General features: G+C 61.2%; 46 protein-coding genes and 1 tRNA gene (1 of these 47 running past the window's edge). 14 read left to right on the plus strand and 33 right to left on the minus strand.

The window, feature by feature from the left end; all coding sequences use genetic code 11:
- Positions 1 to 206: 206 nt before the first annotated feature.
- The 4 genes from DWY95_RS04425 to DWY95_RS04440 form a co-directional block, all read right to left on the minus strand.
- Positions 207 to 284: transfer RNA gene (locus tag DWY95_RS04425), tRNA-Pro, on the minus strand.
- A 90-nt stretch (positions 285 to 374) separates the two neighbouring features.
- Positions 375 to 3,308 (minus strand): excinuclease ABC subunit UvrA, encoded by a 2,934-nt coding sequence (uvrA, locus tag DWY95_RS04430; protein WP_243082577.1) that lies wholly within the window; start codon positions 3,306 to 3,308, stop codon positions 375 to 377.
- On the minus strand, positions 3,295 to 5,352 hold the full coding sequence (gene uvrB / locus DWY95_RS04435; RefSeq protein WP_118552535.1) for an excinuclease ABC subunit UvrB: 2,058 nt from the start codon (positions 5,350 to 5,352) through the stop codon (positions 3,295 to 3,297). Before uvrB ends, uvrA begins: the two co-directional genes overlap by 14 nt.
- A 262-nt stretch (positions 5,353 to 5,614) precedes the next feature.
- Complete coding sequence (locus tag DWY95_RS04440) at positions 5,615 to 6,340, minus strand: JAB domain-containing protein (protein ID WP_097793378.1); 726 nt, start codon at positions 6,338 to 6,340, stop codon at positions 5,615 to 5,617.
- A gap of 170 nt (positions 6,341 to 6,510) precedes the next feature.
- On the opposite strand from DWY95_RS04440, the gene DWY95_RS04445 reads away from it, so the two are divergent.
- From DWY95_RS04445 to DWY95_RS17315, 4 genes are all read left to right on the plus strand, one after another.
- A complete protein-coding gene (locus DWY95_RS04445; RefSeq protein WP_118552536.1) occupies positions 6,511 to 7,506 on the plus strand; it encodes an RluA family pseudouridine synthase in 996 nt (331 codons plus the stop codon).
- Positions 7,499 to 8,422: a GNAT family N-acetyltransferase gene (locus tag DWY95_RS04450; protein WP_118552537.1), complete on the plus strand. Its 924-nt coding sequence runs from the start codon at positions 7,499 to 7,501 to the stop codon at positions 8,420 to 8,422. Before DWY95_RS04445 ends, DWY95_RS04450 begins: the two co-directional genes overlap by 8 nt.
- Positions 8,423 to 8,525: 103 nt before the next feature.
- Entirely contained in the window at positions 8,526 to 8,792 is a 267-nt protein-coding gene (locus DWY95_RS17310) for an HD domain-containing protein (RefSeq protein ID WP_243082579.1), read from the plus strand.
- Complete coding sequence (locus DWY95_RS17315; RefSeq protein WP_243082581.1) at positions 8,789 to 9,115, plus strand: phosphohydrolase; 327 nt, start codon at positions 8,789 to 8,791, stop codon at positions 9,113 to 9,115. The genes DWY95_RS17310 and DWY95_RS17315 overlap by 4 nt, the downstream gene beginning before the upstream one ends.
- Positions 9,116 to 9,154: 39 nt before the next feature.
- Here the strand turns inward: DWY95_RS17315 and DWY95_RS04460 are convergent, their stop codons facing one another.
- On the minus strand, positions 9,155 to 10,762 hold the full coding sequence (locus tag DWY95_RS04460) for an MBL fold metallo-hydrolase (protein ID WP_118552538.1): 1,608 nt from the start codon (positions 10,760 to 10,762) through the stop codon (positions 9,155 to 9,157).
- Between the two features lie 261 nt (positions 10,763 to 11,023).
- Between DWY95_RS04460 and typA the strand changes: the two genes are divergently transcribed.
- Both typA and DWY95_RS04470 read left to right on the plus strand, forming a co-directional pair.
- A complete protein-coding gene (typA, locus tag DWY95_RS04465) occupies positions 11,024 to 12,847 on the plus strand; it encodes a translational GTPase TypA (RefSeq protein WP_118552539.1) in 1,824 nt (607 codons plus the stop codon).
- Between the two features lie 273 nt (positions 12,848 to 13,120).
- On the plus strand, positions 13,121 to 13,648 hold the full coding sequence (locus DWY95_RS04470; protein ID WP_118552540.1) for a nitroreductase: 528 nt from the start codon (positions 13,121 to 13,123) through the stop codon (positions 13,646 to 13,648).
- A gap of 52 nt (positions 13,649 to 13,700) precedes the next feature.
- Here the strand turns inward: DWY95_RS04470 and DWY95_RS04475 are convergent, their stop codons facing one another.
- Positions 13,701 to 14,747 (minus strand): GDSL-type esterase/lipase family protein, encoded by a 1,047-nt coding sequence (locus tag DWY95_RS04475; protein WP_118552541.1) that lies wholly within the window; start codon positions 14,745 to 14,747, stop codon positions 13,701 to 13,703.
- Between the two features lie 351 nt (positions 14,748 to 15,098).
- On the opposite strand from DWY95_RS04475, the gene DWY95_RS04480 reads away from it, so the two are divergent.
- On the plus strand, positions 15,099 to 16,322 hold the full coding sequence (locus tag DWY95_RS04480) for a 6-phosphofructokinase (protein ID WP_118552542.1): 1,224 nt from the start codon (positions 15,099 to 15,101) through the stop codon (positions 16,320 to 16,322).
- Positions 16,323 to 16,414: 92 nt separating this feature from the next.
- Positions 16,415 to 17,641: a 6-phosphofructokinase gene (locus DWY95_RS04485; RefSeq protein ID WP_118552543.1), complete on the plus strand. Its 1,227-nt coding sequence runs from the start codon at positions 16,415 to 16,417 to the stop codon at positions 17,639 to 17,641.
- Between the two features lie 87 nt (positions 17,642 to 17,728).
- On the opposite strand, the gene DWY95_RS04490 is transcribed toward DWY95_RS04485, so the two are convergent.
- The 5 genes from DWY95_RS04490 to DWY95_RS04510 form a co-directional block, all read right to left on the minus strand.
- Positions 17,729 to 19,048: a 2-hydroxyacyl-CoA dehydratase gene (locus DWY95_RS04490; protein WP_118552544.1), complete on the minus strand. Its 1,320-nt coding sequence runs from the start codon at positions 19,046 to 19,048 to the stop codon at positions 17,729 to 17,731.
- 87 nt (positions 19,049 to 19,135) lie between these two features.
- Entirely contained in the window at positions 19,136 to 22,063 is a 2,928-nt protein-coding gene (locus DWY95_RS04495) for an acyl-CoA dehydratase activase (RefSeq protein WP_118552545.1), read from the minus strand.
- A 410-nt stretch (positions 22,064 to 22,473) separates the two neighbouring features.
- Positions 22,474 to 23,271 carry an ATP-binding protein gene (locus tag DWY95_RS04500; protein ID WP_118552546.1) on the minus strand — a complete coding sequence of 266 codons (798 nt, stop codon included), beginning with the start codon at positions 23,269 to 23,271 and terminating at the stop codon, positions 22,474 to 22,476.
- A gap of 15 nt (positions 23,272 to 23,286) precedes the next feature.
- Positions 23,287 to 24,039, minus strand: coding sequence for a response regulator (locus DWY95_RS04505; protein WP_118552547.1), 753 nt, complete (start codon positions 24,037 to 24,039; stop codon positions 23,287 to 23,289).
- On the minus strand, positions 24,029 to 24,331 hold the full coding sequence (locus tag DWY95_RS04510) for a hypothetical protein (RefSeq protein WP_118552548.1): 303 nt from the start codon (positions 24,329 to 24,331) through the stop codon (positions 24,029 to 24,031). Before DWY95_RS04510 ends, DWY95_RS04505 begins: the two co-directional genes overlap by 11 nt.
- Positions 24,332 to 24,709: 378 nt before the next feature.
- Between DWY95_RS04510 and DWY95_RS04515 the strand changes: the two genes are divergently transcribed.
- A complete protein-coding gene (locus DWY95_RS04515; RefSeq protein ID WP_118552549.1) occupies positions 24,710 to 27,904 on the plus strand; it encodes an ABC transporter ATP-binding protein/permease in 3,195 nt (1,064 codons plus the stop codon).
- A gap of 63 nt (positions 27,905 to 27,967) precedes the next feature.
- On the opposite strand, the gene DWY95_RS04520 is transcribed toward DWY95_RS04515, so the two are convergent.
- From DWY95_RS04520 to DWY95_RS04530, 3 genes are all read right to left on the minus strand, one after another.
- The gene (locus DWY95_RS04520; protein ID WP_118552550.1) at positions 27,968 to 28,495 is read right to left on the minus strand and encodes an HD domain-containing protein; all 528 of its coding nucleotides are present in this window, start codon (positions 28,493 to 28,495) and stop codon (positions 27,968 to 27,970) included.
- Positions 28,496 to 28,528: 33 nt separating this feature from the next.
- On the minus strand, positions 28,529 to 28,963 hold the full coding sequence (locus tag DWY95_RS04525) for a hypothetical protein (RefSeq protein ID WP_223383534.1): 435 nt from the start codon (positions 28,961 to 28,963) through the stop codon (positions 28,529 to 28,531).
- A gap of 124 nt (positions 28,964 to 29,087) precedes the next feature.
- A complete protein-coding gene (locus tag DWY95_RS04530; protein ID WP_118552551.1) occupies positions 29,088 to 29,873 on the minus strand; it encodes an alpha/beta hydrolase in 786 nt (261 codons plus the stop codon).
- Between the two features lie 213 nt (positions 29,874 to 30,086).
- On the opposite strand from DWY95_RS04530, the gene htpG reads away from it, so the two are divergent.
- The 5 genes from htpG to DWY95_RS04555 all read left to right on the plus strand — a co-directional run bounded on the left by htpG (position 30,087) and on the right by DWY95_RS04555 (position 37,175).
- Complete coding sequence (htpG, locus tag DWY95_RS04535; RefSeq protein WP_118552552.1) at positions 30,087 to 32,015, plus strand: molecular chaperone HtpG; 1,929 nt, start codon at positions 30,087 to 30,089, stop codon at positions 32,013 to 32,015.
- A gap of 99 nt (positions 32,016 to 32,114) precedes the next feature.
- Positions 32,115 to 33,233 (plus strand): 5-bromo-4-chloroindolyl phosphate hydrolysis family protein, encoded by a 1,119-nt coding sequence (locus DWY95_RS04540; protein WP_118552553.1) that lies wholly within the window; start codon positions 32,115 to 32,117, stop codon positions 33,231 to 33,233.
- Positions 33,234 to 33,533: 300 nt separating this feature from the next.
- The gene (locus tag DWY95_RS04545) at positions 33,534 to 34,820 is read left to right on the plus strand and encodes a galactokinase family protein (protein ID WP_118552554.1); all 1,287 of its coding nucleotides are present in this window, start codon (positions 33,534 to 33,536) and stop codon (positions 34,818 to 34,820) included.
- A complete protein-coding gene (gene galT, locus DWY95_RS04550; protein ID WP_118552555.1) occupies positions 34,817 to 36,316 on the plus strand; it encodes a UDP-glucose--hexose-1-phosphate uridylyltransferase in 1,500 nt (499 codons plus the stop codon). Before DWY95_RS04545 ends, galT begins: the two co-directional genes overlap by 4 nt.
- 91 nt (positions 36,317 to 36,407) lie before the next feature.
- Entirely contained in the window at positions 36,408 to 37,175 is a 768-nt protein-coding gene (locus DWY95_RS04555) for a copper homeostasis protein CutC (protein ID WP_118552556.1), read from the plus strand.
- A gap of 53 nt (positions 37,176 to 37,228) precedes the next feature.
- Here the strand turns inward: DWY95_RS04555 and DWY95_RS04560 are convergent, their stop codons facing one another.
- The 19 genes from DWY95_RS04560 to cls all read right to left on the minus strand — a co-directional run.
- Positions 37,229 to 38,449, minus strand: a complete 1,221-nt coding sequence (locus DWY95_RS04560; protein ID WP_118552557.1) for a U32 family peptidase — start codon at positions 38,447 to 38,449, stop codon at positions 37,229 to 37,231.
- 96 nt (positions 38,450 to 38,545) lie between these two features.
- Positions 38,546 to 39,682, minus strand: a complete 1,137-nt coding sequence (gene mltG, locus DWY95_RS04565) for an endolytic transglycosylase MltG (protein ID WP_118552558.1) — start codon at positions 39,680 to 39,682, stop codon at positions 38,546 to 38,548.
- 13 nt (positions 39,683 to 39,695) lie between these two features.
- The gene (locus tag DWY95_RS04570) at positions 39,696 to 40,508 is read right to left on the minus strand and encodes a hypothetical protein (protein WP_118552559.1); all 813 of its coding nucleotides are present in this window, start codon (positions 40,506 to 40,508) and stop codon (positions 39,696 to 39,698) included.
- Positions 40,509 to 40,570: 62 nt separating this feature from the next.
- Positions 40,571 to 41,245, minus strand: coding sequence for a deoxynucleoside kinase (locus DWY95_RS04575; protein ID WP_118552560.1), 675 nt, complete (start codon positions 41,243 to 41,245; stop codon positions 40,571 to 40,573).
- A complete protein-coding gene (gene thyX / locus DWY95_RS04580) occupies positions 41,242 to 42,018 on the minus strand; it encodes an FAD-dependent thymidylate synthase (RefSeq protein ID WP_118552561.1) in 777 nt (258 codons plus the stop codon). Before thyX ends, DWY95_RS04575 begins: the two co-directional genes overlap by 4 nt.
- A gap of 3 nt (positions 42,019 to 42,021) precedes the next feature.
- Positions 42,022 to 44,664: a UvrD-helicase domain-containing protein gene (locus DWY95_RS04585; RefSeq protein ID WP_118552562.1), complete on the minus strand. Its 2,643-nt coding sequence runs from the start codon at positions 44,662 to 44,664 to the stop codon at positions 42,022 to 42,024.
- A gap of 160 nt (positions 44,665 to 44,824) precedes the next feature.
- Positions 44,825 to 46,033, minus strand: a complete 1,209-nt coding sequence (locus tag DWY95_RS04590) for a sodium ion-translocating decarboxylase subunit beta (RefSeq protein ID WP_118552563.1) — start codon at positions 46,031 to 46,033, stop codon at positions 44,825 to 44,827.
- Between the two features lie 15 nt (positions 46,034 to 46,048).
- Positions 46,049 to 46,405, minus strand: a complete 357-nt coding sequence (locus DWY95_RS04595; RefSeq protein ID WP_097793346.1) for an OadG family protein — start codon at positions 46,403 to 46,405, stop codon at positions 46,049 to 46,051.
- 160 nt (positions 46,406 to 46,565) lie between these two features.
- Entirely contained in the window at positions 46,566 to 47,591 is a 1,026-nt protein-coding gene (locus DWY95_RS04600; protein ID WP_097793345.1) for a rod shape-determining protein, read from the minus strand.
- Between the two features lie 141 nt (positions 47,592 to 47,732).
- Complete coding sequence (locus tag DWY95_RS04605) at positions 47,733 to 49,955, minus strand: ATP-dependent RecD-like DNA helicase (protein WP_118552564.1); 2,223 nt, start codon at positions 49,953 to 49,955, stop codon at positions 47,733 to 47,735.
- Positions 49,956 to 50,051: 96 nt separating this feature from the next.
- Positions 50,052 to 51,407 carry an MATE family efflux transporter gene (locus DWY95_RS04610; RefSeq protein ID WP_118552565.1) on the minus strand — a complete coding sequence of 452 codons (1,356 nt, stop codon included), beginning with the start codon at positions 51,405 to 51,407 and terminating at the stop codon, positions 50,052 to 50,054.
- Positions 51,408 to 51,604: 197 nt separating this feature from the next.
- Positions 51,605 to 52,486: a D-alanyl-D-alanine carboxypeptidase family protein gene (locus DWY95_RS04615; protein WP_118552566.1), complete on the minus strand. Its 882-nt coding sequence runs from the start codon at positions 52,484 to 52,486 to the stop codon at positions 51,605 to 51,607.
- A gap of 105 nt (positions 52,487 to 52,591) precedes the next feature.
- A complete protein-coding gene (locus tag DWY95_RS04620; RefSeq protein WP_243082582.1) occupies positions 52,592 to 52,855 on the minus strand; it encodes a Fic family protein in 264 nt (87 codons plus the stop codon).
- Entirely contained in the window at positions 52,852 to 53,037 is a 186-nt protein-coding gene (locus DWY95_RS17320; RefSeq protein WP_158577517.1) for an antitoxin VbhA family protein, read from the minus strand. The genes DWY95_RS04620 and DWY95_RS17320 overlap by 4 nt, the downstream gene beginning before the upstream one ends.
- Positions 53,038 to 53,118: 81 nt before the next feature.
- A complete protein-coding gene (locus DWY95_RS04625; protein ID WP_097793340.1) occupies positions 53,119 to 53,901 on the minus strand; it encodes an amino acid ABC transporter ATP-binding protein in 783 nt (260 codons plus the stop codon).
- 15 nt (positions 53,902 to 53,916) lie between these two features.
- Complete coding sequence (locus DWY95_RS04630) at positions 53,917 to 54,564, minus strand: amino acid ABC transporter permease (RefSeq protein WP_187116962.1); 648 nt, start codon at positions 54,562 to 54,564, stop codon at positions 53,917 to 53,919.
- An 87-nt stretch (positions 54,565 to 54,651) separates the two neighbouring features.
- Complete coding sequence (locus DWY95_RS04635; RefSeq protein ID WP_118552777.1) at positions 54,652 to 55,491, minus strand: transporter substrate-binding domain-containing protein; 840 nt, start codon at positions 55,489 to 55,491, stop codon at positions 54,652 to 54,654.
- A 229-nt stretch (positions 55,492 to 55,720) separates the two neighbouring features.
- Positions 55,721 to 56,737, minus strand: a complete 1,017-nt coding sequence (locus tag DWY95_RS04640) for a hypothetical protein (protein ID WP_118552568.1) — start codon at positions 56,735 to 56,737, stop codon at positions 55,721 to 55,723.
- A gap of 72 nt (positions 56,738 to 56,809) precedes the next feature.
- A protein-coding gene (cls, locus tag DWY95_RS04645) for a cardiolipin synthase (protein WP_118552569.1) crosses the window boundary here: on the minus strand, positions 56,810 to 57,671 show its 3' portion. Its footprint extends 668 nt past the window's final position; only the last 862 of its 1,530 coding nucleotides appear in the window; its start codon lies beyond the right edge, outside the window; the stop codon is at positions 56,810 to 56,812.

A 57,671-nucleotide genomic window follows, 5' to 3' on the forward strand; every position in this document is an offset into this window, starting at 1 on the left:
CATTATCTCCATGTTCAGGAATCCATTCGGCAGAGTGCGATCCAGTTGTTCAGCGAGGCATTTTCGGCCTGAAAATTGGACGGAACGGCACTAATTAGACCAGATAAAATCGTTGGCATTGTGGTCAAAATTGTGGTCAAAACCAAATGAGGTCAGCCCACAAACAAAAAAATCCAACGATTTCTAATGTGAAATCATTGGATTTATGGTCCGAGTGGCGAGAATCGAACTCACGGCCTCTTGAACCCCATTCAAGCGCGCTACCAAAACTGCGCTACACCCGGATATCGACCGCCGCTTCCCTACCGAAGCGTGGCGACAGGAGATATTATACGCGAATCACGGGTGTTTGTCAACAGTTTTTTGAAGATTTTTTAGATTTTTGTAAAATCCTCTGGAGTACGTTCTTTCTTTTTTGATTTCTTTGCGGCGGGCGTGTTCTGTGCTGCCTCGGCCTCCTGCTGGCGCAGCAGCTTGTCCTTTTCCAGCAGCGGCTTGAGGTATTGGCCCGTGAAGCTGCCCTCTGCTTCGGCCACCTGCTCCGGGGTGCCCTCTGCGATGACCAGGCCGCCTGCGCTGCCGCCTTCGGGGCCGAGGTCGATGATGTGGTCTGCGCATTTGATGAGATCGAGGTTGTGCTCGATGACGATGACGGTGTTGCCCGCATCCACCAGTTTCTGCAGCACCTCAATGAGGCGGTGGACATCGGCGATGTGCAGACCGGTGGTCGGCTCGTCGAGGATATACACCGTCTTGCCGGTGCCGCGGCGGGCCAGCTCATTGGCCAGCTTGACCCGCTGCGCCTCGCCGCCCGAAAGGGTGGTGGCGCTCTGCCCCAGGGTCACGTACCCCAGGCCCACATCCAGCAGCGTCTGCAGCTTGCGGGCGATCTTGGGCTGGTTGGCAAAGAAGACCACTGCCTCTTCCACCGTCATGTTCAGCACGTCGGAGATGGTCTTCTCCTTGTACTTCACCTCCAGCGTCTCGCGGTTGTAGCGGGCGCCCTTGCACACCTCGCAGGGGACGTAGACGTCCGGCAAAAAGTGCATCTCGATCTGCAGGATGCCGTTGCCCTCGCAGGCCTCACAGCGGCCGCCCTTGACGTTGAAGCTGAACCGTCCGGGGCCGTAGCCGCGCATCTTGGCGTCCTGCGTCTCGGCGAAAACGGCGCGGATGTCGTTGAACACGCCGGTATAGGTGGCCGGGTTGGAGCGCGGGGTTCGGCCAATGGGCTGCTGGTCGATGCCGATGACCTTATCGACAAATTCCAGCCCCTCTACCCCATCGCACTTGCCTGCGCGGGCGCGGGCACCGTTCAGCTCGCTGGCCAGCGTCTTGTACAGGATCTCGTTGATGAGGCTCGACTTGCCCGAACCGGAAATGCCTGTGACGCAGATGAACTCGCCCAGCGGGAAACGGACGTCGATGTTGCGCAGGTTGTTCTCTCGGGCCCCCTTCACGGTCAGGTAGCTGCCATTCCCTGCACGGCGGATCTCCGGCACCGGGATGCGCTTGCGGCCGGACAGATAATCGCCGGTGATGCTTCGTTTGGCCTTGCAGATATCCTTTACCGTGCCGGCTGCCACGATCTCGCCGCCGTGGACGCCAGCACCGGGGCCGACATCCACGATATAATCGGCGCTGCGCATGGTATCCTCGTCGTGTTCGACCACGATGACCGTATTGCCCAGGTCGCGCAGATCCTTCAGGGTCGCGATGAGCTTGTCGTTGTCGCGCTGGTGCAGGCCGATGCTGGGTTCGTCCAGAACATACAGCACACCGGACAGCGCACTGCCGATCTGGGTGGTCAGGCGGATGCGCTGGCTCTCGCCGCCGGACAGCGTGCCCGCCGAGCGGGCCAGTGTCAGGTAATCCAGACCCACGCTCTGCAAAAATTGCAGGCGGTTCTTGATCTCCTTCATGATCTGCCCGCCGATCTGTTTCTGCTTTTCGGTCAGATTCGGCTCATTTTCCGCGATGAATCGCAGTTCATCCCGGATGGACATCTCGCAGAATTCGCTGATGTTCTTGTCCCCGATGGTCACGGCCAGCACCACCGGCTTCAGGCGGCGGCCATGGCAGTCTGGGCACTCGACGCCGGACATGAAGCTGCCGATCTCCTCCTTCATCCACTCGCTGTTCGTCTCGCGGAAGCGGCGCTCCAGATTTTCGACGATGCCCTCAAAGGTGTTGTAGTAGACGCCGCTGCCGAACTCGTTGGTGCGGTGCATCTCGATCTTTTCGCCGTTGGTGCCGTACAAAAGGGCGTTGACGGCCTCCGTGCTCATCTCATTGATGGGCGTATCCAGCGTGAAACCGTACTTTTTGCCAAGGCCAAGATAGTACATCTCGCTGACGGAACCTTCGGCGTAATACCAGCCGCTGGCCTTGATGGCTCCCTGCCGGATGGACAGGCTCCGGTTGGGCAGGATGCGCTCCTCGTCCACCCGCATGAACGTGCCCAGGCCGGTGCACTTTTCGCAGGCACCCAGCGGGTTGTTGAAGGAGAACAGCCGGGGCGACAGGTCGCTGATGGAGATGCCGTGTTCCGGGCAGGCAAAGTTCTGGCTGAAGGTCATGCACTCGCCGCCGATGACATCCACCTCTGCGATGCCGCCGGTCAGGGCCAGAGCCGTTTCCAGCGAGTCAGCCAGGCGGCCCCGGATGCCCTTGCGCATGGCGAGGCGGTCCACGACGATCTCCACCGTGTGCTTGATGTTCTTTTCCAGCGTGATCTCCTCGTCGAGATCATAGAGATCCCCGTCGATGCGGACACGGGAGTAGCCGCCCCGGCGGGCTGCGTCCAGCTCCTTCTGCTGGGTGCCCTTGCGCTGGCGGACGACCGGAGCCAGCACCTGAAACTTCGTGCCTTCGTCCAGTTTCAGGACAGCATCCACCATTTCATCCACGGTCTGCTGGCTGATGACCCGGCCGCAGACCGGGCAGTGAGGCACACCCACGCGGGCATATAAAAGGCGCAGATAATCGTAGATCTCGGTCACAGTGCCCACGGTGGAACGCGGGTTGTGGCTCGTGGTCTTCTGGTCGATGGAAATGGCCGGCGACAGGCCGGTGATCTCGTCTACATCGGGCTTGTCCATCCGGCCCAGGAACATCCGGGCGTAGCTGGACAGGCTCTCGACGTAGCGGCGCTGGCCGTCGGCATAAATGGTATCGAAGGCAAGGCTCGACTTGCCCGAACCGGACAAACCGGTCATGACGATGAGTTTTTCGCGCGGGAGGGTCAAATTGACATTTTTCAGGTTGTGCTCCCGTGCGCCTTTGATGACGATCTTATCGTTTGCCAAGGTACTTTCTCCCTCTTCTCTGTGTCTGTGCATGGTTCTGTTTGCGCTCGGTCTCGGCGGCCGAGTCCACGGTGGGGTTCTCGCCCCGGCGCAGGCGGTCGATCTGGTCGCGCAGGAAGGCCGCGTGCTCAAATTCCAGCAGCTTGGCGGCTTCCTTCATCTCGCGGGTCAGCCGGTCGATGGCAGCTTCCCGCTCCAGCTTGCCCATCCGCCGGGTGTTCATCTTCGCGTTCTCGGCCTTGTCGCTGATCTCGATGGAATCCGGGATGGCCTTGACGATGGTCCGGGGCACGATGCCGTGGGCCTCGTTGTATGCCATCTGGATGGCGCGGCGGCGTTCAGTCTCGGTGATGGCGCGCTCCATGCTGTCCGTCACCTCATCCGCATACATGATGACCAGACCCTCGGCGTTGCGGGCGGCGCGGCCAATGGTCTGGATCAGGCTCGTCTCACTGCGGAGGAAGCCTTCCTTGTCGGCATCCAGGATAGCAACGAGGCTGACTTCCGGCAGGTCCAGACCCTCGCGCAGCAGGTTGATGCCCACCACCACATCAATGGAGCCGAGGCGGAGGTCCTTGATGATCTCCATCCGCTCGAAGGTGTCCACCTCGTGGTGCATATACTTGACCTTGACACCCTGTTCGGTCAAAAAATCGGTCAGGTCTTCGGCCATTTTCTTGGTCAGGGTCGTGACGAGGACACGTTCATTTTTCGCCGTGCGGGCGTTGATCTCGCCCAGCAGGTCGGTCACCTGGCCCTCGACCGGGCGCACCGAGATGAGCGGATCCAGCAGGCCGGTGGGCCGGATGACCTGCTGCGCGATCTGTGTGCTGTTCTTCCGCTCGTACTCGCCGGGCGTAGCCGACACGAACACGATCTGGTTCAGCTTCGACTCCACCTCTTCGAATTTGAGCGGGCGGTTGTCAAACGCCGAGGGCAGGCGGAAGCCATACTCCACCAACGTTTTCTTGCGGGCAAAATCGCCGCCGTACATGGCGCGGACCTGGGGCAGAGTGACATGGCTCTCGTCCACGAAGAGCAGAAAATCCTCCGGGAAATAATCCAGCAGGGTGGTCGGCATACTGCCCGGCGCACGGCCCGACAGCACCGCCGAATAGTTCTCGATGCCCTTGCACATGCCGACCTCGGTCAGCATCTCGATGTCGTAATTCGTCCGTTGCTGGATGCGCTGGGCCTCGATGAGCTTGCCCTCGGAAGTGAACTGTTTGACCTGTGCGTCGCACTCGGCGCGGATCTTTTCCAGTGCCTTCGCCTTTTTTTCAGCACTGACGATATAGTGGCTGGCCGGGAAGATGGCCACATGCTTGACCACGTTCTGCTTGGCCCCGGTGACAGGGTTGAACTCGACAATGCGGTCGATCTCGTCCCCAAAAAACTCCACCCGGATGGCTAGGTCGCTCATATAGGCCAGGTAGATGTCCACCGTGTCGCCGTGGACACGGAACTTGTTGCGGATAAAATTGATGTCGTTGCGCTCATATTGCAGGTCCACCAGACGCTTGCACAGCACATCGCGCTCCATCTCCATGCCGGGGCGCAGGCTGATGACCATGCTGCGGTAGTCGATGGGGTCGCCCAGCGAGTAGATGCAGGACACCGACGCCACGATGATGACATCCCGCCGCTCCGACAGCGCCGCCGTGGCCGAGTGGCGCAGGCGGTCGATCTCATCGTTGATGGCACTGTCCTTTTCAATATAGGTATCCGTGCTGGGGATATAGGCTTCGGGCTGGTAGTAATCGTAGTAGGACACGAAATACTCCACCGCATTGTCCGGGAAAAACGACCGGAACTCGGTGCAGAGCTGCGCCGCCAGCGTTTTATTGTGGGCCAGCACCAGCGTGGGGCGGTTGCACTGGGCGATCACGTTCGCCATGGTGAAGGTCTTGCCGCTGCCGGTCACACCCAGCAGGGTCTGGCAGCGGTCGCCGCGCTCCACACCCTCCACAAGCTGCTGGATGGCCTGCGGCTGGTCGCCCGTCGGGGCATAGTCCGAGACCAGATGGAAGGTTTCATCTGCCATGCCGCTTTCTCCTTTCGATTGTCACAGAACCACAAATAGTTGTGCTTTTTGTGTTCAGTATAGCACAACTATTTTATAAAGTAAACAAGAAGTTTTTTGGACAGAGCAGGACATCGGGCAGTCTCCCCGCAAGTGAGACGGGGATTCCATACCCCGCCCTATTGCCTGCGGCAACAGGGTCCCACCCGTCGGACACTTGCTTGGGAGACCACCCGACATCCTGCCAGCTGACTCTGCCGCACGAGGGGAGTTTTCCTGCATTTCAGTACGGCCTTAACATCTCCCCGGTCGCAAGGTCGTAGAACGGCAGGCGGTTCTCCTCCCGCATGGAAAAATACTCCGTCTCGGTCAGGATGATGTGGTCCCGCAGAAGAACATGGACGAGCCCCAGCGCCCGGACGATGTTTTCGGTTGCCTGGATGTCCTCCCGCGAGGGCAGCGCCACGCCGTTTGGGTGGTTGTGGCAGAGCACGACCCGGTCGGTGCCGCCCTTCAAGGCTGCCGCCACCACGTCTTTGATGGCAAGGCTCACCCGGTCGCTGGTGCCGTCCTTGAGCCAGAGCGTCGCCCGGACCCGGCTGCGGCTGTCCAGCGCCAACAGAAGGGCGCGCTCCTGCGCGGCCCCGGCAAACAGGCCCATCAGGTGTTCTGCCAGCTGTTCCGTCGTCTTCAGGCAGCCGTTTCTGCCGGTGCGGCACTGGGTATAGTATCGGCAGACATCGGGCATCAGATGCAGCATCCGGGCCGTGGCCGGGCCAACGCCCTCCACCGTCATCAGGTCTTCCTCCGAGGCATCCAGCACCCCGGCAAAATCACCGAAGCGGTCGATGAGCTCGTGGGCCATCCGGTTCGTGTTCTTCCGCGCGTTGGTGATGTACAGCAGGCATTCCAGCGCCTCGTGCGGTTCCAGGCTGGAAAAGCCGTTCTCTGCCACCCGGCTGCGCATCCGCCTGCGGTGCCCGGTATGGATCTTTGAATCTTCCGCCATAAGTCGGCTCCTTTCGCGCGCTTTCTCCTCTTAATAGTACCCGATTTTCTGCAAAACACAAGGGCCCGGCCTAAATTTTCGCGTTGACTTCAGAAAACGAGTAGTTTATTATAAGGTTATCGCATCCATGCGCGGCCCATCCGCGCTTCAACATGAGGAACAGAACAAGAATGAAACAATACACTGCGACCGCCAACGACGACGGTGTGCGGCTCTCCCGCTTTGTACAGAGCGTGACCCGCGATCTTCCCACGAGTCTGCTGTACAAGAGCTTCCGCAATAAGCGCATCAAGGTCAACGGCAAAAAGGGCGCCCCCGAAGACCGCATCCAGGCCGGCGACCTCATCGAACTTTACATCAACGACGAGTTCTTCCCGCCGGAAGGAGCGAAGCCCGCACCGAAAGCCCCCAAAAAGCAGCCCAATCAGCCCAAGGTGACGATCATCTACGAGGACGAGAACATCGCCGTGCTCTACAAGCCCACCCACCTGCTCTGCCACAGCGACCGCACCGGCGACGCGAATCTGGTGGACGCCTTCACCCAGTACCTCGCGCAGAAGGGCGAGTACGACCCCCACGGCGAGAACCGCTTCAAGCCCGGCATCTGCAACCGGCTGGACCGCGGCACCGAGGGTCTGGTCATCGCGGCCAAGAGCTACGCCGCTCTGCGGGACATGAACGAGATCATCCGCACCGATCTGCTCAAAAAGGAATACTACACCATCACCGTGGGCATCCCCCAGAGCGGCCGCTTCACGGCCTGGTGGGAGCACGACGAGAAGAACAACAAGGTCAGCATCCACGCGCACCAGTCTCAGGATGAGCGCCGGAAGCAGATCATCACCGATGTGGACGTCCTGCGCACCGCCGGGCCGTTCGCGCTGTGCAGGATCGGCCTCATCACCGGTCGGACGCACCAGATCCGCGCCCACCTCGCCTACCTCGGCAAGCCGGTGCTGGGCGATATCAAATACGGCAACCGCAAGATGAACGAGCGCACCGGCACCAAAACGCAGGCCCTCTGCGCCGTCCGCGTCCGCTTCCTCGATATCCCGGAGGAGAACACCCTACACTACCTCTCCGGCAAGGTCATCAAGCTGAAAGCCCCGCAGATCCTGAAGCAGTTCGACGCGCTGGACCAGAACAAAGAAAACGCCCATGAATAACTGTTTTGTAGAGACCAGCCGTCTGCTGCTCCGACGGCTGGAAGAGGCCGATTTCCCGGCTTACGCCGCCTATGCCGTGGACGACGAGATGTCCCGGATGATGGGCCGCGCCTTTCTGCACACTGAAACCGATATCCGCCAGAACTTCGACTGGCTCAAGGACAAGGAACCCCGCTGTTACGGTATCGTGGAAAAGGCCAACGAGCAGCTCATCGGCAACCTGAATATCGTTGCCCTCCCGGCTTCCCTTGCTGCCCTGCCGCAATTGCAGGGCAAACGCGGGCAGACGCTTTCCTTCTGCATCCGGCGGGAGTCCCAGCGCAAAGGGTATGCCGCCGAAGCCATCCGCGCCGTCATTGCCGAGCTTTTTGACGATGAGCACTTCGATTTCGTCCAGTGCGGGTGTTATTCGTTCAACACGCCCTCCCGGATGTTGCAGGAACGGCTGGGCTTTCAATTTCTGGCCAACCTCTGCGTTCCCACTCCGCAGGGCGAAGCACAGACCATCGAACACATTTTATGGAACCCAAGGAGGACTCCCATGTCTGATCTGAACGCCTATTTCAAAAGTGTCATCGACCAGGACACCGCATCGGTCGTCCTGTGTGACCTGAACCACACCATCGTCTACATGAACCCTGCCGCCATCCGCAATTACGCCAAGCACGGCGGTGCCGCGCTCATCGGCCGCAGCCTGCTCCACTGCCACAATGCCAGCTCGAACAGCCGCATTCAGGAAGTCGTGGACTGGTTCGCGGCCAGCCCGGAGCACAACATCATCTACACCTATCACAACGAAAAGCAGAACAAAGACGTCTACATGGTCGCCCTGCGGGACGCCGACAGCACCCTCATCGGCTACTACGAAAAGCACGAGTTCCGCAGCCCGGAGACGATGGAGCGGTACGCCTTTTAAGAGAACGCCCGCAGCGGAGCGCAGACCTACTTTCTCGACCAAGATGACAGAGAGATCTATTTTTCCTGTACACGCTGGAACCACAAGCCAAAGGAGGCTGCGTATGTACCCCACCCGTGAAGAAGCCATTGCCCTGCTGGCGGAGGCCGAGCCGCACAACCCCGGTCCCTGGGGCGACCACAGCCGCACCGCCGCCCACTGCGCGGAGAAGATCGCCGCAGCCGTCGGGCTGGACCCGGACAAGGCGTTCGTGCTGGGCCTGCTGCACGACATTGGCCGCCGCTACGGCAAGCGGCACCTCGGCCATGTGTCGGACGGCTACACCTATATGATGGAGCTGGGCTATGACGAAGTGGCCGCGTCTGCATGAGTCACTCGTTCAACGACCAATCCCTTGCCAGCTATGTCGGCCACAGGGACACCACACCCGAAGAAACGGCCCTTATTGAGCGGGAGCTCGCCACCATGGTCTACGACGACTACGACCGGCTCATCCAGCTCTGCGACTCGCTGGCGGATGCGGCCGGCGTCGTGGATATCGAGGAGCGGATGGCTGATGTCAAGCGCCGCTACGGCGATTACCCCCAGAACAAATGGGACATTAACCTTGCCCTGAAAGCCCATTTTGAGCAGCTTGCCGGGCGCAGCATTTATGATGTTGTGGAAAAGGACAGCTACCGTCCTTCCACGTAAGACAAAAGCCACGCTTTCGCGTGGCTTTTGCTGTTTTTCTTATCGGTCCCACTTGTCGCAGAGGGCGTTGATCTGGTCGGCAAACCTGGCAAGGTCCTTGTTGGCCCCGCCCTCGTTGTGCTCGATGACCCGCAGCAGGCGCTTGCCTGCGCTGACCAGGCGCTGGAAAACCGTGGCGGCGCGGCTGGCACCCTCACTGGGCCGACGCTCGACCCGCACTCTGGTGCCCTCCTGCACACAGACGGCCCCCTCGGCCCCGATGACCCACTGCGCCCCATTGTAGGGCGCACAGGCCGTGAAGCCTTCGTCGGTGAGGGTCTGGGCGAAGATGTTCTCCACCTCGTCGTCGCCGTGGACGATGAAGACCCGCTTGGGCTTGGGCGAAAAGGCGTTGATCCACGCCAGCAGACCGTTTTTGTCCGCGTGGCCGGACAGCCCGGTCAGCTGGCAGATCTCCGCCCGCACCTCGATGGCCTCACCGAACAGTTTGACATCGGTAGCACCTTCAATGAGGGTGCGGCCCAGTGTGCCGACGGCCTGATAGCCCACAAAGAGGATTGTGCACTCCGGCCGCCAGAGGTTGTGCTTGAGATGGTGGCGGATGCGGCCGGCCTCGCACATGCCGCTGGCCGAGAGGATGACCTTCGGCTCCCGGTCGGCGTTGATCATCCGGGATTCGTCGCTGGTCACGCTGACCCGCAGGCCGGGGCACTGGATGGGGTCGATGCCCTGGGCCAGCAGGGCGCGGGTCGCCTCGTCAAAACAGTCGGGGTCGGTATCCCGGAAGATGCGGGTCGCCTCGATGGCAAGCGGGCTGTCGATGTACACCGGGAAATTGCCGTGGCCCTTGACCAGACCTTTTTCCTTGATCTCCCGGATGAAATAGAGCAGCTCCTGTGTGCGGCCCACCGCGAAACTGGGGATGACCACATTGCCGCCCCGGTCGAAGGTGCGCTGCAATATTCTGGCCAGTTCGCCGATGTAATCCGGGCGGGGGCCGTGGAGCCGGTCGCCGTAGGTGGATTCCATCACCACATAGTCGGCATCGGTCAGATAGGTCGGGTCCTTGATGAGGGGCTGGTTCTGGTTGCCGATGTCGCCGGAGAAGACGAGCTTGGTGGTGGTGCCGTTCTCCGTCACCCAGATCGCAATGCTGGCCGACCCCAGCAGATGGCCCACATCCACGAACTCGATCACAAGGCCGGGGGCCAGTTCCAGTTTCGTGTTGTAATCCACTCCCCGGAACAGCTTGATGGCCGCTTCGGCATCCTGGACGGTATACATCGGCTCCACCGGCTCGGCACCGGAGCGCTTGCCCTTGCGGTTCTTCCACTCCGCCTCAAACTCCTGGATGTGGGCAGAGTCTCGCAGCATGATGCCGCACAGCTCCACGGTGGGGTTGGTGGCATAGATCCTGCCCCGGAACCCGTTGCGGGCCAGCAGCGGCAGCAGACCGGTGTGGTCGATGTGGGCATGGGTCGCCAGCACACCGTCGATCTCGCCGGGGGCCACGGGGATAGGCTGGTTTTCATAGGTATCCTTGCCCTGTTCCATGCCGCAGTCGATGAGATAGCGCTGCCCGGCGGCTTCCAGCAGGGTACAGCTGCCTGTCACCTCATGGTTCGCGCCCAAAAACGTCAGTTTCATCCAAAAGCACCTCCTGATCGATGCTCTCTGCCATTCGCACCGCGTCCGCAGCAAGCGAAGCGAGACCGAGAGGTTTTGCACTTGTATTATAACATATTTTCTTTTTCCAATGCGTCCAAATCGCGCCGGGAATATCAAGCAGAACGCCGAATTTTCGAAAAATTTTTTATACAATCTTGACAAACCACCCCCTGCTGATATAAACTTAATTCGTATGACGTAACTTCTACACAGAGATTCAAAATAGAGAGGTTGTATTTTATGGTTCGTAACGATTTGCGCAACGTCGCCATTATCGCTCACGTTGACCACGGCAAGACCACGCTGGTGGACGCCATGCTGCGTCAGAGCGGTGCTTTCCGCGACAATCAGGTCGTGGCCGAGCGTGTCATGGACAGCGGTGATATCGAGCGTGAGCGCGGCATCACCATTCTGGCCAAGAACTGCTCCTGCACCTACAAGGGTGTCAAGATCAACATCGTCGATACGCCGGGCCACGCCGACTTTGGCGGCGAGGTCGAGCGCGTTCTGAAGATGGTCAACGGTGTTCTGCTGCTGGTCGATGCAGCGGAAGGCTGCATGCCCCAGACCCGTTTCGTGCTGCAGAAGGCTCTGCAGCAGAACCTGAGCCTGGTGGTCGCCATCAACAAGATCGACCGCCCCGATGCCCGCATCAAGGAAGTCATCGACGAGGTCCTGTACCTGCTGATGGATCTGGGCGCTACCGATGAGCAGCTGGACTGCCCCATCCTGTTCTGCTGCGGCCGTCAGGGCACCGCAAGCTTGGACCCGGATGTGCCGGGCACCGACCTGATTCCCCTGTTCGACACCCTGCTGAGCACCATCCAGCCGCCGGAAGGCGACCCGGAGGCTCCGTTCCAGATGCTGGTCTCCTCGGTCGACTACAATGAGTTCGTGGGCCGCATCGGCATCGGCCGCATCCAGAACGGTGTTGCCCGCGTGGGCGAAGAGGTCCTGGTGTGCGACTGGCACAACCCCGACCTGAAGATGCGCGGCCGTCTGACCAAGCTGTACGACTTCCAGGCCAACGGCCGCCAGCCGTGCGACAACATCACCGCCGGTGATATCGTCGCCTTCTCCGGCCTGCCCGATGTCACCATCGGCAACACCCTGTGCTCTCCCTCTCAGGTCGAGCCGCTGCCCTTCGTGAAGATCAACGACCCCACCGTCGAGATGACCTTCTCCGTCAACGACAGCCCGCTGGCCGGCCGCGAGGGCAAGTTCGTCACCAGCCGCCAGATCCGTGACCGCCTGCAGAAGGAACTGCTGAAGGACGTCGCTCTGAAGGTGGAGGACTCCGCCACCACCGATTCCTTCCGCGTCATGGGCCGTGGTGAGATGCACCTGTCCATCCTGATCGAGACCATGCGCCGCGAAGGTTACGAGCTGCAGGTCTCTCCCCCGCACGTTCTGACCAAGGTCATCGACGGCAAGACCTACGAGCCTATGGAGCATGTCGTCATCGATGTGCCCACCCAGTATCAGGGTGCTGTCATGACCGGTCTGGGCACCCGCAAGGCCATCCTGCAGCAGATGGAGTCTCTGGGCACCGACCGTGTCCGTCTGGAGTTCCGGATGCCCAGCCGCGGCCTGTTCGGCTACCGCAACCAGTTCCTGACCGATACCCACGGCGAGGGCATCCTGAACCAGATCTTCGACGGCTACGACGTCTGGGCCGGCATGATTGCCAACCGCTCCACCGGCTCTCTGGTCAGCTTTGAGACCGGTGAGGCTGTCACCTACGGTCTGTTCAACGCACAGCAGCGCGGCACCCTTCTGGTCGGCGCTGGCGAGAAGGTCTACGAAGGCATGGTCATTGGCTACACCGCTTCCGGCGAGGACGTCGATGTCAACGTCTGCAAGACCAAGCATCTGACCAACACCCGTGCTTCCGGCTCCGATGACGCTCTGCGTCTGGTGCCCATCAGCAAGCTGAGCCTGGAGGGCTGCCTGGAGTTCCTGGCACCCGACGAGCTGCTGGAAGTCACCCCGGAGAATCTGCGCATCCGCAAGCAGATCCTGAACCACGACCAGCGCATGAAGGCCAAGAGCAAGCTGAAGTAAGCGCTCCCCTTCTTCCAAAACAGATCAACGGCACCGCAAGCCCCACGGCCTGCGGTGCCGTTTTTTGTGTTTGTCTGCCTTTCTATCGCAATTTTCAAAAATAGTGCCTATCAAAACGGTATATTTGCGATATGCAGTTTGCGGATGTTGCTTATGCGTTAAAAACGCAAACTGCTATATTTGCAAACCGGCTCCATTCTCTGTATAATAAAGAAAACTCCATCTCACTGCGGCGCTGTGCCGCGTGAAAGACACAAACAGGGAGGTTTTGTTATGAACGACATCATTCAGGCCATGGAGACCCGCCGGAGCATCCGGCAGTTCAAGCCCGACATGCCCCGCAAGGAGGAGCTTCAGCAGATCATCGAGGCCGGGCTTTACGCCGCCAACGGCAGAGGCCGACAGGGCGCGATCATTCTGGCCGTGACCAACAAGGAGCTGCGCGACAGGCTCTCTGCCCTGAACCGCGAGATCGGCGGCTTCCCGGAAGGCAAAGACCCCTTCTATGGTGCCCCGGCGGTCCTCATCGTGCTGGCAGACAAGAGCTGCCCCACCGGCATCTACGACGGCAGCCTCGTCATGGGCAACCTGATGCTGGCCGCACACGCGCTGGGCCTGGGCAGTATCTGGATCCACCGCGCCAAGGAGGAGTTCGAGCGCCCGGAATACAAGCAACTGCTCAAAGACCTCGGCGTCGAGGGCGAGTGGGAAGGCATCGGCCACTGTGTCGTCGGTTCCATCGACGGCGAAGCCCCGCAGCCCGCACCCCGCCGGGACGGCCGGGTGTTCTGGGCCGAATAAACAGGCGCAAAAAAGGAACGGCATACCAGACGGTGTGCCGTTCCTTTTTTGCTTAATTTGCCGCGTAGGCGCTGCCCGGCGTCCAGGCATTGGCAGCCGAATACTTTGCGTGGTTGCGCAGATAGGTGACCCAGGCACCGTAGCCGTTGCCCGCCGAGAAATGGATGCCGTCCGGAGCGGCCAGCACCTCTTTCAGGTTGCCCTCGCCATCGGCAAAGGTCTCCCACAGGTCAAGATAAACGCAGCCCTTGTCCGCTGCCAGCAGGGCCAGCTGCTCATTGACCGAGCGGATGACGTCCGACGCAAGGCCGGGCTTTTCCGCCGCAGCGGCCGGGCGCACCGGCGGGATGGACTGGACGTAGATGACGCAGTCATTGCCCAGCGTCTGCCGCAGCAGGTCCAGCATCTGGCCATAGTAGGCCAGGAAGCGGTCTGCCGCGCCCAGCGTGGTCAGGGTGTTGGTGCCCAGCAGAAGATAGAGCTTTTTCGGGTGGGCAGCGGCCAGCACATCCAGTGCAATCTCCTCGCCGCGGGTGGAGCTCTTGACAGCGCTGCGGTTCACGATGGCGTCCGGGCCGACGCCCGTGTAGCCGCAGATGAGCGCACCGCCCAGGTTGATGTTGTAATCGGAAAAGCCCACGGTCAGGCTGTCACCGAGGAAGGCTGCATCCGCAAAATAGCTCAGGTCCACCTGCCCGCAGCTGGGCTGGCGGATGGTGCTGCTGTCCTGCGCCTTGATCGTGTAGCCGCCCGCCGTCTGCCGGGCCGGGCCGAAGGTCTCCAGCGTCACGGCAGCGGCTCCGGTATCCGCCGTGCTGCCCGCGCTGCCGGAGTCCGCTGCGGTCTCCCCGCTCTCCCCCGCTGTGCTGCCGGCCGCTGCGCCCTGCATGGGCAGCGGAGCCAGAATGTTCTCGGCCATGCCGCTGGAAGTCGCGGTCTGCGGCTGCTCGCTCTCCTTCGTACCGTTTTCCAGAATGGCCGTCACGGCCAGCGAGAGCAGCAGAATGGCTGCAATGACCCCTGCCAGCCGCAGCCCGGTCCCTGCACGGCTGCGCCTGGCGCGGCCATGCGCCGAATGATATTCGTGTGAAATTCCCATCGTCGTTCCCCTTGCCTTTTTTATATTTACGGGTAGTATCCCTCAAAAATTGCATCGCATTCCGGGATCGCACCGTTTTTTGTGCCATATGACTATTATTGTATCATAATTTTTTTGCCTGTGCAACCAATCAGGTCTTGCATACAACAGGCAAATGGTTTACAATAGAAGAGCAGCAGGAATTGTGCCGTTTTCATTGAAGTGCTTGCACATCCTGCATTCTTTTTGTACGACTTGCGGCGAATGGCTGCGCTTGTTCCGGGAGCAGTGCAGGGCACCCGGAACAGTTTCAAAACGCAGCCGTCCGTTTTGCGGGACGTAACAGTTTTTTTGGATAAGAAGGAGGTTCTCATGGCGAAAAACGTCATCATTGGCCAGAGCGGCGGCCCCACAGCCGTCATCAATTCCAGTCTGGCAGGCGTCTACAAAGCCGCGATCAGTCTGGGAGCTGAGAAGGTCTACGGGATGCAGTACGGCATCGAAGGCCTGCTCAAGGAAGAGATGCTGGAGTTGAACGTTCTGCTGAACGACCGCATGAGCATCGAACTGCTCAAGCGCACCCCGTCCAGCTATCTGGGCAGCTGCCGCTACAAGCTGCCTGACCCGGATGTGGACGCCGCCCCGTTCGTTAAACTCTTCACCCTGTTTGACAAGTACGACATCTGTGCGCTGTTCTACATCGGTGGCAACGACTCGATGGATACCATCGCCAAGCTCAGCCGCTATGGCGCGCGGGTGGGCAGCCCGGTGCGGTTCATCGGTGTGCCCAAGACCATCGACAACGACCTGTGCCTGACCGACCACACCCCCGGCTACGGCTCGGCAGCCAAGTACATTGCCACCATCCTGAAGGAAGTCATCCGGGACTCTTCCGTCTACAACATCCGCAGCGTGACCGTGGCCGAGATTATGGGCCGCCACGCAGGCTGGCTGGCCGGTGCGGCCTGCCTGGCCGGCGGTGATGACTGCGAAGGCCCGGACCTCATCCTGCTGCCGGAAGTTCCCTTTGATGCGGACCGCTTCCTGGCCAGGGTGGACGAGCTGCAAAAGAGCAAGCCCAATGTCATCATCGCAGCCAGCGAGGGCGTGAAGACCGCCGACGGCACCTATCTGTGCGATCTGGTCTCCACCGCCGGGCAGCTGGACGCCTTTGGCCACAAGGCCATTCTCAGCGGCACCAGCCGCTATCTGTCCGACCTCATCCACGACCGGCTGAACTGCAAGAGCCGCGCCATCGAGTTCTCGACTCTGCAGCGCTGCGCCAGCCATCTGGCCAGCCGCACCGATGTGAACGAGGCCTACGCCGTGGGCGGTGCGGCCGCTGCGGCTGCTTTCGCGGGCGAGACCGGCAAGATGATCTCGCTCAAACGCATTTCCAACTACCCCTATCAGTGCATCACCGAGGCCGTGGATGTCCAGAAGGTGGCGAACCTTGAGAAGAAGGTCCCGCTGGATTGGATCACCCCGGACGGGATGCAGGTCACGGCGGCATTTGAGGAATATGCCCGCCCGCTGATCCTGGACGAGGTGACGCCTGTTTACGTCAACGGCACCCCGCGCCACATCCGCCTGTAAGTTTTTTCCCCGCGCATCCTCTTTCCCGCAGTCTGTTTTCGTGCTCCTGCACGATAATATAAAGCCGAAACAGAAGAAAAGGAGAAATCATCATGGGTAAAAATGCAATCGTTGGCCAGTCTGGCGGCCCCACCTCTGTCATCAATGCAAGTCTGGCAGGTGTTTTTGAGAGCTGCAAGAACCGCGGCGCACAGGTCGTTTACGGCATGTGCAACGGTGTCGCCGGTCTGCTGGAGGAAAACGTTGTAGACCTGTCTCAGTACCTGACCGACGACCTCGACATCGAGCTGCTCAAGCGCACGCCGTCCAGCTTCCTGGGCAGCTGCCGTTACAAGCTGCCCGACTGGCACGACGACGAGGCGGTCTACAAGAAGCTGTTCGCCATTCTGGAGAAGCTGGACATCGGCTACTTCTTCTACATTGGCGGCAACGACTCCATGGACACCATCGGCAAGCTGGCCGACTATGGCAACCGTGTGCAGAGCAGCATCCGCTTCATGGGTGTACCCAAGACCATCGACAACGACCTGATGGTCACCGACCATACCCCCGGCTACGGCTCCGCTGCCAAGTACATCGGCGTCGTGATGAAGGAGATCATCCGCGACGCCACTGTCTACGGTACCAAGTACGTCACCGTTGTCGAGATCATGGGCCGCAACGCCGGCTGGCTGACCGCCGCCGCTGCTCTGGCCAAGAGCGATGACTGCGAGGGCGTGGACATGATCTGCCTGCCCGAAGTGCCCTTCCATGTGGACCACTTCGTGGAAAAGGTCCGTACCATGCAGGAGAAGAAGCCCAGCATCGTCATCGCCGTCTCCGAAGGCGTCAAGCTGGAGGATGGCCGCTATGTCTGCGAGCTGGCCGACGATGTGCATGCAGTCGATGCCTTCGGCCACAAGGCCCTGACCGGCACCGCCCGCTATCTGGCAAACGTCGTGGCCCGGAATCTGGACACCAAGACCCGCAGCATCGAGCTTTCCACCCTGCAGCGCTGCGCCGGCCACCTGACCAGCCGCACCGACATCACCGAGGCCTATCAGGTCGGCGGTGCTGCCGCCAAGGCTGCCTTTGAGGGCGTCACCGGCCAGATGGTCGCTCTGAAGCGCATCTCCAACAACCCCTATCAGTGCACCACCGAGCTGCACCCCATCAGCGAGGTCGCGAACCTCGAAAAGAAGGTGCCGCTGAGCTGGATGAACGCCAACCACACCCAGATGACCGAGGAGTTCCTGGATTATGCCCGTCCCCTCATCCAGGCCGAGCTGACCCCGCTGTACATTGCAGGTCTGCCCCACCACATCTACCTGAAGAAGTGATCTCTCTTCTGTTTCCCGGCGCATAAGCAAGGCCCCGTGCGGACACATTGGTCTGCACGGGGCCTTTTTGTCTGTTCGTTTGTCAGGTCACACCGTGGTCTCGACGCGCGGCGCACCGCCCGCGATCTCCTCGGCGGTCAGGGGCCGGGCCGGGGCGGCGGGGGCGTTCAGGCGCTCCTTGGCAACGGCCAGCATCAGCTTGATGCGGTTTTCCTGATTGACCTTGGTGGCACTGGGGTCGTAGTCGATGGGGGTGATGTTGGCAGCGGGATACAGCGCACGGATCTTGTTCACCATGCCCTTGCCCACGATGTGGTTGGGCAGGCAGCCGAACGGCTGGGCACAGACGATGTTGCCGTAGCCGCCCTGCACCAGCTCGATCATCTCGGCGGTCAGCAGCCAGCCCTCGCCCATCTTGGCACCCAGCGAAATGATGCCGTGGGGCTTTTCCACCAGTTCCTTGAAGGGGCCGGGCGCATAGAACCCGGCATCGGCGGTCGCCTTGAGCATGGCGCGCTCGACGCTGTCCAGCCAGTTGAGCAGCTGGTCGGTGCCGACCTTGACGGCCAGCTTGCCGCCGTAGAGGACATGGTCCTCGCCCATGTTGAAGATGCAGTACTGCACAAAGCCCATCAGGCCGGGGAAGTTGACCTCGCAATCCTGGCTTTCCAGGAACTTTTGCAGGTCGTTGTTGCCCAGCGGGCTGTATTTGACGTAGATCTCACCGACGACGCCGACCTTGACCTTCGGCACACGGGTGACGGGGATGGTGGCAAACTCTTTTGCGATGAGCGGGAAGGTATGCTTCATCTCTTTGGAGGTATAGCCCTTGCCCGCCAGCAGGACGCGGCCCAGCCGCTCGACCCAGAGGTCCACCATCCTGTCGGCGCTCCCCTTCACGTTCTCGTAGGGGGCCACCTGATTGCGCAGGGCGCAGAGCAGGTCGCCGTAGAAGATGCAGGCGATGGCCCGGCGCGCCAGCGGCAGGGTCATCTGGAAGCCGCTGTCCTTCTCCAGGCCGGAGAAGTTCAAGCTGGCAACCGGGATCTGCGGGTAGCCCGCCTTGACCAGCGCCTTGCGGAGCAGGTGGATGTAATTGGACGCACGGCAGCCGCCGCCGGTCTGGGTGATGAGCAGGGCGGTGTGTTCCAGATCATACTTGCCGCTGTTCAGGGCGTCCAGAAACTGGCCGATGACCAGCAGCGCCGGATAGCAGGTGTCGTTGTGGACGTATTTCAGACCCAGCTGAGCTACGGCGCTGCCGCAGTTGCCGAGGATCTCGCACTTGTAGCCATCGAACCGCAGCGCGTATTCCAGCAGCCGGAACTGGGTGATGGCCATGTTGGGGATGAGGATGGTGTGGGTCTTCTTCATCTCCGGGGTAAATTTGGGATAGTTGTATTCCATAGGTTCCTCCTATGTATCATTGTAACGTTGCCTGAAGGCACTTGACGCTGTCCTGTATCCGTATGCCGTGCCTGAGAGGTCAGGGTTTTATTTCCGGTCCTCGTCCCGCTCATCCAGCGCCGCGAACAGGCTGCGCAGGCGGATGTTCACCGCGCCCAGGTTGGTGATCTCGTCGATCTTCAGCTGGGTGTAGAGCTTGCCGCCCTCCTGCAGGATCTCGCGGGTCTCGTCGGTGGTGATGGCATCGACGCCGCAGCCGAAGGAGACGAGCTGCACCAGATCCATATCCTTCTGGGTGGTGCAGTACTTGGCCGCTGCATACAGGCGGCTGTGATAGGTCCACTGGTTCAGGACCCTGGTGGGGAACTTTTCCACCCGGTCCGAAATGCTGTCCTCGGTGATGACGGCAGCGCCGTGGCGGGTGATGAGGTGGTCGATGCCGTGGTTGACCTCCGGATCCACATGGTAGGGGCGGCCGGCCAGCACGATGATGCGCCTGCCCTGTCGGCGGGCCTCGTCGATGATCTCGCTGCCCTTGACCCGGATCTGGGCCATGTGGGCCTCGTGCTCGGCGTAGGCGGCGTCTGCTGCGGCCTGCACTTCCTTCTCAGAGATGCCGCCGAAGTAGCGCGGGAGGACCTCTTTGGCCATCTTGCGGACGAAGTCCTTCGGGCGGTGGATGCCCACGTAATCGTAGATGAACTTTTTGCCTTCCAGCTCCGGGCAGTTGCCGGCCAGAACTTCCGGATAGTACGCGACCACCGGGCAGTTGTAGTGGTTATCGCCCAGCCCCTCATCGAAGTTGTAGGTCAGGCAGGGGTAGAAGATGGCGTCCAGCTGCATCTGGCTCAGGGCCTTGATGTGGCCGTGGCTGAGTTTGGCCGGGAAGCAGGCCGTATCGCTGGGGATGGTGGCCTGACCGGCCAGATACAGCCCGCGGCTGGACACCGGGCTGGTGTGAACGGCAAAGCCGAGCCTGGTCCAGAAGGTGTGCCAGAACGGCAGCATCTCGTACATGTTCAGGCACAGCGGGATGCCGATGGAGCCGCGCTTGCCGGGCACCGGCTTGTAGCCTGCCAGAAGCTGCTGCTTGTAGGCATAGAGGTTCAGGCTGTTGTCCTCGCTCTTGCCGGTCACGGGCTTATCGCAGCGGTTGCCGGAGATGAACTTGCGGCCATCGGCGAAGGTGTTCACGGTGAGCTGGCAGTGGTTGCCGCAGCCGCCGCACTTGACGCTGACGATCTTCTGGTCGAAGCTTTTCAGCTCCTCCAGCGTCATCACGGAGGAAGTCTCTCTGTGGTTCCTGGCGCTCTGGCGCAGGCCGAACAGCGCCGCACCGTAAGCGCCCATCAGGCCCGCGATGTCGGGGCGGATGACCTCGACGCCCATCTCCTTCTCGAAGGCGCGGAGCACGGCCTCGTTGTAGAAGGTACCGCCCTGCACGACGATCTTGCGGCCCAGCTCTTCGGGGCTGGACGCACGGATGACCTTGTACAGCGCATTCTTGACGACGCTGATGGACAGACCGGCCGAAATGTTCTGGATGGATGCGCCGTCCTTCTGGGCCTGCTTGACCGAGCTGTTCATGAAGACGGTGCAGCGGCTGCCCAGGTCCACCGGGCGGTCGGCAAACAGGCCCAGCGCGGCGAACTCCTTGACATCGTAGCCCAGTGCCTGCGCGAAGGTCTGCAAAAAGCTGCCGCAGCCGGAGGAACAGGCTTCGTTCAGGAAGATGTTGCTGATGGCGCCATCCTCGATCTTGAAGCACTTCATATCCTGGCCGCCGATGTCGATGATGAAGTCCACATCGGGCATGAAGTATTTGGCGGCGGTGAAGTGCGCCACCGTCTCCACCAGACCGTAATCGCAGCGGAAGGCGTTCTTGACCAGCTCTTCGCCGTAGCCGGTGGTGGTCACGCTGGCCACGTGCAGGCCGGGGTGCTCCTGATAGATCTTGATGAGCTGCTCCTTGATGAGGGGCAGCGGGTTGCCGAGGTTCGGCTGATAGTTGGTATACAGGATCTGGCTCTTCTCGTCCACAACCACCAGCTTGACGGTGGTAGAGCCGGAGTCGATGCCGATGTGCACGGGGCCGCACTGTGTGCTGAAGGGCACATGCGGCACACTGTGGGACATGTGGCGGGCATGGAAGGCCTCGTACTCCTCCTTGTTGGCGAAGAGCGGCGGCTCGCTGGCGTAGGTCGCTGTAGCGGCGTACTCATCCAGCGCCCCGGCCACCGCAGAGAGGTTGAACTCTTTGTCTGCATAGAGCGCCGCACCCAGTGCCACATACAGCAGGCTGTTCTCCGGGCAGGTGCCGGTAACGCCCAGCGCCTCGTCGAAGCTCTTGCGCAGCACGGTGCTGAAGGTCAGCGGGCCGCCGAGGTAGAGGATGTTGCCCTGGATGGGGCGGCCTTGTGCCAGACCGGCAATGGTCTGGTTGACGACCGCCTTGTAGATGCTGGCGGCGATGTCCTCGGTGCGGGCCCCCTGATTGATGAGAGGCTGCACATCGCTCTTGGCGAACACGCCGCAGCGGGAAGCAATGGTGTAGGTGCGCTCAGCCTTTTCGGCGGCTTTGTTCATCTCGTCAGCGCTCATCTTCAGCAGGGTGGCCATCTGGTCGATGAACGCACCGGTTCCGCCGGCGCAGCTGCCGTTCATGCGGACTTCGGTGCCGTTGGTCAGGAACAGGATCTTCGCGTCCTCACCGCCCAGCTCAATGACGCAGTCCGTTGCGGGAACGAACCGCTTGACCGCCACGCGGGTGGAGAACACCTCCTGCACGAAGGGCACACCGCAGCTGTCTGCCAGGCCCATGCCCGCCGAGCCGGAAATGCTCAGCAGCGCCTTCTGACCGTGCAGCTGCTCGGCGTCGATCCGGCGCAGCAGCTCCTGCGCCTTTTCCAGGATATGGCTGTAATGACGTTCATATGTCGAATATACAATCGAATCGTGTTCATCCAGCACCACGCACTTGATGGTGGTACTGCCGATGTCAAGACCTACTCTCACGTTTCTCTTTCCTCCTGAAGGAACTTCCTGCCAGTTTTCGGGCAGGGCCGCTCTGCCGTCCTCTGCCCGAAAAGTAGTTCGTTAGCGAATCATTTGCAGGACTCGCATACAGTTGTATTATACTCAAAACTGCGAAAACAATCAATTAGTGTTCCCTATTTTACACGCAAAAAATAGTATTTTCCGCTCATGAAGTTAAACATTTTGTTAATTTCACGGAACTTTCGGCCGTATTTTTCCATAAAACAGCTAAGATTCTTTACTGAGAGTGGATTTCAGCAGACAAAACGCGCTGCGCATCGGTGGGCAATTCATCCCGCCCGATGCGCAGCGCGTTCATGATCACATTGCAAGATATTCTTCTACCGCTTTGTCCAGCAGCCGCCCCAGGACGGCTTCGGAATCTGCGGTCAATTCCCTGCGTGCCTGCGGGTGAGCAGATACAGCTCGCGGCGGAGCTGATGCTGCAGCGCGGTGGTGCTGTGTTCGTCCGGGTGGGACGGCTGCGAGCGGAACTCGACCGTCGTTTCGATGGGGAACGGCCGGGTGGGCAGCGGCAGTGTCAGCTCTACCCGGACCCCCTGCGGTGTGCGGGGCAGCAGGGCAAGCTCCCAGCCCAGCTGGCGGCAATACCGGCGGCAGAGCAGCAGCCCCGCCTGCGCACCGCCCAGAAAGCGGCGGCGGTTTTCGAGCCAGCCCTCCCCTTCCGGCAGGCCGCAGCCATCGTCCTCGATGGTCAGACGGATGTCCTGCACGGTCTGCCGCAGGCACACCTGGATGTTCCCGCCGGGCGCAGCGGCACGCAGGGCGTTCGAAAGCAGGTGGAAGCAGATCTGTTCGGCCATTTCCCGGTCGCCCCAGACAAGGCACTGCTCCAGCCCGCCGCAGTCTACGGTGAGCTTCGTGCTGCTCTGGGCGTCGATCTCGCCGCGCAGCCCTTCCAGCTGCGCCAGCAGGCGGCACAGGTCCACCGGCCGCTTCTGCACCGGTTCCTCCGGAGCCGAAAGCTCCATCAACTCCCGGAACGTCCGTTCCAGCCGGGCTGCTTCCTGCTCCATGTCCTCCAGCGCCTGGGCTGTGCGGGCATCCTTCAGCGGCTGTAAGTGCATCTGTAAATATTCCCGGTTCTGTTCCAGCAGGCGCAGTGAGTGCAGAAACGCTGTTTCCAACTGTTTTTGCGGAAATCCCGCTTCGTCCTGCCTGCACATATCCACCGTTCCTCCTTACCGCTGTTCCCGCACGATGATGCCGCGCCGCAGCACGGTCTGCTGCAGCGAGTAGACCAGCCTGCCGGTTGTAACTTTGAGCCCAGTCAGGCCGTTTTCCGCCTTGAAGCGCTCCCATTCCACCGGGTGCCGTGTCTCCAGCCCTTCGACCAGACGGCGCAGGCCGCTGTCCACAGCGGCCACCGTGATGTGATATTGTTCCGCGACGCCCTGCAAGATCTCTTTGCGAAGCGCCAGTTTTCCATCGGCTGAACAGGCGATCTGTACCGCCAGCGTGAGGTATTCGCAATTGGTGTCCGGCTGCGGGAGCTTCCACAGCTCGTACAGGTGGGTGCAGAACCGCTCGATCTGCATCGAGTTCCGGCCGGGGACGCCCAGCAGCCCCCGCAGAAGATCCCGCAGATGGTCGTGCCCGACGCCGTAAAAACGGCTGCCCGGCTGCAGGTGGGCGGCGGTGATGTCGTCGGCCCAGCCGTCGCCCTGCAACAGGAGCGGCGGGTGGCTGGGCAGGCGGTTGAGCTTTTCGAGGAAGGTCAGGCTGTCCATATCCTCCAGCTGGCTGCTCAGCACCAGCACATCAAAGCACCGCTCCTGCCGCAGCGCCTGCAGGACAGGCTCCCCGCTCTGGAAGCAGGTGCATCGGATGATGGTGCTCTGCTCTTCCAGATAAAACTTCCGGATGCGGAGTTCCCGGTCGTCGTAGCTCATCAGAGCGACGCGCAGGTTCTCCGCATCCCGCTCACCGGGCACCTGCGGCACCTCCGTTCTGCTCTGCTTCCAGCACCGGGAGCCAGTCTGCGATCACATCGCCCCAGATCTCCGGCTGCACGGCATTTTCACACAGATATTGCAGCAACCGGTAGCCTGCCTCCGGATGCAGCGGAACAAACTCGCTGACCTGCTGTTCCCGCTCGCCCTTCCGGTCCAGCGTCAGGTGGCAGCCGCCTTCTGACGCATCCAGCGCGTAGACCAGCGTATACGCGGCCTGATAGCCCTTGATCGACGAGAACTGCCGGATCAGCGGGGTATACGTTCGTTCCATAAAAGACTCCTCCTTGCTGCTATGGTTGCCATAATCTTCCGGTCTATGGCTTTTCATTCCTATTTTATAGAGCAGCACAGAGAGATGCAATCCCCTAAAAAGCGTCAAAATGTGTCGTTTTGGTGTTTGCTCTGCCCGGTTCATCTCGCGTTTTTCGCCAGAGAAAAGCCGATGGAAACTGCTTTTCTTTGTCAAGAATACCACCTTTTCCGCCCAAAAGCAAGGGACAGTAATTTTCTCTTATCTTCCAGAACCTCCCCTGTCGGGAGCCCGCGGAATGCCACGATTTGTTCACATTTTTCTGATAGAATAAAGTGATATTTTTGTTCCGGCGGCTTTGGCACTCCCCTCAGCCGTGTTTGCAGAAAGGCAGAATCCATGCTTCAACTCAAAAAGATCCACAAGCAGTACAAAACCGGCGACCTGGTCCAGACAGCCCTTGACAAGGTCAGCCTGAGCCTCCGCGACTGCGAGTTCGTCGCCATCCTTGGCCCCAGCGGCTCCGGCAAGACCACCCTGCTGAACATCATCGGCGGTCTGGACCGGTACGACAGCGGCGACCTCATCATCAACGGCATCTCCACCAAAAAGTACACCGACCGCGACTGGGACTCCTACCGCAACCACACCATCGGCTTCGTGTTCCAGAGCTACAACCTCATCCCCCACCAGACCGTGCTGGCCAACGTGGAGCTGGCACTGACCATCTCCGGCGTATCGGGTGCCGAGCGCCGCCGCCGGGCCACCGAGGCGCTGCAGAAAGTGGGTCTGGGCAACCAGCTGCACAAGCACCCCACCGAGATGTCCGGCGGCCAGATGCAGCGGGTGGCCATCGCCCGCGCCCTCGTCAACGACCCGGACATCCTGCTGGCCGACGAGCCCACCGGCGCACTGGACAGCGAGACCAGCATCCAGGTCATGGAGCTGCTGAAGGAAGTGGCCAAAGACCGCCTCGTCGTCATGGTCACCCACAACCCGGAGCTGGCCCACCAGTACGCCACCCGCATCGTCCAGCTGAAGGACGGCGTCATCCGCTCCGACACCGACCCCTTCGAGCCGGACACCGCCCAGCTTGCCCCGCCGGTGCACAAGAGCATGGGCCGCTCGTCCATGTCTCCCCTCACCTCGCTGAGCCTGAGCTTCAACAATCTGCTGACCAAAAAGGCCCGCACCCTGCTCACGGCCTTTGCCGGTTCCATCGGCATCATCGGCATCGCGCTCATCATCTCCCTGTCGGCAGGCGTCAACCAGTATATCGACGACACCGAACGCTCCACCCTGTCCGAATATCCGCTGCAAATTCTCAGCAGCGGCATGGACCTGACCTCGATGCTCACCTCCGGCTCGCCGACGTCCGCTTCCGGCACGACCGCCGAGGAAGGGATGGTCCCGGTGCGGCAGCTCATCACCCAGATGGTGGCGGGCATCACCTCCAATGACCTGAAGTCCCTCAAGACCTATCTCGAAAGCGACGACTGCACCATTGCCGAGGATGCCACCTCCATCGAGTATTCTTATAATGCGCAGCCCCAGATCTACCGGGAAGACGCCGATGGCTCCATCCGTCAGGTGAACCCGGATTCCTCCCTCTCCAGCCTGGGCATCAGCTCCACAAGTTCCACCAACAGCATGATGTCCTCCATGATGAACACCAGCGTGTTCTATCAGCTGCCCGAAAGCGATGAACTCTACAACTCCCAGTACGAGGTCAAGGCGGGCCGCTGGCCGGAGAAGTACAACGAATGCGTGGCCGTGCTGGGTGCCGACGGCACCATCACCGACTATGCGCTGTATGCCCTCGGCCTGCGGGACAGCGCCGAGCTGGACAAGATGATCCAGCAGTTCGCCCAGAACCAGAACGTCGATGTCCCCACCGACTTCAAGACCTATCGGTACAGCGATTTCATCGGCATCCAGTTCAAACTGGTCAACGCGGCCGACCGCTATCTGCGCGACGACGACCACAACGCCTGGGTGGACAAGTCCGACGACAAGGACTTCATGAAGAACCTTGTCACATCCAGCGAGACCCTGATCGTGGTGGGCGTCGTGCAGCCCAAAGAGGATGCCTCTGCTTCCATGCTGTCCTCCGGCATCGCCTATCCGGCCGCCCTCACCCAGCACGTCATCGCCGCCGCAGCCGACTCTCAGATGGTCAAAGACCAGCTGGCCTCCCCTGCCATCAATGTGATGAACGGCGAACCCTTCGGCACCGAAGACGCTTCCGCCTTTGATATGAGCAGCCTGTTCCGCATCGACACCGACATGCTCAAGAGCGCCTTCCAGTTCGACACCAGCAAGCTGAACTTCGACCTCAGCGGTGCATTCGATCTGGACAACGGTTCGGTCGATCTCGGCTCGCTGCTCGACCCCGACGATTTCCAGCTGGATCTGGATCTGACCGAAACGCCTGATCTGGACATGAGCACCCTGACCGACCTCTTTGCCAACATGGATCTTTCCGTCTCCGAAGACAAGATGCAGGAGCTGGCCCAGAAGGTTCTGGTCGGCTACAAGGACTATGTCATCGGGAACGGCATCCTGAACCTGAACAAGATCAGCTTCTCCCAGTACCTCAAGAGCGATGCCTTCAAGACCCTGATGAACGACGCCATGGGCGAACTGTTTGACCAGGACGCCCTGCAGGCCCAGTTCTCGGAGGCCATGCAGACGGCGATGTCCACCCTCATGGAAAGCTACTCGTCGCAGATCTCCGAGACGCTGCAAACCCAGCTGGGCAGCGCGATGCAGACGGCCATGACCAAGCTGATGACCCAGATGAGCCAGAACATCCAGAGCCAGATGCAGCAGAGCTTCTCCCAGCTGGGCAGCCAGATGGAGAGCGCGCTGAAGATCGACGCCACAGCCTTCCAGAAGGCCATCCAGTTCAACATGAGCGAGGACGACCTGACCGACCTGATGAAGTCGGCCATGCTCTCCTCCACCGCCACCTATGACAGCAACCTGCAGACGCTGGGTTATGCCGACCTCGACGCCCCCAGCCAGATCAAGATCTATCCGCAGGACTTTGACCACAAGGCGTCCGTCGTGGCCAAACTCGACGCCTATAACGACAACATGCGGTCCCAGGGCGCGGACGACAAGGTCATCCACTACACCGACGTCGTCGGCACCCTGATGACCTCCGTGACCGAGATCATCAACATGATCTCCAACATGCTGGTCGCCTTCGTCTCCATCTCGCTGGTGGTCTCGTCCATCATGATCGGCGTCATCACCTATATCAGCGTGCTTGAACGCCGCAAGGAGATCGGCATCCTGCGTGCCATCGGCGCGTCCAAGCGGAACATCTCCGAGGTGTTCAACGCCGAGACCTTCATCATCGGCCTGTGCTCCGGCGTGATGGGCGTCGTGCTGAGCGAGATCCTGCTCATCCCCGGCAATATGCTCATCCAGAAGATCTCCAACGGCACCAACGTGGTCGCCCGCCTGCCGCTGAACGCAGCCCTTGTGCTGATCGTTCTGGCCACCGTGCTGACCATCCTCGGCGGCTTCATCCCCGCCAAGGGCGCTTCCCGCTCTGACCCCGTCAAGGCCCTGCGGTCGGAATAAGTCCCATCACAACGAAAAAAATCCTTCCGGCAATTGCCGGAAGGATTTTTTGTTGTTTTGTGATTACCACTCGGTGTCGTCGGCCCCATCCGCACCCACGGTGGTGGCGACTTTGGCGCGGCTGAACATGCTCTCCACCACAGCGCAGTACTTATCGGCCAGGCAGACGATGATGGCTTCGCGGCAGGTGGGCACATGCCGGAAGGTCAGCGGCCACATGTGGCTCTGGATGATGTCCTGCTCCTTCTTCGTGATGTGGAAGTAGTGCTCCGCATTCACGCAGGCCGAACCGGGGTGCGAAAAGCCGTGCATCTCAAACAGGCGGCGGATGCCATGGAAGCTGCTCGTCTTGTGCCAGTCGTACAGGTAGAAATCGTGCAGAAATCCGCCCACCGCCAGCGCGGTCTCGTCGGCACCCAGATGGAAGCGGCGGTTGAGCCAGAAGCTGACCAGCACCACATTTTTGCAGTGCTGATAGGTGGTCACATCGCCATGCTGGATGAACTCCCGCATCTCCTGCACTTTGGGATGGTGGTCGTACTGTTCCAGAATGGCGTAAAGCTGCTCACGTTCAGTCTGAGAAAGCTGCATTGCTTGGGGTCCCTTTCCTCTTAAAAATCAACATCAGGAGCGGAGCTGGACGGGGTTGGAATTGCCGAAGTTCTCGGCGCTGCTGGGGTTCTCGCGCTTCAGGCTCATATCCACCAGATACTGCCGACTGCCGTCGCCCATGGCGTCCAGCTCCGCGAGCTTGGCCTTGGCGGACTCCACATCCGGATACCACTGGATGAGGAAGAAGTTCTCTGCCTCGACGCCGTAATAGATCCACTGGCCGTCTGCCCGGAGCAGGTCGTCCAGATGGTCCACCTCTTCGCCGTCCGGCAGACCGAGGCCTTCCTCGGCATAAAGACTCTCCGGCTCCACCTGGAGCACCTCGATCACCTGAATGGCGCTCTGAAGATATTCATCCTGCGAGATGCTCTTGTCGGAGAGCTCCCAGCCCGTCAGGAATGCCTGCATCATCAGGTTCTTGACAGAAATTTCCGGCCGCATTGCCATAAATGTTCCCTCTTCCTTCCGGGCGGTGTGCCCGGCGTTTGTTTTCGCTGACCAGTATACGCTAAAATTTGTTGCAGGTCAACTATTTTTTCATGAATTTTTTGTAGAACTGTACAAATCCAGTTTATTCCAGATGGAAGTCGAAGGTGTCGTTCAGCCATTCCACCGCCAGCTGCACCCAGTGGGCGCGGTGGGCGCTGGCGGCATCCACCTCTGCGGTGGAGATGCTGGTGCCGTGGCCCCCCTTCTCGAACAGATGCGCCTCACAGGGGACATGGTTCTTCCGCAGCGCTGCAAGGAGGAGCAGGGTGTTCTCTACCGGGACGGTGGCGTCCTCCATCGTGTGCCAGACGAAGACCGGCGGTGTATCCGGTGTGATCTTCTCTTCCAGCCCGAATCTCCGGTGCTCCGCCCGGTCTTCGCTGCCCGAAAGCTGCACAAAGCTGCCCCGGTGGGCATACTCCCCCGCCGTGATGACCGGATAGGCCAGCAGCACGGCATCCGGCTTCCGGCTGCGGTCTGCCGCCTCGCCGGGGCAGTCGAGCACCGCACCGGACAGCGCCAGGTGCCCGCCCGCCGAAAAGCCGCAAACGGCGATCCGGTCCGACAGGATGCCCCAGCGTTCTGCGTTCTGCCGCAGCAGCCCGATGGCCGCGCGGAGCTGGCGCAGCGGCTGGTGATCCCGTGCCCCCTCGCCCACACTGTAGGTCAGCACGGCGGCGTGATACCCTGCCGCTGCAAACTGCAGCGCCACCGGGTCGGCCTCACGGGCACTGACGTGTTCGTACCCACCGCCGGGCACCACCAGCACCAGCGGACGGCGCAGCGCGTTCGGCATGGCCGGGTCCGGGCTGCGCAGATAAAGTTCCAGCTTCCCTCCACCGGGAAGCGCACACATTTCAAACTGCATCGAAGTCATTCCTTTCCGACTTTGTCGGGACTATTATAATGGGTTTGAAGCCGGAATGCAAAGAGAACCGCAAACATTTCTGAACTTTTTATGAAACCCCTTGATTTTTGATGCGAAGCGGTGTATATTAGCACTCGAAAGTTATGAGTGCTAAGCCATTATCCCAAACTCCGGCTCTCTGGCACCGAATCTGAACAAAAGAGGTTTTGTATTATGGCGAAGAAAGAATTTCAGGCGGAAAGCAAAAAGCTGATGGACATGATGATCAACTCCATCTACACCAACAAGGAGATCTTCCTGCGCGAGCTGATCTCCAACGCTTCGGACGCCATCGACAAGCTGTATTATAAGAGCCTGACCGACACCTCCGTCGGCATGAACAAAGGCGATTTCCGCATCCTGCTCACCCGCGACAAGGACAGCCGCACCCTGACCGTTTCCGATAACGGCATCGGCATGACCAGGGAAGAGCTGGAGTCCAACCTCGGCACCATCGCCCACTCCGGCTCGCTCGACTTCAAGAAAGAGAACAAGGACGAGAACATCGACATCATCGGCCAGTTCGGCGTCGGTTTCTACTCGGCCTTCATGGTGGCCGACAAAGTCACCGTCATCTCCAAAGCTTACGGCGCAGACCAGGCCTGGCAGTGGGAATCCAGCGGTGCGGACGGCTACGAGATGAACCCGGCCGAAAAGGACACCGTGGGCACCGACATCATCCTGCACATCAAGCCCAGCACCGACACCGACAACTACGAGAACTTCCTCGATGAATATGGCATCGCGGCCATCGTCAAGAAGTACAGCGACTATGTGCGCTATCCCATCCAGATGGAGCGCGAGAAGAGCCGCCAGAAGCCCGAACCGGACCCCAAGCCCGATGACTACAAGCCGGAGTGGGAGACCTACACCGAGCTGGAGACCCTGAACAGCATGGTGCCCATCTGGAAGAAGCAGAAGAGCGAAGTCTCCGACGAAGAGTACGCCGCCTTCTACAAGGATAAGTTCAACGACTATACCGACCCCGCCCGCGTCATCGTCAGCCGCACCGAGGGCACCGCGAACTACAACGCTCTGCTCTTTGTGCCCAGCCATCGCCCCTACGACTTCTACACCAAGGACTACGAAAAGGGTCTGGCACTCTACGCTTCCGGTGTGCTCATCATGGAAAAGTGCGGCGACCTGCTGCCCGATTACTTCAGCTTCGTCAAGGGCATCGTGGACAGCCAGGACCTGAGCCTGAACATCAGCCGTGAGATGCTGCAAAAGGACAACCAGCTCAAGCTGATCCACAACGCACTGGAAAAGAAGATCAAGAACGAGCTCCACGCCATGCTGACCAACGACCGCGAGAAGTACGAGGCCTTCTGGAAGGAGTTCGGCCGCCAGATCAAGTTCGGCGCTTACTCCGATTACGGGATGCACGGCGAGCTGCTGCGCGACCTGCTGCTGTTCTGGTCTGCCAAGGAGCAGAAGATGGTCACTTTGCAGGAGTATGTGGACAAGATGCCCGCTGAGCAGAAGTTCATCTACTTTGCAGCCGGTGACTCCACCGACCGTCTGGCCAAGCTCCCCGCCGCTGAGCTGGTGCTGGATAAGGGCTACGACGTGCTGCTGCTGACCGAGGATGTGGATGAGTTCTGCCTGCAGATCCTGCGCACCTATCCCCGCAAGGATGCCGAGGGCAAGGACGGCACCGTTGAGTTCAAGAACGTCAACAGTGGCGACCTGGGCCTTGAGACCGAGGACGAGAAGAAGGCCGCCGAGGATGCCACCGCCGAGAACAAGCCCCTGTTCGATGCCATGAAGGATGCACTGGACGGCAAGGTCAAGGAGGTCAAGGTCTCCACCCGCCTGAAGGATCACCCGGTCTGCCTCTCCGCAGACGGCCCGCTCTCCATCGAGATGGAGAAGGTCCTCTCCAAGCAGCCCGGCAGCGAGGGCGTCAAGAGCGACAAGGTGCTGGAGCTGAACATCCATCACCCCGTCTTCGCCGTGCTCAAGGCCGCACAGGAGGCCGGTGACACCGAGAAGCTCAAGAAATACAGCGACCTGCTCTATGCACAGGCACAGCTCATCGAGGGCCTGCCTGTGGATGACCCCGCCGCGTATGCTGAAGCTGTTTGCAGCCTGATGAAATAAGGCGTTTACTCCCAGATAAATTATCCCTTAACAAAAGAGCCGCGTTCCGCTATAATAAGGTGGAACACGGTTCTTTTCATTTTAGGAGGAATTTGCCCCATGGAGCCAAAACGCAGCAACCATTTCCTTGCCCATCTCCCCACCATCCTTCTGCTGGTGCTGTTCGCCATGTCGCCGTGGCTGGGCATCCTGTTCTTCATCCTGCGCGCCATCGACCGGGATGCCGAGAAAAAGGAGCAGACGAATGCCGACCCCACCCGTGACAGCCGCGCAGAGAACGCCCGCACCGCGCAGAGCGCCGCCTCCGGCCAGCGCAGCGAGACGGCCTCCGTTCCGGATGTCCCCACCGCCGAGCAGAAGAGCGCCAAGCAGTGGCACAAGACCCTCACCACCCTGTGCACCATCTTCGGTGCCATCTTCCTGCTGGTGGGCATCGGCGACCTGGCCGATGCCATGGAGGAACTCTGGAGCCATGAGATCGACTGGGATGAGCTGCTGACGGCGCTGGCCCAGACCATCGGCGGCGGCGCAGCCCTCTTCACCGGCCTGCGGATGGACCGCGCCCGCAAGCTGGAACGCAAGCTCGACAAGATCGTCGGCGACCGGGACAACATCGCGCTGGGCGAGTTGTTCGCGGCGGTCGGCATCGACGCGGTCCGAGGCCGCACTGCGGTGGAACACGCCATCGACCACGGCTATTTCGGGGCCGATGCCTACATTGACTACCGCACCGACACCCTTATCGTGCGCGGGGCCGCACCCCAGCCGCCCAAGGAACCGCAGCCGGAGCCGGAAGCGGAACCGGAAGACCTGTACGCCTCCCTTCAGCAGCAGCTGCGCCGCGCCAACGATGCCATCCCCGACCCGGTGATGACGGCCAAGATCTCCCGGCTGGAAGAACTCAGCGCCCGCATCTTTGCTCTGGCCAAGAAAGACCCGGATAAAAAAGCCCAGCTGCAAAAGTTCATGGATTACTACCTGCCCACGGCCCTCAAGCTGCTGAACACCTACGCCCAGCTCTCGGCGCAGGATGTGCAGGGCGAGAACATCACCGACGCCAGGCAGAGCATCGAGCGCTCGATGGATCTGCTCATCACGGCCTTCGAAAACCAGCTGGACAAGCTGTTCCAGTCCGACGCGCTGGACGTCTCCGCCGATGTGGCTGCACTGGAAGGGATGCTGAATCTCGACGGCCTCACCGGCCCGGACTTCCACTGACCCGCTGGCAAAATCCAATCCTCCATATCGGAACTCTGGCCCTGATTGACCCGCAGCCGACCGTTCTTTGTGGGTTGTGGCCAATGCTTTTCCGGTTTGGAGGATTTTTTCAGCTCTGTTGCAGGAATTTCTGCACAAATTTCGTGCCGGATTTTCTGGCAACTTTGCATTCAAATGCAACAATAACGCATGGTCTTTTGGGCACAGATTCTTTATTATAGGAGTATCGAAAGATCCACCACAGCCCGCCGCATGGGCTGTGACGAAGTTTGCACGATTTGTTCAGAGGAGGAACTCGCCATGATGAAATCCGTTTCTGTCTGGAAGCAGGAGCTGGCAGGCGGCGCCCACACCGAGCGTCTGGCCTCGCTGTACTGCTGCGCCCCCGAACAGACCCCCGCACAGGCAGCCCGCTACGCTGCTGTGCTGGACGGGCTGGAAAAAACGTTTGGTGCCCACACCGAGGCCGGGCTGTACAGTGCCCCCGGCCGCACCGAGATCGGCGGCAACCACACCGACCACCAGCACGGCCGTGTGCTGGCCGGCAGCGTCAACATTGATATGATCGCAGCCGCCGCCCCCAACCGCCTGAACCAGCTGCGCGTCCAGAGCGAGGGCTATGACCTGTGCGTCATCGACCTGGCCGACCTGACGGCCCGCAAGGAAGAGGAAAACACCAGCGCCGCCATCCTGCGCGGCGAGTGCAAGGCCTTCCAGGAGCGCGGAGCCAGCCTCTCCGGTCTGGATGTCTACATCTCCTCCAACGTGCCCAAGGGCAGCGGCGTCTCGTCCTCTGCCGCCTTCGAGGTGCTGATCGGCGTCATCCTGAACGACTGCTTCATGACCGAAAAGGTCTCCCCCATCGCCATTGCCCAGATCGGCCAGTGGGCAGAGAACGTCTACTTCGGCAAGCCCTGCGGCCTGATGGACCAGATGGCTTCCAGCGTCGGCAACATCATCACCATCGACTTTGCCGACCCGGCCCACCCCGTGGTCGAGCCTGTGCAGGTCGATTTCTCCAAGGCCGGCCTCGCGCTCTGCATCCTGGATTCCGGTGCAGACCACGCCGACCTGACCGACGAGTATGCCGCCATCCCGGCCGACTGCCGCGCCGTGGCAGCGGTCTGCGGCGGCGAAGTTTTGCGCGATGTGCCGTTCGAGACCTTCCTTTCCAAACTGCCGGAGTGCCGCAGACAGTGCGGCGACCGCGCCGTTCTGCGCGCTTTCCACGTCTACGCCGACAACGACCGGGTCGCAAAGCAGGTGGACGCCCTCCGCGCGGGCGACTTCGAGACCTTCCTTGCGCTGGTCACCGAGTCCGGTCTGAGCAGCTGGGAGTATCTGCAGAACGTCATCCCCGCCGGGTATAAGGAGCATCAGGAGGTGGCCGTGACCATCGCTGCCGCCAAGCACTTCCTGCACGGCGAGGGCGCAGTCCGCGTCCACGGCGGCGGCTTCGCAGGCACCGTGCAGGCCTTTGTGCCGCTGACCCGGCTCGATTCCTTCAAGGCTGAGATGGAGGCCATCCTCGGCAAGGGCCGCTGCCACATCCTCTCCATCCGCCCGGAAGGAGGCGCTGTCCTGTGATCTCCACTGCCATTCAGCAGCTCGTCAACTATGGTCTGGACACCGGCCTCATCCTGCCGGACGATGCAATCTACATCCGCAACCAGCTGCTCATGACCATGCAGCTGGACAGCTTCACCGAACCGGAGAGCGAAGTCTGCTACAAAGACCTCGAATCCATCCTGAAAACGCTGGTGGACGATGCTGTATCGCGCGGTGTGTGCGCGGACAACTCCACCGCCCGCGACCTCTTTGACACCAAACTCATGGGCGTCCTGACCCCGCGCCCCTCCATCGTCCGCGCCAACTTTGAGGAGCGGTACGAGGAGGAAGGCCCCCAGGCTGCCACCGACTGGTTCTACAAGTTCAGCCAGGACACCGACTACATCCGCCGCTACCGCATCAAGCGGGACCTGAAGTGGGTCACCAAAACGCCTTACGGCGATCTGGACATCACCATCAACCTCTCCAAGCCCGAAAAAGACCCCAAGGCCATCGCCGCCGCCAAGCTGGCCCCCCAGAGCGCCTACCCCAAATGCCAGCTCTGCGTGGAGAACGAGGGCTATGCGGGCCGGATGAACCACCCCGCCCGCGAGAATCACCGCATCATCCCGCTGACCATCAACGACAGCGCGTGGAATCTGCAATACAGCCCCTACGTCTACTACAACGAGCACTGCATCGTGTTCAACAGCCAGCACACCCCCATGAAGATCGAGCGGGCTACTTTCCGTAAGCTGCTGGATTTCGTGGCGCTGTTCCCGCACTACTTCGTGGGCAGCAACGCCGACCTGCCCATCGTGGGCGGCTCCATCCTGAGCCATGACCACTTCCAGGGCGGCCACTACGAGTTCGCCATGGCCAAAGCTCCCATCGAGAAGAGTTGGACCTTCCCCGGCTACGAGGACGTCGAAGCCGGCATCGTCCACTGGCCCATGAGCTGCATCCGCCTGACCTGCGAGGACGACGCCCGTCTGGTGGACCTGGCGGACAAGATCCTGACCGCATGGCGCGGCTACACTGACGAAGCCTGCTTCGTCTACGCCGAGACCGACGGTGAGCCGCACAACACCATCACCCCCATCGCCCGGATGCGGGACGGCAGATTCCAGCTGGACCTCGTGCTCCGCAACAACATCACCACGCCGGAACACCCGCTGGGCGTCTACCACCCCCACGCCAAGCTCCACCACATCAAAAAGGAAAACATCGGCCTCATCGAGGTCATGGGTCTGGCCGTGCTGCCCAGCCGCCTGAAGCAGGAGCTGTTTGATCTGGCCGACCTGCTGATCGCGCATGTGCCCACGGCCGACTACCCCGAAGCCCTGCAAAAACATGCTGCCTGGGCCGAGGAGATCCTCGCCCGGCACCCGGAGCTGAATGCTGATACGGTCCACCTCATCCTGCAGGACGAGGTCGGCCATGTCTTCGCCGAGGTCCTGACCGATGCCGGTGTCTACAAGCTGGACGAAGCAGGCCGTGCAGGCTTCGTGCGCTTCCTCGAATCCGTAAAGTGACCTGTTGTTCCTGAACAAGACCCGTCAGCAGTTTCTGTTGACGGGTCTTGTTGATGGACCATTCCGGCAGCTGTATCAAAGGAGGTTTTTCATGCCCTATACGTTAGAAGTTTGTGTTGACAGCACCGCCAGTGCCCTTGCGGCTCAGCGCGGCGGAGCCGACCGGCTGGAGCTCTGCGCCGACCTCATCGTGGGCGGCACCACCCCCAGCCTTGCGCTGGTGCGGCAGGTCAAGGAGACCACCGGCCTGCCCGTCCGCGCTCTGCTCCGCCCCCGCTTCGGTGATTTCTGCTACGACCGCTGGGAGCTGGCCCAGATGAAAGAATCTGCCGCCGCCCTCGTCGCCGCCGGGGCAGACGGCATCGTCACCGGTGTGCTGACCCCGGACGGTGTGCTGGATGCAGAGGCTCTGCGCCCCATCTACGAGGCCGCCCGCGAAGCCGCCGCCAAAGCGGGCCGCCCCGTTGCACTCACCCTCCACCGCGCCTTTGACGTCTGCCGCGACCCCTTCGCGGCGCTGGACACGGCCTGTGCTCTGGGGCTTTCCACCATTCTGACCAGCGGCCAGGCCGCCAGCGCCCCCGCCGGGGCACCCCTGCTCCGGCAGCTTGTGGACTGCGCCGCCGGGCGCATCGAGATTCTGGTGGGCGCAGGCGTCTCCCCGGCCAACCTCCCTGCACTGGCCAAACAGACCGGTGCGCACAGCTTCCACCTTTCCGGCAAGCAGGTGCTGGACAGCCGGATGACCTTCCGCCGGGAGGGCGTCCCCATGGGCCTGCCTGGCTTCTCCGAGTTCGAGCTGTGGCAGACGAGCGAAGAGACCATCCGGAAGGCGCGCAACGTTCTGGATACGCTCTGACGAAAAAAATCCCGCCAAATGGCGGGATTTTTTTGCTGTATGGAACGGAAACCTCAGACCTTGCGCCGCAGCAGGCTCATGGGGGGCAGTTCCGGGGTGGGGATGGTGTATTTTTCCATCGCATGGGGTGTGGACTCCACCTTCTCCCCTGCCTCGTTCCGGATCCACTCCGGGTGCAGCGGGATGCTGCGGCCGTCCGGGCAGAGCACTTCCAGCGTGTCGCCCAGGCTCCACTTGCCCCGCTGCTGGCAGCTGGCGATGCCGTTCTCCCAGCTGTCCACAGTGCCCACGAACTCCCACTCGCGGATGTAGGTGGCGCTGTCGGTGGCCTGTTTGGCCTGCTCGCGGCCAAAGTAGAAGCCCGGCGAATAGTGGCGGTGGCTGGTGCGGGTCAGCTCGGCCAGCACCTCGTCCGGCAGCTCAAAGTTGTCGTTCATCGGGTCAGCCAGATACTGGTCCAGTGCGCGGCGGTAGGCGGCCGTCACGCTGGCAACGTAGTAGAACGTCTTGGCGCGGCCCTCGATCTTCAGGCTGTCCACGCCCGCCTTGCAGATGAGGTCCAGGAACGGTGCCGTGCACATGTCGTTGGCGTTCAGGATGTAGCTCCCATCCTCGTTCTCGCCGATCTCATACAGCTGGCCGGGGCGGGTCTCCTCGCTCAGGTAGTATTTCCAGCGGCAGGGCTGGGCGCACTGGCCCCGGTTGGAGTCGCGGCCCGTCAGGTAGTTGGACAGCAGGCACCGGCCCGACACGCTCATGCACATGGCACCGTGGACAAAGGCCTCGATCTCCAGTTCCGGCGGGGTCTTATCCCGGATGGTGGCAATGTCCTGCAGCGTCAGCTCACGGGCCAGCACCACCCGTCTGGCTCCCAGGTTGTAGGCCGCACGGGCAGCGGCCCAGTTGGTGATGCCGGTCTGGGTGGACATGTGGACATCAATATCCGGCGCGAACTGCTTGCAGGCTTCCAGCACACCCAGGTCTGCCACGATGAAGGCATCCACGCCCGCTGCGGCCGCGCTCCGGATGGCGTCCGGCAGACGGTCGGCCTCTTCATTGGTGGGCAGGGTGTTCATGGTCAGATAGACCTTGCGGCCGCGGGCATGGGCATAGATGACGCCCTCGGTCAGCTGTTCCGGCGTGAAGTTGGCCGGGGCCGAGCGCATCCCGAATTCGGGCAGGCTGCAATAAACGGCATCTGCACCGTAGTTGATGGCGTAGCGCAGGCGCTCCAAATCGCCCGCGGGGGACAGAAGTTCCGGGATCTGTAACATAATCATTCTCCTAAACGAGCTTACCCTCTCCCAAAGGGAGAGCCCCTGGCCAACCGGTCAACCATTGCGTTTTCCGTCAGCACAAGGGCTTCGCTCTCATTTTTTTGCCGCAAGCGAGCTGTTCACATCCGCTGCCTTCTGGCAGTTGGTCTGATGCTCCGCATAGGTGCGGGCGTAGTAATACTGGCCGCTGAGGTCGGTCACGAAGAAATAGCAGTCCTGGACCTCCGCATCGGGCTGGGGGGCCAGCGCAGCCCGGATGGCAGCCAGACCGGGGTTCGAGATCGGCCCGGCGGGCAGGCCAGTGCAGGTGTAGGTGTCGTAGGCATTGCGGATGTTTTCGGGGATCTTCTCCCAGCCGCCGTACCAGGGGGCCACCCAGTTCCAGAGATAGTTGTTGTCTGCATCGCTCTGAACATAGCTGGACGTGTTGCTCTGCAGCTTGGGGTAGGGCGAGCCTTCTGCCAGACGGTTGCGGAAGACCTGGGCCACATTGTTGTCCTGGTCGTTGCCGGCCTCCTCCTGCACGAAGGAAGCCAGCGTGATGACCTCCGAAAGGCTCAGGCCCTGCTGATCCAGCTCCTTGTACATCGCGTCGGTGAACTGCCGGTCAAAATGCGAATAGAACGTTGCAACGTAGTTGTGCACCGTATCATCCGCGAGGAATTCGTAGGTATCCGGGAAGAGATAGCCCTCACATTTCAGGAAACGGTCTGGGGCATCCGTGTCATCGGGGACATACTGCCAGAACGTGTATTCGCTGAAATCGCCGGTGTTGGCCTCTTCGAGAAACTCCTTTGCGGTGCACAGCCCGGCCTGTTCCATCTTCTGCGCGATGGCGATGGCCGTCGTGCCCTCCGGGAAGGTCAGGCGGACGGAATCTGCTTTGGCATACTCGGAAAGCGCCTCGATGAGCGCATCGTAGGAGCTGCCGGGTTCCAGCGAAAATTCGCCGTACTGAAGCTTCGCCGCCGCGTCTTTGCGGCTGACGTACCACCGGAACAGCTGCGGGAACCGGATGACGCCCGCTTCCTTCAGCTGCCGGGCAATGGTGCTCACACCGCTGCCCTGCGCGATCTCCACGGTCACGGCATCCTGCCGGGTGCCGCCGTCGATCTCGCGCTTTGCCAGCAGGAATGCGCCGCCCGCCGCCGCCAGCATGAGCACCAGCAGCACGAGCAGGATCTTCAGCGCACCGCCTTTTTTGCGGGGTCTTGTATGGTTACTTGCCATCTGCATGTTCCTTTCAGTCCAACATCAGCCGCATATAGCTCTCGCTCACATCAAAGGCTTCGCCCTCGAAGCGGATCATTCCATAATCCTGCCGGGTGCCCTCGCCAAGGAAGAGGTTCTGCGCGGCACCCACGGTGATGACGGCCTTTTCCACAATGACCTCTTTTTCGCGGGCCGCTTCCATCAAAATCTCTGCGGCGCGGTCGCCGGTGGCCATCATCTCCACAAAATAAAGGGTGTCCTCCTTGCGGAAATATATTCCGTAGCCGTTGTCGTTCGAGACGAGGGTGGCCCCGCGGGAGTACAGATCCCCCAGCACCACGGCCATCTGTTCCGGCGGCAGCTGCACGGTGTCGGGCCAGAATCTCGCCCGCAGCTCACAGAGCTTTTTGGCCGTGACGGTATCGAACTCGGCCTGGCTCCACAGGTTGCGGTCTACCTCGCGGGGCAGGCACCGCAGCGGGAAGGCCCACTGGAAGCCCTTATCCTGCAATAGCGCCGCCTGCTCGTTCCCGCTGGGCACAACGACCACGAACCCGGCCCCTTTCAGTTTCTGCTGGGTGCACAGATGGTCTACCAGGCCCGCCAGGATCAGGCTGCCCTGCCCGGTCAGGCCGTACAGGCAGCAGCCGGGCCGCCCCTGCAGCGAGACCGGCACCGCCATGGCCACGGCCTCGATGTGGTCATTTTCCTCCGCTACATAGACATTCTGCTCCCCGGCAAAGCGCTCGATGGCGTTAGCGAGGAAGGTTTCGTCCTCCCCATGTTCGCGCTGCCACAGCGCCAGGATCTCCGCCCGGTCGGACGGCTGCATCAAACGGTACATAAAAACACCTACCTCCTACGCATAGGTATCCCTGCGCCTGCCCGGCACAGGTCGATTGTGCGTTATTCCGCAAGGGCCGCGTCCACCCGTCGGCGGACCTCCTGCCCGATCTCTTCAATGCTGCGCATCCCGTCCCCGCAGGTGCAGGGCACGGTCTGCCAGCCCAGATGCGCGGCGCAGAACTCAGCCGCTCTGCGGCTGCGGGCCAGATACTCCACATCCTTTTCGTGGACGTCCTTTTTGCTCTCGTCGCCGTGGTAGCGCTGGGTCATCAGCTTCTGGCTCACGGCAGGGTCCACCTGTAAATAGATCACGCAGTCCGGTGCGGGCAGCCCCAGCAGATGGAACTCGTAATCGAACAGCCAGTGCAGAAACTGCTCCCATTCTTCCGGCGGCAGCTTCGAGCACTGGTGCACCGCATTGGAGGTGGTGTACCGGTCTGCGATGAGGATGCCGCCCTCTTCGTAGAATCTCCCCCAGTCGGCTTTGTAGCCCGCATAGCGATCCACCGCATAAAAGCTCGATGCTGCGTATGCATTCACGTCATCGGGTCTCGCGCCGAACTGTCCGGCCAGATACATCCGGACCAGCGCGCTCGAATCGCTGGCATAATTCGGGAAGGTGATCTCCCGCACCAGCCTGCCCTCGGCGGCCAGTGCTGCGGCCAGACGCTTGGCCTGGGTGGCCTTGCCGCTGCCGTCCAGCCCTTCCAGCACGATGAGTTTTCCGTGGCTCATACGGGTTCCCCCTTCAAAGCGGCATACTGCGCCCGCACCTCGGTGGTCTTGCCGCAGCACATCCTGCCCTCCGGGCAGGGGCCGGAAACACACGCCGGGCCGGCCGTGCGGAAGAGATGGGGTGCCACCGGGTAGACCAGCCGCAGCATCTCTTCGGCCAGCGCCCGGATCTCCCACTGGGCGCGGCTGCAGCACCGCAGATGGAAGAAGTTCTGCAGGCTACGGGCGTTCATGGTGACGACCATCTTGGTCTCGCAGGCATTGGGCAGCACGAAGCGGGCGTCCTCGTTGGCCTGCTTGGAAGCCTTGGCGCGGGCCTGTTTTTCGGGCATTCCCTCTGCCATCAGACGGGCAGTGTGGCCCTCCTCCAGCTTTTTCACGAGGTCAAGGTAGCGCGCCGCGTCCTCGTTCATGCTGGCGATGAAGGCTTCCTTCGCTTCGGGGATGGCCTCGATCTCCGGCGGGATGACATAACGGAAGTCGTCCAGCCGGACATAGCGCTGGCTCTGCACACTGAACGATGCGATGCGGTGGCGGGTGATCTGGGCCAACAGGGTGCGGCTGACGCCCTCGATGCCAAAGGTGAAGCTGGCATGTTCTATGGGGCTGGCGTGGCCAAGGTCGCTGAGCATGGTCAGGAAACTGGCCGTCTTCTCCTCGGTCAGGCCGTCCAGCAGGTCGGTGATGTGGGCGTCGGAATAGCAGAGCTTCGCCGCCGCAGCCACCACCTTTTCCGGCTCCGGCGTATGCGCGATCAATCGGACTGTCATCATCTGTCATTCCTCCGTTATTTTTGTCAGCGGCGCAAAGTTCGCCATGGTCTTCTTCACGCCGACCTTTTCAAAGTTGATCTCTACGATCTGGTCGCCTGCGGCAGGCTTGACCTTGAGCACCTTGCCGCGGCCAAACACTTTATGCTCCACGATATCCCCCGGCTCGTAGTGTTTCGGGGTGCTGGCGGCAGGCTTTGGCGCCGGTGCCCCGGTGAACTGCACCGGTTTCGCCGGAGCCTTGGGGGCTGCGGCGCGGCCATAACCAGAGCCAAAACCGCCCGAACGACTGTGGCTGTCCACGCTGGCGGACCCGGATGCGCCCCGCCCGGCGTAGTCGGCCCCGAAGCCCCGGCTGCCGCCGTTGTATTCAGCATTCAGGTAGCCGGAGCGGCTGCCGGAACTGGAACCGGAACCGAAACCGGAACGGCTGCGGCCCCAGCCGGAGGCACCGGAGTAACCCGATGCGCCGCCCGGCACGGTATCGCTGTAGGCCGAGCCCCAGCCGCCCAGCTGAGAGCGGCGCTCCAGCGCCGGGCTGCGGGTCTCCTCGATGTACTCCGGCTCGATCTCGCGCAAAAAGCGGCTGGGCTCGTTGCGCTGGGTGCGGCCGTAAAGCATCCGGGTCACGCTGTTGGAGATGTAAAGTTCCTTTTTGGCGCGGGTGATGCCGACATAGGCCAGGCGGCGTTCCTCTTCGAGGTCTGCCTCGGAGTATTTGCTCATCTCGCTGGGGAAGACGCCCTCCTCCATGCCGATGAGGAACACATACGGAAATTCCAACCCCTTGGCCGAGTGGATGGTCATCAGGACCACCTGATCGCTGCTTTCGTTGTAGCTGTCGATGTCGCTGATGAGGGCGATGTCTTCGAGGTAGCCTTCCAGCGTGGCTTCCTCGCCGTGCTGGTCGCAGTAGTTTTTCACGTTATTGACCAGCTGGCCCAGGTTCTGCAGCCGGTCGGCGGCGTCCTCGTGGCCCTTGGCGATCTCCTGTTCGAGCATGGCCTTGTACCCGCTCAGCTCAATGACGTCGGACGCAAATTCATCCAGCGTCCGTGTTTCCAGCGACTCCTGCAATTTCTCGTAGATCTGCCAGAATTTCAGGATCGGCATGATGGAGCGGGCCAGCCGCGCGTACTGGTCGGCGTGGCTGATGATCTCCAGCATACTCGTGTTCTCCTGCGCGGCAAGGTCTGCGATGACCTCGATGGTCGTGTTGCCGATCTTCCGCGCCGGTTCGTTGATGATGCGGCGCAGGCGGACGTCGTCGCGGGCATTGGCCACGATGGACATATAGGAGTGGATGTCCTTGACCTCTTTGCGGTCGTTGAAGCGCTGGCCGCCCACGATCTTATGCGGGATGCCGGCGCGGGTGAAGTAGCTTTCGATGGGGGCCGACTGCGCGTTCATCCGGTAGAGCACCGCGTGGTCTGCCAGATGCCCGCCCTCTTTGAGGTGCTGGCCGATGACATCTGCGATGTGCATGGCCTCATCCTGCTCGTTCTCCGCCGTGTAGACCTGCACCTTGTCGCCCTCACCGTTCTTCGTCCAGAGGGTCTTGCCCTTGCGTTCGGTGTTGTGCTGGATGACGCAGTTGGCGGCGTTCAGGATATTGGAGGTCGAGCGGTAATTCTGCTCCAGACGAATGGTCTTTGTGCCGGGATAGATGCGCTCGAAGTTGAGGATGTTCTCGATGGTGGCACCGCGGAACCGGTAGATGCTCTGGTCATCGTCGCCGACGACGCAGATGTTCTTTTCCGGCCCGGTGAGCAGGCTGACCAGGCGGAACTGTGCCACGCTGGTGTCCTGGTATTCGTCCACGAGCAGATAGCGGTATTTGTTCTGGTAGAACTGCCGCACCTCCTCGTTCCCGGCCAGCAGCTGGACGGTCTGGTAGATGAGGTCATCGAAATCGAACGCACCGGCATCCTTCAGCTTCTTTTCGTAGGCCGCATAGACTTTGGCCGCCAGCGCCCCTTTCGTATCCCGCGCCGGGGTGCGCAGGGCCTCTTCGGGGCTGACGAGCTGGTCCTTCCAGCGGCTCATCTGGTTGATGGCGCTCTTGACCGGGAAGAATTTGTCGTCGATGCTCAGTTCTTTGTACACGCTCTTCATCACGCGCTGGGTGTCGTCGGTGTCGTAGATGGTAAAGCTGCGGGGGTAGCCGATCTCCTCGGCCCAGCGGCGCAGGATGCGCACACAGGCCGAGTGGAAGGTGGAGGCGAACACCTCGTCGCCCTCTTCGCCGCCCAGCATGTTCCGCAGGCGCTCCTTCAGCTCCCCTGCCGCCTTGTTCGTAAAGGTGATCGCCATCACGTTCCAGCTGCGCACCGCATCCTTGCGGAGCATCCCGTCCAGCCAGGAAGGGGCATCGGTGTTCGTCATGATGGCCATCCGTAGCGCCTTGACGTCGTCCTCGGTCACTTCGCGGGGCACCCACTGGGAGCCGTGCGCCGCACCAAAGCGGATGAGGTTCGCGATGCGGTTGACCAGCACGGTCGTCTTGCCGCTTCCGGCGCCTGCCAGGATCAGCAGCGGGCCGTTGGTGGTAAACACAGCCTCCCGCTGCATCGCGTTCAGGCGGCCGAACTGTTTTTCAATGTAGGTATCGCGCAGCGCGCAAAATTCCTGCCTGAGATCAATTGCCATTGTTTCACCTGTTCTTTAAGCTATTTTCCATGAATCACTAAGGTATAGTATATCACATTTCATCCCTATTGCACAGAGTTTCCCGCACAAAAAACCGCCCATCTGCGGCGCAGTGCCGACAGATGGGCGGTTTGGGATCCTCAATTTGCCAAAACAGGGCTTAGCCGAAGATGTTGATCAGAATACCAGCAGCAACGGCGGAACCGATCACGCCAGCGACGTTGGGGCCCATGGCGTGCATCAGCAGGAAGTTGGAGGGGTTCTCGCTCTGGCCGACCTTCTGAGAAACGCGGGCCGCCATCGGAACAGCGGAAACGCCTGCGGAACCGATCAGGGGGTTGACCTGGCCGCCGGTCAGTGCATACATGACCTTGCCGCACAGAACACCGGCTGCGGTGCCGAAGGAGAATGCGATCAGGCCCAGCACGATGATGAACAGGGTGCGGGTGTTCAGGAAGGTGTTGGCAGAGGTGGTGCAGCCAACGGACAGCGCCAGGAAGATGGTGATGATGTTCATCAGCTCATTGCCGGCGGTCTTCTGGATACGATCCACGACACCGGACTCCTTCATCAGGTTGCCCAGCATCAGCATACCGACCAGAACGGCGGCATCCGGAACGATCAGGGAGACGATGATGGTGACCATGATGGGGAAGACGATCTTCTCGGTCTTGGTCACGGTGCGCAGCTGCTTCATCACGACGGTACGCTCTTTCTTGGTGGTCAGAGCCTTCATGATGGGCGGCTGGATGACAGGCACCAGCGCCATGTAGCTGTATGCTGCCACGGCGATGCTGCCCAGCAGCTCCGGTGCCAGACGGGAGGTGACGAAGATCGCGGTCGGGCCGTCTGCACCGCCGATGATGGCGATGGCAGCAGACTGCTTCTGGGTGAAGTCCACCAGGCCGGTGGCTGCCAGCAGGCGGGCACCCATGTAGGTGCCGAAGATGCCGAACTGGGCTGCAGCGCCCAGCAGCAGGCTCTTGGGGTTGGAGATCAGGGGTGCGAAGTCGGTCATGGTGCCGATGCCCAGGAAGATCAGCGGCGGGTAGATGCCCAGCTTGACGCCCATGTAGAGCATATCGGCCAGACCGCCGTTGTTCAGGATCTCGACCCACATCGGGTGCTCCAGACCATCGCCGACGAAATACTGCATGTGGATGATGCCGCTGCCGGGCAGGTTGGCAAGGATCATGCCGAACGCCATGGGCAGCAGGATCAGGGGCTCAAATTCCTTCACAATGGCCAGGTACAGCAAGAAGCAGCCGACGCAAATCATGATTGCGTACAGGTAGCCGCCCGGCTCGCCGAAGCGGGCGAAGCCAGAGCTTTGGAAAATACCGACCAGAGTGCTGATAAACTGTGTCATGTTCTTCCTCCTGTGTTAAAAAGGTGCGGTGGTGTCGTTGACACCGGCCTTGCCCCAGCCATTCTTGCTGCGGCGCACGGCCTTGAGGGTGTACTTTCCGTTGCCCATTGCGTGGATCGCTGCCATGATCGCAGCCACCACATCGCCGGGGATGCCCTCTTCCACCACAGGAGCAGGAGCAGCAGCCTGCTGAACAGGTGCGGCCGGCTTTGCAGCGGGAGCCTTGGGTGCAGCCTTTGCTGCTGCCTTCCTGACATTCATGCCGTCGAAGATCTTGCCCTCCAGCGTGATGATCGCCATCAGCAGGACAAGGATGGCAAACACCAATACGATACCGGTAATGGTGATAACCACATCAGAACCCAGATTCATGTTCTTCCTCCTAGTCATTTATTCTTCTGCGGTCAAAGCGCATGGCTCCGCCCGCAAAAACCGATTTGAAAACATTATACAATATTTTCCGGCCCGATTCAACAACGATGAACAAAAAATATCGCAATTTTTTCCAAACCGTGAAGTACGTCTTTTTCGCTCAGCGGCGGCCGATGCGGGGAGTCGCATCCGTAAAGCCGGTCTCCAGCCGGTCGCGCACACTCAGGCTCATGGCCGTGCCCAGCGCCACACAGTTCACAGGGTCGGGCGAGACCTCCACGTTGACCTTGAGTTCCTGGCTCAGGTACTCCGGCAGGCCGTGCAGCTGGGCACCGCCGCCCGTCAGCACCACGCCGTTGCGGAAGATGTCGCCGGCCAGCTCCGGCGGGGTCTTTTCCAGCACCTGATGGGCCGCCGTGCCGATCTGCTCGCTCAGCATCATGACCGGCTCATACAGGTCGCTGGTGGAGACGTTCACCCGGATGGGCAGGCCGGTCAGCAGGCTGCGGCCCTTGACCTCCATCGTCTCGTTGAAATCGGCCTTCTGAGGGCAGCAGGCCACGTTCTTTTTCAGCTGTTCGGCGGTGCGCTGACCGATGGCGATGCTGAACTTGTTGCGCACATGCTTCAAGATCTCGTCATCGTAGTGGTTGCCCGCCACGCGGACGCTGGTGGCCTTGACCTTGCCGCCCAGGCTCAGCACCGCGATGTCCGTGGTGCCGCCGCCGATGTCGATGATCATCCGGCCGTCGGGCTGGGTGATGTCGATGCCGGAGCCGAGGGCTGCGGCGATGGGCTCATCAATGAGGTAGACCTGACGCGCACCGGCTGCCATGACCGCCTCGACCACGGCGTCGCTCTCGATGCCGGTGATGGCCGCAGGCACACAGACCGCCACGCGGGGCTTGACCATGTGGGAGCTGTACACCTGATTGACGAACCGGCAGATGAGCTCGCGGGTCATGGTGTGGTCGCTGATGACGCCGTCCTTCAGCGGGAAGATCGCGGAAATATAGTTCGGGGTGCGGCCCACCATGGCCAGCGCCTTGTCGCCAACCTCCAGCACCGAGTTCTTGCGGGTATCCACCGCCACCACGCTGGGCTGATTGAGCACCACGCCGGTGCCCTCCTGCGCGATGATGATGGTCGTGGTACCAAGGTCGATACCGATATCATTCTGTGCCATAATACGAAGATCCTTTCTCTGCTTTCCCTGTTCCTATCTGAATGCCGGTCTCCCCGGCCGGGTAATCAAACACATTATAGTATAACATAACCGCTCGGAAAAGTACACCCGCGTTCTTGCACAAAGCAGCGGTTTCCTGCGTCATTCCTCAAGTTTCTGCTGTTCGGCGGGCAGGGCCTGCTGCAGCAGGGTGCACAGGCCGCTGTACCGCAGGTTCTGGCGCACATTGCCCATCATCCGGTTCACGACATCCCGCCGCCCGGTCACGATGCAGAGCTTCCGTGCGCGGGTGACGCCGGTGTAGAACAGGTTCCGGTAGCACAGCCGGGGCGGCACCTGCGCCACCGGCAGGATCACCGCCGGGAACTCGCTGCCCTGGCTCTTGTGCACCGTGATGGCGTAGGCGATCTCCAGTTCGTTGAGGTTCTCCGCCGGGTAGAGCAGCCGCCGGTCGTCCATCCGGACCACCATCGAGCGCTCCCGCATGTTGATGGACTCCACGATGCCGATGTCGCCGTTGTAGGCGCCCACGCCCTGTTCCCCGCCGACCCGCTGCCAGACGATCTCGTAATTGTTGCGCACCTGCATCACCTTGTCTCCCACCCGGAAGACGCGGGCCGCGCTCTGCAGCTGGGGTTTGCCCTTCTGCTCCGGGTTGAGCAGGTTCTGCAGCTCCACGTTCAGCGCCTGGGTGCCGGTGGGGCCGAGCTTGGTCGGGCAGAGCACCTGGATATCCCGGACGGGGTCGAAGCCGTAGCTCCGGGGCAGGCGGGTTGTGACAAGGTCGCAGACCAGTTTCTGGGCCGCGTCGCCGTCCGATTCCAGAAAGAAAAAGTCGTCGGTCTTGCCGCCTTTTTGCAGCGGCTCACTGGAAATGATATGGTGGGCGTTCTCCACGATGAGGCTCCGTTTGGCCTGCCGGAAGATCTCGTTCAGGCAGACGGTGGGCACCCGCTCGGAGCGGATGACCTCGCCCAGGATGTTGCCGGGGCCGACGCTGGGCAGCTGGTCGGCATCGCCCACCATCAGGATGCGGCAGCTGTACCGCAGCGCCGCGATAAGCGCCTGAAACAGCTTGACGTCCACCATGCTCATCTCGTCGAGGATGACGACATCGCACTTGAGCAGGTTCTTGTCATTGTGGATGAAGCTGACCACGCCGCCGGTGTAGTCCACTTCGAGCAGGCGGTGGATGGTGGAGGCCTTCCGGCCGGTCAGCTCGCTCAGCCGCTTGGCCGCGCGGCCCGTGGGAGCGCAGAGGGCCACCCGCTCGGCCTGATGTTCCAGCAATTGCAGGATGGCATTCACGGTGGTGGTCTTGCCGGTGCCGGGGCCGCCGGTGAGGACGAGGCAGTTCTCGGTCATCGCCTTGCGGATGGCCTCTTTTTGCAGCGGTGCATAGGCAAAGCCCTGGGTCAGCTCCAATACCTGGATGTTCTTGTCCAGGTCGCGGACGGTCTGCTTCTCCCGCTTGGCCAGCAGGGCCAGCCGGTCGGCGATGTCCTGTTCAGCGGCCAGCAGGTCGGGCAGGTAGATGTAGGGTGTGCCCTCAAACATCCGGACGCTGAGTTCGTCCGTTTCGATGCACTGGTCCAGCGCTTTGGCCAGCTTTTCCGGCGGCTGGTGGATGAAATTGGAGGCCGTTTCCAGCAACTGCGCACGGGGCAGGCAGGTGTGACCGTTGCCCGCATTGTGGCGCAGGGTGCGCAGAAGGGCGGCTTCCAGCCGCTGGGTGCAGTCCCCTTCCATGTGATAATACTGGGCGATGCTGTCAGCGTGGCGGAAATCCAGCTGCAGCGGCTCGCCGCAGAGCAGATAGGGGTTGGAGGAGATGGCGTTCATGGCGCTGGGGCCAAACACCCGGAACACCTCCATCGCGCGGCGGGGGCTGATCTCAAACTGCGCTAGATAGGCGATGAGCTCCCGCATCCCGAACATCCGCTTGAACTCCTGCTGGATGCGGTCGGCCTTGTCCGCCGAGATGCCGGAGATGGTGGTCAGCTGGGCCGGGTCATTCGCAATGATCTCCAGTGCCTGTGCCCCGAACTTGTCGAGGATTTTCGTGGCCGTGCGCGCCCCGATGTAGGGCAGCGAGCCGCTGGCGAGGAAGGCATAGACGGCTTCCAGATCCTTGGGCATGTCGGTCTCGCACTCCTGCGCGTGGAACTGGCGGCCATAGGTGGCGTGGTTTTCATACTTGCCGCGGCAGACGACGCTCTCGCCTGCATGCAGCTCCCCCACCACGCCGCACACCACCGTGAGGACGCCGCCGCCGGAGATCTCAAAGACGGTGTAGCCGTTGTCCGTATTTTCGTAGATGATGTCTTCGACCGTACCCTCGATCTGTTCCAGTTCCTGCTCCATCGGCTCCACCGCCCTTTCTGTGGCATAATTATAATCAGTATAATATAAAAAGAAGCGTTTTGCAATGCAGTCATCGCAAAACGCTTCTTTTGATCCTTACAGGTTTGCGTGAGGCACCAGCTTTTCCTTTTTCAGGCGGCGGTACACCACGATGTAGGCCGGGATGAGGAAGAAGCAGGCAAAGAACCAGGCCACGGGGCTGGCGATGCAGGCGGCAAAGTAACCCCACAGCGGCACGAACAGGAAGCCCACCAGCGCACGGGCGACCATCTCGGCCACCCCGGCGAACATGGCCAGGCTGGAATAGCCCAGCCCCTGAATGGTATAGCGGTAGATGATGAGGACTGCCAGCGGGATATAGAAGACGCTGTTCCAGAAAATGAAGCTCTGGGCGTTGGCCATGATCTCGGTCTGATCGCTCTCCAAGAAGAGTCCGATGAGGGGCTTATCCGCCACGCGCAGGATGAGGAAGGACGCGATGCTGTACACCACGCCGATGCCCAGCGCGGTATTGACGCCCCTGTTCACGCGGTTCAGGTCGTGTGCGCCCATGTTCTGGCTGGCGTAGGTGGTCATGGCCGTGCCGATGCTCTCCAGCGGGACGGCGAGGAACTGCGCCGCCTTGCCGCCGGCCGTCTGTGCTGCCACGATGTCGCTGCCCAGACCATTGACGGCACCCTGCAGCACGACGCTGCCGATGGCCGTGATGCTGCACTGCAGGCCCATGGGGATGCCCATGCTGCAGAGCTTGGCGCAGTGCGTCCTGCTGAGCTGCCCCTCTTCTCTGGACCAGCGCAGCTCCCCGTAATGTTTGAGGATATAGAGCAGACTGCCCAGACCGGCCACGGCCTGGCTGAACACGGTGGCGAACGCCGCACCGAAGGCGCCCATCCGGAACACGATGATGCAGAGCAGGTCCAGCCCGATGTTCAGGAAGCTCGCCACCAGCAGGAAGTAGAGCGGGCGCTTGCTGTCGCCCAGAGCGCGCATCAGGGCGCTGGTCATATTGTACAGCAGGGTGAACGGGATGCCCACAAAAATGGTGCGGATGTAGACATCCGCCAGGTCGATGATGTTGTCCGGGGTATTGGTCCAGACCAGGATGGAGCGGGTCATGGCAACCGTGACCACGGTGAGCACCGCCGCAAAGAAGAGCGACAGCCAGACGGCGTTGGCGGTGTAACGGCGCATCTCACGGTAGTCCTTCGCGCCGAACGTCCACGAAATGGGGATGGAGAAGCCGCAGGCGATGCCGTTGACGAAGCCCAGCACCAGATAGTTCAGGCCGCCCACGCTGCCGACCGCCGCCAGCGCTTCCACACCGACGAACCGGCCCACGATGATGGTATCGGCCAGATTGTAGAACTGCTGAAACAGGCTGCCCAGCATCAGCGGGACCGCAAAGGCGAGGATCAGCCTGAGCGGGCTGCCCTGTGTCATATCTTTTGTCATGTCAGTGCCCTCCTTTGGGGGTCATCAAAAGCAACAAAACCGATTTTTTGCCGACAAAAACGCCCTGCCGGAAAAGGGGCAGGACGTTGTGGTTTTCACGAATGTGATTATATCAGATTGCGGTAATTTTTCAAGAGTCTCCTTTTGATAAGCTTCAACAAGGATTCCTCGTAAAAATTAGTGATTCTGCTCATATCTCAGCGAGTCAGCTGGCGGTAGACCCGGACAGCATCTTCGATATGGTAAGGCTCGGTGCCGTGGTTCCCCTGCGCACCCGCCGTGACGAGGATGTACCGTTTCCCCTTCACCTGTGCGGCACTGGCCAGACAAAGCCCCGCCGCGCTGGTATAGCCGGTTTTGCCGCCCAGGAACTGCCCCCTCCACAGGGAGACATCGCCCAGCTCTTCCCAGAAAGTGCTCGTCATTGTAAAGCCCTCCGGATGCAGGTCCGTCGCCGGGACGGCGTAGCGCCCGGCGCTCAGGATGGCACGGAAGGTCTCGTTCTGCATCGCAGCCCGCAGCAGCCGGGCCATATCCCGCACGGTGGAGACATGCTCCGGGTCGTGCAGGCCGGTGGAGTTGCAGAAGTGGGTGGAACGCATCCCCAGCTCTGCCGCCTTCTGGTTCATCAACTCCACAAAGGCTTCCTCCGAACCGCTCACTTCCCGCGCCAGCGCCTCGCAGCACTCCGCGCCGGAGGGCAGGAGCGCACCGTATAACAGGTCCCGCACGGTAGCCGTCTCACCGGGCCGAAACCCCGCCATCGATGCGCCCTCGGCCCGCAATTCCGGGAAGATGTCCTCCGGCAGCGTCACCGGCTGTTCCAGGTCTGGGTTTGCCTCAAGGGCCAGAAGGGCCGTCATCACTTTGGTCATCGAGGCCGGGTAGATGCTCACATCCGCCTTTTTTTCTGCCACTGCCTCTCCGCTGTCGGCATCCACCAGAATGGCATACGGGCTGACCAGTCCCTCCAGATGGACCGTCCGGGGCCATATCAGCAGCAGTGCCAGCAGAGCCAGCAAGATCAAAAACAGACACCGCCGTGCCCGGCGGTTCCGCGCAGAACGCTTCCGTTTCATCGAGTTCCACATCCTTTCACTCCATAAAACGGTCGTCCAGGCGGTTTTCCTGCATGGAGTGCAAAACCGCCCCCGGAAAGGCAGCCTCTCCGGGGGCAGTTTTGGTCATTCTTTTATGATCTTGTCCAGCATCTCTTTCAGCGGCAGGTCGATACCCTGTGCGGCGTATATCGTTGCGATCATCAGCTCATCGGCATCCACACAGGAAAAATCCAGCCGATAGCCTGCATTCTGCGCCAGCTGGGCCAGAAACACACGCTGCGTCCGCCCATTCCCTTCCCGGAACGGATGCAGCTCATTGGTCCGTTCATAGAGGTCCAGAAGCTCCTCTGCAAAACGTTCCCGCGAAAGACCGCAGAAATGGTTCACCTCCGGGCTGGCCGGTCCTGCCCACGCTGCCGGTTCAGGATTTCCTGCACAAGGGTCGCCGTATCGATTCGTCCTTCCAGATAGCGCACACAATCGCGCTCCGTCTGTTTGGAGACCGGAAGCCCCTCCATCCGCGCAGACGCCACCGCATTGCGCATAGCCTGTTCTCGTTTTGTCGTCATACCGGAACTCCCTCCTTCCTGTTCGAATCTATTATAGCAAAACCGCCCCCGGAAAGGCAACCTCTCCGGGGGCAGATGCGGTCATTCAGAATAGTGGGCGAGGAACTGCTTTGTGCGCTCCTCCTGGGGGTGGTCGATGAGCTCTTTGGCGGGGCCTTCCTCCACGACCACGCCGCCATCCATGAAGAGGATGCGGTCCGCCACATCGCGGGCGAAGTGCATCTCGTGGGTGACGATGATCATGGTCGTCTTGCGGTCGGCAAGGTCGCGCAGGACGCGCAGCACTTCACCGGTCAGCTCCGGGTCGAGGGCCGAGGTCGGCTCGTCGAAGCAGAGGATGTCCGGGTGCAGGGCCAGCGCACGGGCAATGGCCACGCGCTGCTGCTGGCCGCCGGACAGCTGGTGCGGATAGTGTCCGGCACGCTCCGACAGACCCATCTGGGCCAGAAGCTCCTTTGCCTGCTGCTCCAGCTCGGCGTGGATAGCTTTTTTGCGGGCCTTGTAGTCCGGGCGCTCTTTGGCCAGCAGCTCACCCGCCAGCATGACGTTCTGCAGCGCGGTGTACTGCGGGAAAAGGTTGAAGTTCTGGAACACCAGACCAAAGTGGAGACGCTTCTTGCGCACTTCGCTCTCCCGCTGGGTGGCGGGGTCGGCGGCGTCCCACATGGTCTCGCCGTTCACCTTGATGACGCCGGTGTCCGGCCGTTCCAGAAAATTCAGGCAGCGCAGCAGGGTCGTCTTGCCGGAACCCGACGAGCCGATGATGGCCAGCGCCTCGCCCTGCTCCAGAGTGAGCGAAATGTCCTTGAGGACGTGGGTGTCCCCGAAATTTTTCCCGATGCCGGAGGCTTCGAGCAATGCCATAATTGAACCCCTCCCTTAGCAGCGGAAATAATCGAGCTTTTTCTCAAGCCAGTTGAACAGAACGGTCAGCACACCGACGAAGACCAGGAAGAAGATGGCCGTGGAGAACAGCGGCCAGATCAGGCCCTTTGCACTGTATTCCTTGGCCATCATGATGATCTCCTTGTTGGCGATGGTATTCGCCAGCGAGGTATCCTTGACCAGCGTGATGATCTCGTTGCCCATCGGGGGCAGGATACGCTTGATGACCTGCAGCAGCGTGACTTTGAAGAAGATCTGCGTCTTCGTCATGCCCAGCACCTCCCCGGCCTCAGTCTGGCCTTTGGGCACTGCCTCGATGCCGCCGCGGTAGATCTCCGAGAAGTAGCAGGCATAGTTGATGGCAAACGCCACCACGGCTGCCACCATCCGCCCGCCGGAGCCGGAGGGCCAGGGGTTGCTCATCCCCAGCAGACCGGGGCCAAGGTAGATGACGATGATCTGCAGCATCAGCGGGGTGCCGCGGATGATCCAGACGAAGGTCTTGACCGCGGCGCTCAGCGGCTTGCAGCGGCTCATGGAGCCAAACGACACCACAAGGCCCAGCGGCAGCGCGAACAGCAGCGTCAGGGCAAACAGCTCACAGTTGAGCAGGAATGCGCCGGATAGGCGCCCAAGAATCACAGACACAAAAACACACCCATCATTTTTTTGTACTTCCAACCGGAAACCGCCCCGGAACGGAGCGGCTTTCTGCATTGCGGTCTACGATCAGTCGGCCAGCGCCAGCTCGTACTTTTCGGCCAGTGCGCTCAGGGTGCCGTCAGCCTTCAGCGCATCAAACGCTTCATCGACGGCCGCTGCGGCATCGCTGCCCTTGCGGAAGGCCACGCCGTACTCCTCGGCGTTCAGCTCATCGACGATCTTCAGGTCTGCATAGTCGGTGCCCTCACCGATCATCGCGTTGGCCAGGGTCAGGTCCAGCACAGCGGCATCTGCGGTACCGGCGGCCACCTCCATCAGGCAGTCGGTCTGGACGCTCTTGGAGATGTAATCGGCCTGCGACAGGCTTGCATCGTCTGCAATGGCCGACTCACCGGCGGAACCGGCTTCTGCGACCACAGTCTTGCCCACGAGGTCCGCCGTAGAGGTGTACTCCATGCCGTCCTTCACGACCACGACCTGTGCGTTCTTGGCGTAGGGCCTGGTGGCGGCGGTGTTCTCCTTGATCTCATCGGTCAGGGTCAGGCCGTTCCAGATGCAGTCGATGCTCTTGGCGTCCAGCTCGACCACCTTGGTGTCCCAGTTGATCTCCACGAACTCCGGCTCCACGCCCAGCTTCTCGCAGACGGCGGTGGCCAGCTCGGTATCAAAACCGGTGAAGTTGCCCTCGTCATCGGTGTAGTTCATCGGTGCATACACCGTGTAGCCGATGACCATCTTGCCCTTGCCCTGGATATAGGCCAGGTCGCTGTCGGCCGAAGCGGATGCAGCAGAGCCTGCCGCAGAGCCGGAAGCCGAAGCAGCCGCAGACGTGGATGCGGCCCCGCCGCAGGCTGCCAGGCTGAGTGCCATCGCACCCGCCACAAACATCGAAAGGAATCGTTTCATTCTCATCCCAAAGTCCTCCTCGAACGCCCTTGTTTTATCGCTTTACCGTGATAAAGAGCTAAACTGTGCATCTAGGATACCGCATTTGGCACGATTTTGCAAGGGGGAAGGCTGATTTTTCGCACAATGCCGGAATGCGTTCTCTTTCCGGTGTGCTTTCTGTGCGAATCGCGCAAACAAAAAGAGCCCTTCCCTTTCGGAAAAAGCTCTTGTGAAGTGCTTTGCAGCGTCATTTGGTTCGCATCGCGTCCAGCGCGGCCTTTTGGAGGTCGGTCACCGAGATGGTGCACAGCGCCATCAGGTCGGCGTCCGAGCCGTCTGCCGGGATGGCGGCGACCTCCGCACGGGTCTTTCCTTTGAGGTAGCCGCAAAAGCCCTCGCTGTGCTCGTACCATTCCTTATTTAAGGAGGAAGCCCCCCGCATCCCGTAGCGGTCGCCCTGTTCCAGCTTGGTCTCCACCTTGTCCGGCGCAGTGATGCCGCCATCGGCCGCCACCGTCAGGGCCGGTTCGGCCATATCTGCCACAGCGCTGGTCACACGGCCCTCGGCGTCCAGCGTCAGGGCCACAAGGCTGATGTCGATCTCTGCGTTGACGTCCCGGTCATCGGTGGCGGTCACATCCGAAGAGCCATTCACCGCCTCCACGCCCAGCGACACCCGGTCGCCTTTGGCCGCGCCCAGCCCCCTGGCATTGGAGCAGGCCTTGACCACCGCATCCCGATAGCGGTCCACCGCGATGGTGCAGCCGGCCAACAGGTCAGCGTCCGTGGGCTTGCCATCGTTGTCCAGTTTCAGCAGGGACACCTGCTCCGGCGTCCTGCCGGTCAGGTAGTCCGCGAAGGCATCCGCCTGCTCCGCCCAGCCTTTTTTCAGCGAAGAGGCCTCTGCCAGCGGGTAGTCCGCCCCTTTCTGCCGCTTGGTCCGGTAGTCGGTGGGCAGGTGCACTGCGCCGGTGCCGTCGGCCCCGATGGTCGTTTCCAGCTCATCCAACTCCACGTCAGCGATCTTGCCGTCGCCGTCCAGCAGCACCGCCGCAGCCGCCAGCCGGATGCTCCCGGTGCGGTCTTCATCTTCCGTTTCCACGACGATGCCGAGGCCGGTCTTCCAGGCGGCAGTCGTCTGCGAGGCCGCGCCGCTCCCGCTCATGCTTCCAGAGCCGGACGACCCGGCGTTCGGTTTCCCGCAGGCGGCCAGCAGCAGGGCTGCTGCCAGCACACAGCCCCAAAGAGCCTTGCTTTTTCTCATAGATACGCTCCCTTTCCCGATGGGTTTGGAAGTAGTATATCCGGCAGGGCCATTCTTATGCGTCAGCGGGTTTTACAGCAGCGGGCTCAGCAGCCGCAGGACGCTGTCCAGCAGGGTGCCCGGCAGAGAAGTCCGGCAGTCGGAAAGCTGCATCTCCCGGCACTGCGGCAGAGTGGCCAGCACATCTTCCCGCAGGGCGATGACCTGACTGTTGCTGTAAAGCAGCGCCCCGCACTCAAAGTGCAAAAACAAACTGCGGTAATCCATGTTGATGCTGCCCACCACGGCCAGATGGTCGTCGCTGACGTAGCATTTTGCATGGAGGAAGCCGGGGGTGTACTCGTAGATGCGGACGCCCGCCCGGAGGAGCGGCACATAGTAGGACCGGCTCAGCCGGAACACCAGCTTCTTATCCGGGATGCCCGGCAGGACCAGCCGGACATCCACGCCGCGTTTGGCGGCGGTCTTCAGGGCATCCAGCATCTCCTCACCCACAGCAAGATAGGGCGTGTAGATATACACATACCGCTGCGCCTGGGCCAGGATGTTCAGGTAGACCGTCTCGGCCAGCGGCTCTTCGTCCAGCGGGCTGTCCGTGTAGGGCTGAACGACGCCGTCCGAACTTTCCGGCAGGTGGGTCGGCGCAAAGGGTGCGTAGTCCGTCTCCTGCGGGCGGAAGGCGTTCCAGCAGTTGAGGAAGATGACGGTAAAATTCCAGACCGCCGCCCCTTCCAGCCGGATGGCGGCGTCCTTCCAGTAGCCGAAGCGCTGCTCGGCGTTGATATATTCGTCCGCGAGGTTCACGCCGCCGGTGTAGGCCACATTGCCGTCGATGACCACGATCTTCCGGTGGTCGCGGTGGTTCATCACCAGCGACACCAGCGGCATCACAGGGTTGAATGGGATGCAGCGGATATGACTGCGCTCCATCCGG

The sequence above is a fragment of the Faecalibacterium sp. AF28-13AC genome (genome assembly GCF_003478405.1).
GTDB lineage: Bacteria > Bacillota > Clostridia > Oscillospirales > Ruminococcaceae > Faecalibacterium > Faecalibacterium prausnitzii_E.

Excerpts from the sequence above, each read along its gene's own strand:
- uvrB (WP_118552535.1), bottom strand. The coding sequence starts at position 5,352 with ATGGCAGATGAAACCTTCCATCTGGTCTCGGACTATGCCCCGACGGGC.
- DWY95_RS04440 (WP_097793378.1), bottom strand. The coding sequence starts at position 6,340 with ATGGCGGAAGATTCAAAGATCCATACCGGGCACCGCAGGCGGATGCGC.
- DWY95_RS04445 (WP_118552536.1), top strand. The coding sequence starts at position 6,511 with ATGAAACAATACACTGCGACCGCCAACGACGACGGTGTGCGGCTCTCC.
- DWY95_RS04450 (WP_118552537.1), top strand. The coding sequence starts at position 7,499 with ATGAATAACTGTTTTGTAGAGACCAGCCGTCTGCTGCTCCGACGGCTG.
- DWY95_RS17310 (WP_243082579.1), top strand. The coding sequence starts at position 8,526 with ATGTACCCCACCCGTGAAGAAGCCATTGCCCTGCTGGCGGAGGCCGAG.
- DWY95_RS17315 (WP_243082581.1), top strand. The coding sequence starts at position 8,789 with ATGAGTCACTCGTTCAACGACCAATCCCTTGCCAGCTATGTCGGCCAC.
- DWY95_RS04460 (WP_118552538.1), bottom strand. The coding sequence starts at position 10,762 with ATGAAACTGACGTTTTTGGGCGCGAACCATGAGGTGACAGGCAGCTGT.
- typA (WP_118552539.1), top strand. The coding sequence starts at position 11,024 with ATGGTTCGTAACGATTTGCGCAACGTCGCCATTATCGCTCACGTTGAC.
- DWY95_RS04470 (WP_118552540.1), top strand. The coding sequence starts at position 13,121 with ATGAACGACATCATTCAGGCCATGGAGACCCGCCGGAGCATCCGGCAG.
- DWY95_RS04475 (WP_118552541.1), bottom strand. The coding sequence starts at position 14,747 with ATGGGAATTTCACACGAATATCATTCGGCGCATGGCCGCGCCAGGCGC.
- DWY95_RS04480 (WP_118552542.1), top strand. The coding sequence starts at position 15,099 with ATGGCGAAAAACGTCATCATTGGCCAGAGCGGCGGCCCCACAGCCGTC.
- DWY95_RS04485 (WP_118552543.1), top strand. The coding sequence starts at position 16,415 with ATGGGTAAAAATGCAATCGTTGGCCAGTCTGGCGGCCCCACCTCTGTC.
- DWY95_RS04490 (WP_118552544.1), bottom strand. The coding sequence starts at position 19,048 with ATGGAATACAACTATCCCAAATTTACCCCGGAGATGAAGAAGACCCAC.
- DWY95_RS04500 (WP_118552546.1), bottom strand. The coding sequence starts at position 23,271 with ATGTGCAGGCAGGACGAAGCGGGATTTCCGCAAAAACAGTTGGAAACA.
- DWY95_RS04510 (WP_118552548.1), bottom strand. The coding sequence starts at position 24,331 with ATGGAACGAACGTATACCCCGCTGATCCGGCAGTTCTCGTCGATCAAG.
- DWY95_RS04515 (WP_118552549.1), top strand. The coding sequence starts at position 24,710 with ATGCTTCAACTCAAAAAGATCCACAAGCAGTACAAAACCGGCGACCTG.
- DWY95_RS04520 (WP_118552550.1), bottom strand. The coding sequence starts at position 28,495 with ATGCAGCTTTCTCAGACTGAACGTGAGCAGCTTTACGCCATTCTGGAA.
- DWY95_RS04525 (WP_223383534.1), bottom strand. The coding sequence starts at position 28,963 with ATGGCAATGCGGCCGGAAATTTCTGTCAAGAACCTGATGATGCAGGCA.
- DWY95_RS04530 (WP_118552551.1), bottom strand. The coding sequence starts at position 29,873 with ATGCAGTTTGAAATGTGTGCGCTTCCCGGTGGAGGGAAGCTGGAACTT.
- htpG (WP_118552552.1), top strand. The coding sequence starts at position 30,087 with ATGGCGAAGAAAGAATTTCAGGCGGAAAGCAAAAAGCTGATGGACATG.
- DWY95_RS04540 (WP_118552553.1), top strand. The coding sequence starts at position 32,115 with ATGGAGCCAAAACGCAGCAACCATTTCCTTGCCCATCTCCCCACCATC.
- DWY95_RS04545 (WP_118552554.1), top strand. The coding sequence starts at position 33,534 with ATGATGAAATCCGTTTCTGTCTGGAAGCAGGAGCTGGCAGGCGGCGCC.
- DWY95_RS04555 (WP_118552556.1), top strand. The coding sequence starts at position 36,408 with ATGCCCTATACGTTAGAAGTTTGTGTTGACAGCACCGCCAGTGCCCTT.
- DWY95_RS04560 (WP_118552557.1), bottom strand. The coding sequence starts at position 38,449 with ATGTTACAGATCCCGGAACTTCTGTCCCCCGCGGGCGATTTGGAGCGC.
- mltG (WP_118552558.1), bottom strand. The coding sequence starts at position 39,682 with ATGGCAAGTAACCATACAAGACCCCGCAAAAAAGGCGGTGCGCTGAAG.
- DWY95_RS04570 (WP_118552559.1), bottom strand. The coding sequence starts at position 40,508 with ATGTACCGTTTGATGCAGCCGTCCGACCGGGCGGAGATCCTGGCGCTG.
- DWY95_RS04575 (WP_118552560.1), bottom strand. The coding sequence starts at position 41,245 with ATGAGCCACGGAAAACTCATCGTGCTGGAAGGGCTGGACGGCAGCGGC.
- thyX (WP_118552561.1), bottom strand. The coding sequence starts at position 42,018 with ATGATGACAGTCCGATTGATCGCGCATACGCCGGAGCCGGAAAAGGTG.
- DWY95_RS04585 (WP_118552562.1), bottom strand. The coding sequence starts at position 44,664 with ATGGCAATTGATCTCAGGCAGGAATTTTGCGCGCTGCGCGATACCTAC.
- DWY95_RS04590 (WP_118552563.1), bottom strand. The coding sequence starts at position 46,033 with ATGACACAGTTTATCAGCACTCTGGTCGGTATTTTCCAAAGCTCTGGC.
- DWY95_RS04595 (WP_097793346.1), bottom strand. The coding sequence starts at position 46,405 with ATGAATCTGGGTTCTGATGTGGTTATCACCATTACCGGTATCGTATTG.
- DWY95_RS04600 (WP_097793345.1), bottom strand. The coding sequence starts at position 47,591 with ATGGCACAGAATGATATCGGTATCGACCTTGGTACCACGACCATCATC.
- DWY95_RS04605 (WP_118552564.1), bottom strand. The coding sequence starts at position 49,955 with ATGGAGCAGGAACTGGAACAGATCGAGGGTACGGTCGAAGACATCATC.
- DWY95_RS04610 (WP_118552565.1), bottom strand. The coding sequence starts at position 51,407 with ATGACAAAAGATATGACACAGGGCAGCCCGCTCAGGCTGATCCTCGCC.
- DWY95_RS04615 (WP_118552566.1), bottom strand. The coding sequence starts at position 52,486 with ATGAAACGGAAGCGTTCTGCGCGGAACCGCCGGGCACGGCGGTGTCTG.
- DWY95_RS17320 (WP_158577517.1), bottom strand. The coding sequence starts at position 53,037 with ATGACGACAAAACGAGAACAGGCTATGCGCAATGCGGTGGCGTCTGCG.
- DWY95_RS04625 (WP_097793340.1), bottom strand. The coding sequence starts at position 53,901 with ATGGCATTGCTCGAAGCCTCCGGCATCGGGAAAAATTTCGGGGACACC.
- DWY95_RS04635 (WP_118552777.1), bottom strand. The coding sequence starts at position 55,491 with ATGAAACGATTCCTTTCGATGTTTGTGGCGGGTGCGATGGCACTCAGC.
- DWY95_RS04640 (WP_118552568.1), bottom strand. The coding sequence starts at position 56,737 with ATGAGAAAAAGCAAGGCTCTTTGGGGCTGTGTGCTGGCAGCAGCCCTG.